Here is a 56,110-nt window from a genome sequence, read left to right on the forward strand (position 1 = left end):
GGCGGGCAAGTGCCAGCCAACTCCCTCTCCCGCTTGCGGGGGAGGGTTGGGGAGGGGGCAGAGCCCTCCCCCGCAGAGATCCGCACCGGCGGGAAGGCACCAGCCCCCACCCTGCCCTCCCCCGCACGCGGGAGAGGGTTCGCACCGCACCCGGCGGCGGGGGCTTGCAAAGCGGCGAGATGGGCCCTCCGGTCGAGCCGGAGGGCGACGATGGGGAGATGGGCGGGGAAGTGCCAGCCAACTCCCTCTCCCGCTTGCGGGGGAGGGTTGGGGAGGGGGCAAGACGCCAGACGCTGAAGCCAAGGCCCCGGAAGGAACGAACCGGGAAATGCTAGCGAGAACCGATTCGGACACCCTGCGTTCCCGCTGCGTGCGGCCGCGGCACGAAGACTGTGCCGGAATGGGACGCGCCTTTGCCCCGCAGGCGCGGGCGTGGCCATCGTGTCCCGGACCAGCGACAGCGCAGCTGGAGCGCCGAGCCGGGACGTAAGCGCAGGACTCCCGCGCAGCAGGCCATATCCCTTTTACCGTGCAGGGGGCAGGAAGCGCCTGCGGCGGCCTCTTGCGCTGGACCCCGGCTCTCCTTCCGCTATCGCTCCAGTCGGCCGGGGCGCGAAGCCCCCTACGGCCCCAGATACACCGCGAGGCGGGCGGCGGCGTTGCGCAGGTGCTCTTCGGCGGCGGCGCGGGCGGCGGCGGGGTCCTTTTTCTCGATGGCGGCGAAAATGGCCTCGTGCTCGCGCTGCACCGCCTGGGGCAACCCGCCGAGCCGTGCCGTGTTGGCGCGGGCGGTGCGGATGAAGTAGCGCACCCGGTGATCGAGGAACTGGGACAGGTCGCGGAAGTAGGGATTGCCCGTCGCCTCCACGATGGCGCGGTGGAAGGCCATGTCCTCGTCCACGCCCGGCTCGCCGCGGTCGATGGCGTCCTGCATGGCGTCGAGCTGGACCCCGATGCGGGCGAGGTCCTCGTCCGAGCGGCGCACGGCGGCATGGGCGGTGGCCGTGGCCTCCACCGCCATGAGCAGTTCCACGATGGCGCGCATCTCCACCTTGTCGCTCAGGTCGGCGATGTCGAGCCGGAAGGTGGAGGCGGCGCCCGGCTCGGCCACGAACGCCCCCGCGCCCTGGCGGGTGGTGACGAGGCCGTCATGCTTCAGCCGCCCCACCGCCTCGCGCACGATGGGCCGGCTGACGCCGTAGGTCTCGGCCATCTGGTGCTCGGTGGGCAGCCGCTCGCCCGGCTGGAGGCGGCCGGAGGCGATCTCCTCCCGGAGCCGGTGCGCCAGCGTCTCGGCGAGGGAGGGCGCCCGGCCGATGATGTCGCGGGGTTGGGCCATCCGTTGCTCCTCATACCATCGGCCTCGGTCTCCGACCGATGCCGAGTGGGCTACGCTCAATCGCCGCGCGGGCTTGACCAACGGCCCATGAGATAAGCTCGTGGGCCGTTGGTCCTCATACCATCGGCCTCGGTCTCCGACCGATGCCGAGTGGGTTACGCTCAATCGCCGCGCGGGCTTGACCAACGGCTCATGAGGCAAGCTCATGGGCCGTTGCTCCTCATACCATCAGCCTCGGTCTCCGACCGATGCCGAGTCGGCTACGCTCAATCGCCGCGCGGGCTTGACCAACGAGCCGCGCGCAGCAAGGCGCGACTCAACTGGCAATATAAAGCCCGCCGTTCACATGCACCGTCTCGCCGGTAACAAAGCTCGACCAGTCGGAGGCGAGGAAGGCCACCACGCGGGCGACCTCCTGCGGCGTGCCGAGCCGCTTCGCCGGCGTGCCGGCGATCAGAGCGGCGCCATTGGCTTCCATCAGGCCGCGCACCATGGGCGTGTCGATGAGGCCGGGAGATACGGAATTCACCCGCACCCGGGGCGCCAGCTCCATGGCCAGCGTCCGGGAGAAGTTGAGCACCGCCCCCTTGGCCGCCGCATAGTCCGCATGCCCCACGCTGCCGCGATGCCCCGCCATGGAGGCGACGTTCACGATGGCCGCGTTCTGCGAGAAATGGGGAATGGCGGCGCGGCAGGTGTAGAACACCCCGTCGAGATTCACCGCAATGCCGGTGCGCCAGTGGGCGTCGGTCATCTCCGCCACCTTGCGGTCGCGATAGAGGCCGGCGGAGGTGACCAGCACGTCCAGCGCGCCGAAGCGCTCCTTCACCAGCGCCAGGGCGCGGTCGGCGTCGGCCGGCTCGGCCGCATCCTGCCGGATGCCGATGGCACGGGCGCCGCTGGGGTCCAGCTCCCGGGCGAAGGCGGCAATGCCGGCCTCATCGAGATCGGTGAGCACGCAATTGGCGCCGAGCGCGAAGAAGGTCTCCGCGATGGCGCGGGAGATGCCGCCATTGGCGCCGGTGAGCAGCAGGGTGCGGTTTCTGAAGTCGAACATGAGGACGCTCCCGAACTTCAGGTCATCAGCCAGCCGCCGGCCACATCGATCACCTGGCCGGTGACGAAGGCGGCGGCATCCGAGGATAGGAAGCGGCAGACCTCCGCCACCTCCTCCGGCTGGCCGAGACGGCGCAGCGGCGTCGAGAGCCGCACCGCCTCGTTGGCGGCGGTGGCGGTGCCGCGCACCATGGGCGTGTCGATGCGGCCAGGCGCGATAGCGTTCACCGTGATGCCGTAAGGCCCCAGCTCTCCCGCCAGATGCTTGGTGAAGCCGATGAGGGCGGCCTTGGAGGCGGCATAATGCACCCCCACGATGTCGCAATAGGTGCGCCCGGCCACCGACGAGATGTTGATGATACGCCCCTGCCCCAGCGCCTTCATGCCCGGCGAAAGGGCGCGCACGCAGTTGAAGGCGCCGGTGAGATTGACGTCGATCACCCGCCGCCATTCCGCCGGATCCATGTCCGGGGCCTCGGCGCGGCGCCCGTCGGCCCCGCCCTTGGGCGAGATGCCGGCATTGTTGACCAGCACGCTCACCGGGCCGAGCGCCGCGGCTGCCGCGCGGGCGGCGGCTTCCACGGCGGCATAGTCCGCCACGTCGGCGGCAAGGCCCACGGCCTTCACCCCGCGCAGGACGGCGGCATGGGCCGCCTCCTCCGCAAGGATGGGATCAAAGTCCACATAGGCGACGGCTGAGCCCGCGTCCGCATGGGCGTCCGCCATGGCACGGCCGATGCCGCGCCCGGCTCCGGTGACGAAGACGACGGGGGAAGACGAGAGGCTCACCGTCCGGTCTCCAGCATGATCTTGCCGAGGTGGGCGCTCGATTCCATCAGCGCATGGGCCTCCCGCGCCTGATCCAGCGGGAAGGTGGCGTGGACGAAGGGCTTGATCGTGCCGGCCTCCAGCAGCGGCCACACGTCCCGCTTCAGCGCGTCGGCAATCGCGGATTTCAGCGCCACGGAGCGGGCGCGCAGGGTGGAGCCGGTGAAGGTCAGGCGCTTCAGCATCACCGGCATGAGGTCGATGGTGACCTCGCTCGGCTGCAGGAAGGCGATCTGCACGAGGCGCCCTTCCACCGCCAGCGCCTGGAGATTGCGCGCCACGTAGGGGCCACCCACCATGTCGAGGATCTCGTCCACGCCGCGCCCGTCGGTCAGCGCCTTCACCTCGGCCACGAAGTCCTTGGCGCGATAGTCGATGGCGGCGTCCGCGCCAAGCTTCAGGCAGAACTCGCACTTCTCCGGCGAGCCGGCGGTGGCGATGACGCGCGCGCCGGCATGGTGCGCCAGCTGGATGGCGGTGGAGCCGATGCCGCTCGACCCGCCATGGATCAGGATGGTCTCACCCGCCTTCAACCGTCCACGGGTGAAGACGTTGTCGTAGACGGTGTAGTAGTTTTCCGGCAGCCCGGCGGCCTCAAGCAGGGACAGCGGCTTGGGAATGGGGAGGCAAAGCGGCGCTTCCGCAACGCAATACTCGGCATAGCCGCCCGAAATCACCAGGGCGCAGACTTCGTCGCCGACCTTCGGGGACTCAACACCCTCACCGAGCGCGATGACACGACCGGCGATTTCGAGCCCCGGAACTTCGGTCGCACCAGGGGGCGGAGGATAATTGCCGGCGCGCTGGAGGCAGTCGGGGCGATTGACGCCCGCGGCCACCACCTCCACCAGCACCTGGCCCGGCCCCGGGCGCGGCACTGGCGCGGTCTCGATGGCGATGACCTCCGGTCCGCCGGCACCGGTGAAGCGCGCCTGGCGCATAAAATCAGGAACTTCAACCATTGGCATTTCTCCCTGAAGCACGCTCCGACCAGCCCGCAGCGCAAGCGGATCGGACGACATGCTCTCTTTTCTCGCGTTCAGAGCCTTCCGCGCGGCGTCTTGCCAGCGCCTCGTCGCGGCGGCCACCTCGATGCGGGGAAAACTACAGAAGTCCTACTTGTCAGGCAACTTGGTTATCTGCATTATCCGCAGCGTCAAACGGGGCGGCACTGCCGACCCCATCGCCAATGGGCGCTCAAAAATCGTGCCCGAATAACGGGTTGCAAGAGCCGGCCTGAGACGCGCCGGACGAGGGAGGAGCCGATGAAGAGTTTCGCGCGGGCGGCGTTGGCCGCTGCACTGCTTGTTGCCGCCTCCCCCTTCGCGGGTCCTGCGGCGGCCCAGGGCACCATCAAGTTCGGCGCCCTCTATCCCTTCTCCGGCGGCCTCGCCTTGCTCGGCGATGAGAGCTTCCGCGGCTTCGAGCTGGCGGTGGAGGAGCGCAACGCGGCCGGCGGCATCGACGGCAAGAAGATCGAGTTCATCAAGGGCGACGCGGTCGATCCCAACCAGGCGGTGGGCGAGGCGCGGCGCCTGACCTCGGTGGACAAGGTCTCGGCCATCTTCGGCACCTATTCCTCGTCCCTGTCGCTGGCGGCGACGCAGGTGACCGAGCTTGCCGGCATCCCCTATTTCGAGCTTGGCGCGGTGTCCGATCCCATCACCGAGCGCGGCTTCAAATACGTCTACCGCACCAATGCCACGGCGCGTGACTTCGCCAACCGCATGGTGGATTCGGTGATCGAGGCCATCGCCCCGGCGCTGGGCGCGAAGCCCGCCGACCTGAAGGTGGGCATCATCCACGAGGACAGCCTCTACGGCCAGACGGTCTCCGGCTATCAGAAGACCCGCGCCAAGGAAATGGGCCTCAACGTGGTGGAAACACTGCCCTATTCGGCCAAGTCCGTGGACCTGACCCCGGTCATCCTGCGCCTCAAGTCCGCGGGCGTGGACGTGGTGCTGCAGACCTCCTACCAGAACGACACCGTGCTGTTCTTCCGCCAGATGAAGGACCAGGGCTACAAGCCCAAGGCGGTGATGGGCGCCGGCGGCGGCTATTCCACCCGTGACACCATGATGGCGGTGGGCGCGGAGAACATGGAAGGCGCCCTCGACGTGGACTTCACCCAGTATAACACGAACCCCAAGGCCGCCCCCGGCCTCACGGAATTCGTGGGCAAGTACAAGGCGAAGTACGGCATCGACCCCCGTTCCGGCCATTCGCTCGCCAACTACATGGGCGCCAAGGTGTTCTTCGATGCCATCGCGGCCGCCAAGAGCACGGACGCCGACAAGGTGCGGGCCGCCGTGATGAAGGTGGACATCCCCGTGGGCGAAACCGCCACCGGCTGGGGTGCCAAGTTCTCCGAGCAGGGCCAGAACACCCGCGCCAAGCCGTTCCTGATGCAGTGGCAGGGCGGCAACCTCGTCACCGTGTTCCCCGAGGCGGCGGCGGTGGCCAAGATGAAGGTCGGCGTCGGCTCCAACTGATCATCGGGAATGCTTTCCTCAGGCGGATCGGGTTCCGCTTCGTCTGAACAGCTTCTCGATTGCCTGCGGCGCCCCTGACCGGCCGCCGCGCAGCCCCCGCGCGATCTGGCCTCGCGCGGGGGCGGCATCCACAAGGTTCATTCCCCAAGCCATCCACCCCAAGACATCCACCCCATGTCCGGCCTCGTGCCGAAAGACCCTGCGGACTACTGGAGCGGAGCGCCATGGACGTTCTCATTCAGCTGGTGCTCAACGGCATCCTGCTTGGCAGCATGTATGCCATCATCAGCGTTGGCCTCACTCTCATCTTCGGCATCGTCCGGGTGGTCAACTTCGCCCATGGCGAGTTCCTGATGGTGGGCATGTATGCCGCCTACCTGCTCGCCGCGAAGTTCGGCCTGCATCCCTATGCGTCCGCCGTGCCGGTGGTGCTGCTGCTGTTCGCCCTCGGCGCGCTGGTGCAGCGGTTCATCATCCAGCCGCTGCTCTCCGCCGACGAGCACATCCAGATCTTCGCCACGGTCGGCCTGTCCACCGCACTGGTGAACCTGGCGCTGCTGCTGTTCGGCGCCGATCTTTACTCGGTGCCCCCCTCCACGGCCCAGGGCTCGGTTCAGGTCGCCGGCTTCACTTTGGTGAAGGGGCAGATCGTGATGTTCGTCTGCGCCCTGGCGCTGGTGGCGGGGCTCCACCTGTTCATGCAGTCCACCGCGCTGGGGCGCGCCATCCGCGCCACGGCGCAGAACCGCAACGCGGCGCTGCTGATGGGCGTGAAGGTGGACAAGATCTACGTCATCGCCTTCGGCATGGGCGCGGCCTGCGTGGGCCTCGCCAGCGCGCTGGTGATGCCGCTTTACCCGGTGACGCCCACCATCGGCACCTATTTCGTGCTCACCGCCTTCGTGGTGGTGGTGCTGGGCGGCATGCGCTCCATGTACGGCGCCTTCTTCGGGGCCATGATCATCGGCCTCGTGGACAGCCTCTCCGGTTACTACATCGCGCCCGACCTGAAAGAAGTCGTCTACTTCGCGCTGTTCCTCCTGATCCTCATCTTCAAGCCGACGGGCCTGTTCGGCCTCGGTCGCGGCACGGAGTGACCCGATGAGCCTTCACGACTCCTCGCTCAAGGACTCCCGGACCGCCCCGGCCGCCCCCGGCGGGCTCTCCGTCCTGTCGCGGCTCACCGATCCGCGGGTCTATTGCGCGCTGATCGCCCTGTCGCTGCTGGTCATCATCCCGGCCTGGTCGGGCTCCACCTTCATGGTGCATGTGTTCGTCACCATCTGCGTGTTCGGCGCGCTCTCGACCGCCTGGAACATCCTCGGCGGGTATGCCGGGCAGCTGTCGCTGGGCCACACGGTGTTCTACGGGCTGGGCGGCTATACGGCGGCGCTGCTCTTGACCCATTTCGGCCTCTCGCCGTGGATCGGCATGATCGCCGGCGCGGCACTGGCGGCCCTCGTGAGCCTCGGCATCGGCTATCCCTGCTTCCGCCTGCGCGGGCCGTTCTTCTCGCTCGCCACCATCGCCTTCCTGGAGGTGGTGCGGCTGTTGTCCATCCACTTCAACGGGGTCACCGGCGGCTCAGCCGGCCTCGTGGTGCCGCTGCAGATCGGCTGGCCGTGGATGATCTTCCGCGACAAGATCAACTATCTCTACATCGCATTCGGTCTTCTGGTGCTCTGCCTGGCGGTGTCCTACGCGATCCGCCATTCCCGCCTCGGCTATTCGCTCACCGCTGTGCGCGAGCGTGACAGCGCGGCCCAGGCGGCGGGCATCAACATCAACGGCGTCAAGCTCTGGGCCATGGCGATCTCGGCGGCGCTCACCGCATTGGTGGGCACGTTCCACGCCATGTACATGACCTTCCTGGAGCCCGCGACGCTGTTCTCCCTCGCCACCGCCATCGAGATCGCCATGTTTGCCCTGATAGGCGGCCTCGGGACGGTGGCGGGGCCCCTGCTCGGCACGGTGCTGGTGGTTCCGCTCGCGGAACTCGCCCGCGGCTGGCTCGGGGCCTCGGCCAATGGCCTGCACGGCTTCGTCTATGGGTCCGTGCTGGTCATCATCACCCTGACCCTGCCGGGCGGGCTTGTCGGCACCTTCGGCCCGTTCGTGGTGCGCCTCATCGACAGGCTGCCCGGCGGCGGGCGGACCCGCGCGGACGTGGTCGCGCCCGCCACCAAGATCATCACCGGCACCCCCGGCGAGGTGGTGCTGAAGGCGCAGAACCTCGTCAAGCGCTTCGGCGGGCTGACCGCCACCGACAACGTCTCCCTCACCCTGAAGCGGGGCGAGATCCTCGGCGTGATCGGCCCCAACGGCGCCGGCAAGACCACCGTCTTCGCCCAGCTCTCGGGCTTCCTCACGCCCAATGCCGGCACCATCGAGATCCTCGGCCCCGACGGCAAGTGGCATCAGCCCAGCGCGCCGGATGCCTTCGCCCGGCTCGGCATCGGCCGTACCTTCCAGATCGTCCAGCCCTTCGGCAAGCTCTCCGTGCTGGAGAACATCATGATCGGCGCCTTCCTGCGGCATCGCTCGGTGGACGATGCCCGCGCCGTCGCCCTGCGGGTGGCCAAGCTCATGGGCCTCGACGACGTGAAGGACGTGGAGGCGGGCACCCTGCCCATCGGCGGCCTGAAGCGGCTGGAGGTGGCGCGGACGCTGGCCACCGAGCCCACTATCCTGCTGCTCGACGAGGTGATGGCCGGCCAGAGCCAGTCCGACACCCTGAAGATGGTGGAGCTGATCCGCGCCATCCGCGACACCGGCGTCACCGTGATCGCCATCGAGCACAACATGCAGGCCATCATGAGCCTGTCCGACCGCATCGTGGTGATCGACAGCGGCAAGGTGATCGCCGAAGGCAAGCCCGACGCCGTGGTGCGCGAGCGACGGGTGATCGAGGCCTATCTCGGAGAGGATTTCGTCGATGCTCAAGGTCTCTGAGATCACCGCCGGCTACGGCCGCACCGTCATCCTGCAGGACATCTCGCTGAGGGTGGGGCGCGGCGAGGTGGTGACCATCATCGGCTCCAACGGCGCCGGCAAGACGACGCTGCTGCGCGCCATATCCGGCCTCGTGAAGCCCACCGCCGGCAGCATCGAGTTCGACGGCCAGCGCATCGACCGCATGCCGCCGGACGAGATCGTGGGCTCAGGCCTCATCATGGTGCCGGAAGCCCGCCAGTTGTTCCCGGTGATGAGCGTGCGCGACAACGTGCTGATGGGCGGTTACCACCCCAAGGTCCGCGCCGGCATGGCCGCGCGCTTCGACGAGGTGCTGGACATCTTTCCCCGCGTGCGCGAGCGCCTCGACCAGATGGCCGGCTCCCTCTCCGGCGGCGAGCAGCAGATGGTGGCCATCGCCCGCGGGCTGATGGCAAAGCCCAAGCTGCTGATGCTGGACGAGCCCTCGCTGGGCCTTGCCCCCATCATCGTGCAGCAGATGTTCGACGTCATCGACCGCATCTGCAAGAGCGGCACCACCGTGCTGCTGGTGGAGCAGAAGGCGTTCCACGCCCTGAAGATCGCCGACCGCGCCTATGTGATCGAGAACGGCCAGATCGCCCTCGAGAACACCGGCATCGGCCTTTTGTCCGACCCGCACATCAAGACCGCCTATCTCGGCATCTGAGCCCCGGATCTGCCCCCATGACCACGCCCCAGCCCACCCCCGAGATCACCGGCTTGACCCGCGTCTACGGCATCCTCGCGGACCCCATCCACCACGTGAAGACGCCGCAGATGCTCAATGCGCTGATGGCGCGCGAGGGTGTGGACGGGGTGATGGTGCCGTTCCACGTCGCCCCGGACGAGCTTGCCACCCTGGTGGCTGGCCTCAGGGCCATGAAGAGCCTCGGCGGCTTCGTGGTCACCGTGCCCCACAAGACCGCCATCGTGGACCTGTGCGACGCCGTCTCCGACAGCGCCCGCCGCATCGGCGCTGTGAACACCGTGCGCCGCGAGGCCGATGGCCGGTTGATCGGCGAGATGTTGGACGGCAAGGGCTTCGTCGGCGGCCTGCTGGCGGCGGGCATCGATCCCAAGGGCAGGAGCGTCTATCTCGCCGGCGCCGGCGGGGCGGCCAACGCCATCGCCTTCGCCTTCGTGGAGGCCGGCGTCTCCCGCCTCACCATCGCCAACCGCACCCGCGCCAAGGCGGAAGACCTCGCCGCCCGCCTCGCCGCGGCCTATCCGGCGGCGCAGGTGGAGATCGGCACGCCCGACCCCTCCGGCCACGACATCGTGGTCAATGGCACCTCCCTCGGCCTGAAGGAGGGCGATGCCCTGCCGCTTGATGCCACGCGCCTTGCCCCGGAGCAGATCGTGGCCGAGGTGATCATGCAGCCGGAGGAAACCGCCCTCCTCACCGCCGCCAAAGCCAAGGGCTGCCGCATCCATTTCGGCAAGCCCATGCTGGCCTGCCAGCTTGACCTCATGGCCGACTTCCTCGGCATGCGCGCGCTTGCGGGAGCACAAGCATGACCGGCGCCGGGACTGGCGCCCTCGCCGGCCGCTGCGCCCTGATCACCGGCGGCGCCTCGGGGCTGGGCCTTGCCATCGCGCAGGCGTTCCGGGCGGAGGGCGCATCGCTGGTGCTGCTGGACCTCGACCCCGCCGCCGAGGCGCGGGCGCAGGAGCTGGGCGAGGCTATCGCGGTCAAGGGCTCGGTGACGCGGAAGGCGGATATCGTCCGCGCCTTCGACGCTGCCGAGGCCCGCTTCGGCCCGGTGGACATCTGCCTCGCCAACGCCGGCATCTCCCAGAACGCACCCACCCTCTCGGTCACCGAGGAGGAATGGGACCGCGTCATCGCCATCAACCTCACCGGCACCTTCCTCACGGCGCAGGAGGCGGGGCGGCGCATGATCGCCCAGGGCGGCGGTTCCCTGCTGCTCATGGCCTCCATGTATGGCGTGGTGGCCGCGCCCGAGCGCATCGGCTATTGCGCCTCCAAGGCCGGCGTCGCCATGATGGCCAAGGCGCTCGCCTGCGAATGGGCGCGGGACAAGGTGCGGGTGAATGCCATCGCCCCCGGCTATGTGCGCACCGCCTTGCTGGACGACCTCGCCGCCCACGGCCGCCTCGACCTCGACCGCCTGAAGGCCCGCACCCCCATGGGCCGGCTGGTGGAGGCGGACGAAGTGGCGCGCATGGCGGTGTTTCTCGCCTCCGACGCCTCAAGCGCCGTCACCGGGCAGGTGATGGGCGTGGACGGCGGCTGGACCGCCTACGGCTATGTGTGACGGCGCGCCGTGTCCCGGCTTTCCACGGCAAGGACACGGCCTTTGCGGGAGAAAGGGGCTTGCGGCGCGCGGCCAACGGATGCATCCGCTTCGCCACCGCGCGGGCGGGGCCATCCGGCTGAAGCCCGCACCCGTTTCATGCCAGATGTCTTGAGGGCTGCCTCATGAGCGCCGATCTTGTTTCCCGCCTTGCCGCCATTCTCGGCCCCTCCGGCCTCCTCGCCGACGAGGCCGACATGGCCTCCTATGCCATCGACTGGCGCCGCCTGTTTCCCGGTCGCCCGCTGTGCGTCGCCCGCCCCGCCTCCACCGCCGAGGTGGCCGAGGTGGTGAAGGCCTGCCGCGCGGCCGGCGCCGCCATCGTGCCCCAGGGCGGCAATACCGGCCTTGCCGGCGGCGCGGTGCCGGACGCCTCGGGCGCCCAGGTGGTGCTCTCCCTCACCCGCATGAACAAGGTGCGCGCGGTGGACCCGGTGGGCCTCACCATCTCGGCCGATGCCGGCTGCATCCTCAAGGTGGCGCAGGACGCCGCCGCCGAGGCCGGGCGCCTCCTGCCCATAAGCCTTGCGGCAGAAGGCTCGGCGACCGTGGGCGGGGTGGTCTCCACCAATGCGGGCGGGGTCAACGTGGTGCGCTACGGCATGGCCCGCGCGCTGGTGCTCGGCCTTGAGGTGGTGCTCGCCGACGGCACCATTGTGGACATGGCCCGCCAGCTCCGCAAGGACAATGCGGGCTACGACCTGAAGCAGCTTTTCATCGGCACCGAAGGCACCCTCGGCATCGTCACCGGCGCCGTGCTGCGCCTGGTGCCCCGGCCCCGGCATACGATCACCGCCCTGCTCTCCGTGCCGAGCCCCCAAGCCGCCCTCGACTTGCTGGCGCTGGCGCAGGATGAGCTGGGCGACACCCTCTCCGCCTTCGAGCTGATGAGCGGCTATTCCTTCGACCTGCTGAAGCGACACCTCAACCTCACCCCGCCCATCGCCTCCGGCGACTGGTTCGTGCTGCTGGAGGCCGGCGCCAGCCTGTCCGGCCTGCGGGAGGCGGCGGAGGCGGCATTGGCGGCGGCGCTGGAGAACGGCACGGCGCTCGACGGCGTCATCGCCGAGACGGTCGCCCAGGCGACCCAGCTCTGGGCCTTGCGCGAGCACATTACCGATGGCGAGGCCCGCGAGGGCAAGAGCATGAAGCACGATGTCTCCGTGCCCATCGTGGATGTTCCCGCCTTCCTGGAGGCCGCCGACATCGCCATCGCCGAGGGTGCGCCGGGCGCAAAGGTCAATGCCTTCGGGCATTTGGGCGATGGCAACATCCACTACAACGTGGTGCTCGCCCCGGGCCAGGACGGCGCCGCCATCAACACCCTGGTCCACGACGTGGTGGCCCGCTTTGCCGGCTCCATTTCCGCCGAGCACGGCATCGGCCAGTACCGGGTGGACGAGCTTCTCCTGCGCCGCGCGCCGGCGGAGATCGCCCTCGCCCGCACCCTGAAGAAAGCCCTCGACCCGGACGATTTCCTGAACCCCGGAAAGGTCCTGCCGGCCGGGGGCTGACCCTCGCCCGCACAAAAAGGCAAGCTGGAACAAGGCCATGGACAGCTTCGACTATATCGTCGTGGGAGGCGGAACCGCAGGCGCGATGCTTGCGGCCCGCCTCTCGGAAGACCCCCGCCGCACCGTCCTCCTCCTGGAGGCGGGGGGCACGGACCGGGGCTTCTGGGTGCCCATTCCGGCCGGCTTCTCCAAGCTTCTGGCGGGCAGCGCCTTCAACTGGCGCTTCCACACCGAGCCGGAGGAGGCCACCTACAACCGGCCCATCGTGGTGCCGCGCGGCAAGGGGCTGGGCGGCTCAACCCTCATCAACGGCATGATCTTCGTGCGCGGCCAGCGCCAGGATTACGACGGCTGGGCGCAGCACGGCGCCACCGGATGGGGGTGGGACGAGGTGCTGCCCTATTTCAAGAAGTTCGAGACCTTCGAGGCCTCCGACGCCGACACCGCCGTGCGCGGAACCGACGGCCCCATCAACATCGTGCGCGTCGGCGAACGCCCTGTATTGTCGGAGGCTTTCATTGATGCGGCGGCGCAGGCCGGCTTCCCGCGCAACCCCGATTACAATGGAAAAGATCAGGACGGGTTCGGCTATTATCAGGTGAACCAGAAAAACGGGCGTCGATGGACCGTGGTGGACGGCTATCTGCGCCCTGCCCTGTCGCGTCCCAACCTCAAGGTGGTGACCCGCGCCCAGGCCCTCTGCCTCACCCTCGACGGCCGGCGGGTGACCGGGGTGACCTACCGGCAGGGTGGGCGGAGTGGGCGCGCGGTGGCCGCGACGGCGCGGGGCGAGGTGCTGCTGGCGGCCGGGGCGGTGCAGTCGCCCCAGCTTCTGGAGCTGTCGGGCATCGGCGATCCGGACACGCTGAGGGCCGCCGGCATCCCGCTGGTGCATGCCCTTTCAGGCGTCGGCAACAATTATCGCGACCATTTCGCCACCCGCATGAACTGGCGGGTGAAGCAGCCGGTGACCCTCAACGAGCAGACCCGCGGCCTCGCCCTCGCGCGCGCAGTTGCGCAGTATTTCCTGACGCGCAAAGGTATTCTCACGCTGGGTACCGGCCTTGCCCATGGTTTCGTGAAGACGCGGCCGGGGCTGGAGGGGCCGGATGTGCAGTATTTCTTCATGCACGCCAGCTATGCCAATGCCGCCGACCGCGCGCTCGACCGCGAGCCGGGCATGACCATCGGCGTCACCCAGTTGCGCCCGCACTCCATCGGCTCCATCCACGCCACCTCGCCGGACCCATTCACGGCCCCGGCCATCCGGCCGAATTTCCTTGCGGCGCAGGAGGATCGCGACTGCCTGGTGGAGGGCATGAAGCTCGCGCGGCGCATCGTCGAGCAGCCGGCCATGGACCCCTACCGGGCGTTCGAGATGAACCCCGGCCCGGATGTGCGCAGCGACGCGGACTTCCTGGAATTCGCCCGCCGCACCGGGCAGACCATCTACCACCCAGTCGGCACCTGCGCCATGGGCACAGGCCCTGCGGCGGTGGTGGACCCGCGCCTCAAGGTCATCGGCCTTGAGGGCCTGCGCGTGGTGGACGCCTCGGTGATGCCCACCATCGTCTCCGCCAACACGGCGGCGGCGGTGATGATGATCGCCGAGAAGGCCGCCGACATGATCCGGGCCGACGCGCGGTAGGCGACACGCCGTACCGCGCTGCCGGCTCCCTCTCCCGCTTGCGGGGGAGGGATGGGGAGGGGGCGCGGCGGCGGGACGGAGCCCCGGCGGCGGGTTGGCGGAGCGGATCTGCCCCCTCCCCGCCCCTCAAGGCACATCCCGCTGGAGGAGATCGCGTGCGCGATGGTATAAGACCCTCTTTCGCCCGTTCTCAGCCCGCCCCTTCTCAGCCATTGCGAACCTTATCCATGATCGCCACGCCGGCCCACGAGATCCCCCTGGACATCCGGCGCAAGGCGGTGGCGGTCCACGAGGCGGGGCACGCGCTGGTGGCCCTCCTCCACAAGCGGAACGTGATCGAGGCGGCCCTTCACCCGCCCCACGGCCTGAGCGGGGAAACGCGGTTCGAGGGCGCGCCCGAGCTGTTGCTGGACCTGAACATCACCGCCGACCGGCACGTCATCGAGGACGCCATCGTCATTCTCCTGGCCGGGCAGATCGCCGAAGCGCACTACTGGAAGAAGCTGGCTTCGCTCTACATCCCGCGCATCGATTCCCACCGCACCGACGACGCCGAGATCCACGCGCTGCGATCCCACTTCGCCCTGGGCCCCGAGCAAAATGCCATGCTCATGGGCTACTGCACGGACAAGGCCAGCCGCCTCGTCCTCAACGCCAACGCCCAGGCCGCCATCGACGAGATCGCGACGACCCTGTTCGACACCCTGTCCATCGGCCGGCCCGCCCTGGACGAGATCCTCGCCCGGCACGACGTGGTGGAAGGCAAGCTGAGGGTTGCGCGCCACCCTTGGGGGAGACGGGTTTAGGGGGGAGACTTCCACCGACATGATCTCAGGGTGGCTGTGAGGCAGCGCTTGAATGCACCAACAGGGGAAGTAAAATCTCGCCCTAAACGGAGATATTTATCAATCCATACAGCAGTCTTGAAAACTTAGGCGGAAAAGGGCTCAAACACGTTCAGGAGCAGTATCTCCAGGTGGCTCGCCACCATATTCTGTCCGATTTTGAGACTGTTGGGGTGGCCACACCCGTTCCGCAGCTTCAGCGCCTTTGCGAGCTCTTCCTTGACGTTCTTCCCGATGACGCCAATCGGGACTAGCCGGTCAAGAAAATCGGCTTCCCCCATGCGGGCCAAGCCGTCTTCGTTCACCGCTGGCTTCCATTTCGCATTGAAGTTTTTGGCCTCCACATTGAAAGCTGCAAGGTGATTTGCAACGACATCGCGGTAAAGAACGTCGACGGCCGCAATCCAAGACATGACGACCGCCGCCCGATACAACTTAGCCTCATGGCACTTAATTGCCTCTTCCACAAAGGCATGTGTAGTCGAGTTCTTCACCTTTGCCAGATGTTGCCGTAGATCAGCGGCGACTTGCATGGCCGCGGGGCTGACGGACGTCACGCCCAGATTGCGGAGATGATTCTTGCCGGTGTCGGTCAACTCCCACCCCAATGGGACGCGGATAGCCAGCCCGCCGCTACGGCCGAGCACATCCGAAATGTTCCATTTCTTGGGAATCCTGAAGCCGGCCTCCTCGGCTCGGCTCCGCACGTCCACGACTTTCACCGGCTGTTCGAAGGTCGCCAAGACCAGCAGAAGTTTGTCTCGAACCTGAAGCTCGCGATGCAGCCAGTCCTTTAGCCCGCCCACATCAAGCAAGTTGCGATTCCAGATCTTGAAAAGCGTCAGCAGTCAGTGAGTACACGCCATCACTGACCTGATTGAATTTGGATCCGACGAGCGTTCCGAGTGTCTTAGTGAGATTGCTCGACATGCTATCTTTATAATGCAGATTCGCTTTCTTCATCGTGTCGAGTAATTCGGCGCGTGTGAACGTCTGTTTCTTCTCAAAGATCTGCAGTGCCGCCGCCGCTGCGATAGCAAGACCTGTAGCTGATTTCCCCTTCAGATTCGTGGCGATGCTGTTGACGTGCAACATCTGCGTGGGTCCATTCGTCCTGGGCTTTGGCTGCTCGGCCGCGTGCGCTTGGGACACTGGCGCGTGTCCATCGCCCCCCTCGGCCAATACCGGAACCTTGAACAGCGTCTCGATGTGTGAGAACAGATCCTTGATGTCGGCGACAGCGAGTTCGGTCTCGCCTTCGTATTCAAATTCGACCGGCCCCGCCTTGATCCGCACTCTCGCCGCCATCTTTCGCCCCTAATGCATCGAATCAACGATGAATGTTAGAGTGGAGAGCCTTCAACTCTACTGTCAAGCCGTATGAGCGATACTAACTGGTATCGTGGCGATCGCCGCAAGCGGACCTTGCCCAGTTCGCCTAAGGCCAACACTCTAACCCATCCCACCCCCCTCCCCGTTGACATTCGCCTCCAACGGAGTCCTTTTATAAGAACAAAAGAGGAACATCATGCATGGGCGCGAGGGCATCGGGCGGCGAGGGGGCGAGGGGGTGGAGGATCCTTTGGCCGCGCTGCGGCGGCGGGTGGATGAGATCCAGCACGCCGGCGCCCCGGCGGCAGGGGCGGCGTGGGGGCGCCTGGCCCTCGGCGCGCCGCTGGATGGGGCGCTGGGCGGGGGGCTGGCGCTGGGCGCGCTGCACGAGGTGTTCGCCATCGACAAGGGCAATGGCGCCGCCGCCCTCGGCTTCGCCCTCGCCCTGGCCGCAGGCACGCGGCGGCCCATCGTGTGGGTGCGGCAGGACCTTGCCGCGCTGGAGGGCGGGGACCTCTACGGCCCCGGCTGCGCCGCCTTCGGGCTCGATCCGGCGCGGCTCATCGTGGTCCATGGGGCGGACGCCACCGACACCCTCGCCGCCGCCGAGGAGGCGTTGCGCCATGCCGCCCTCGGCCTCGTGGTGATGGAGCCCTGGGGCATGCCGTCCCGCCTCGACCTCACCGCCACGCGCCGCCTCGCGCTGAGGGCCGAGCGCTCGGGGGTGCCGGCCCTGCTGCTGCGGACGGCGGCGGAGCCCGAGCCGTCCGCCGCCGTCACCCGCTGGCTGGCCTCGGCCGCCCCCTCCGGCGCGGCGGGGGCGCCGGCCTTCTGTCTCGGGCCGCCCGCCTTCGCTCTGGAGCTGGCCCGCAACCGCGCCGGGCCCACCGGCCGCTGGATCGTGGAATGGAATGCCCATGCCCGACGCTTCACCCCGGCGCCTCGCCGCCCTGCTGCTGCCCCGCCTGCCCACCGACCGGCTGCATCGCAAGGCCCGGCACGCGCGGACGGCACGCCCGCCGTGGTCACCGGCGCCTTCGACCGCCGCGCCGGATGAAGCCCCTCCCGAGGCGCCGCAAGATGCGCCGCTGGCGGTGGTGCACACCCTCGCCAACGCCCGCCGCCTCCACGCGGTGGACGCGGCGGCGGCGCGCCTCGGCCTCCATCCGGGGCTGACATTGGCGGATGCGCAGGCCCGCGTGCCACAGCTTCGGGCGGTGGACGCGGACCTCGCGGCGGATGACGCGCTGCTCGCCGCCATCGCAGGCTGGTGCGAGCGCTGGACCCCCTTCGTGGCCCTTGCGCCGCCGTATGGCATCGTGCTCGACATCACCGGCTGCGCCCACCTTTTTGCCGGCGAGAAGGCCATGCTCGCCGCCATGGTGGCGCGCCTCACCGCCCAGGGCTTCGCGGTCCGGGGCGCGGTGGCCGGCACCGCCCGCGCGGCCCTGGCGCTGGCCCGCTGGCGCCCCGGCCTCGTGGTCGCGCCGGGGGCGGAGGGCGAGGCCGTGGCCGCCCTGCCGGTGGCGGCGCTGGGGCTCGATCCGGAGGCCGAGCGCAGCCTCGCCTATCTGGGCCTTGCCACCATCGGCGCCCTTTCGGGCAAGCCCCGGGCCGCGCTGGCCGCCCGCTTCGGCAGCCAGATCGTCAGCCGGCTGGAGGAGATCACCGGCGCCGCCGACGCCCCCATCTCCCCCCTCAATCCCCTGCCCGTCTACGTGGCGGAGCGGCGCTTCGCCGAGCCCATGGGGGACGAGGACACCGCCCGCGCCGTCCTCGCCGACCTCGCCCGCGACCTTGCCGCCGTGCTGGAGCGGCATGGGGAAGGCGGGCGGCGCTTTGCGGCGGCCTTTTTCCGCAGCGACGGCGCCGTGCGGCGGGTGGAGGCCGGCACCGCCGCCCCCCTGCGCGATGCCGCCCGCCTTGCCGGCCTGTTCCGCGAGCGGCTCGCGGCGCTGGCCGATCCGCTGGATCCCGGCTTCGGCTATGACGTGATCCGCCTGTCGGTCACCGCCTGCGAACCGCTGAAGGCCACCCAGGCCGCCTTCGGCGCGGCCCCGGCGGAGGCGGCCTTGTCCGAACTGGTGGATGTGCTGTCCGCCCGCCTCGGCGCGCGCCGGGTGATGTGCCTTCAGCCCCAGAACAGCCATGTGCCCGAGCGGGCGGCGCAAAGCGGGCCGGCGCAGAAATTCTGGGCCGTGGCCGGCCTTGCCGCCTGGCCCGCGCCGGCAGCGGAGGGCGCGCCTTTGCCCCGCCCGCCGGCCCTGTTCCCCCGCCCCGAGCCGGTGGAGACCCTGGCTGAGGTGCCCGACGGCCCGCCGTTGCGCTTCCGCTGGCGGCGCGTGCTGCACGAGGTGGTGCGCGCCGAGGGGCCGGAGCGCATCGCCGCCGAATGGTGGACCGGGGCGGAGGCGCTCACCCGCGATTATTTCCGCGTGGAGGACAGGCAAGGCCGCCGCTTCTGGCTCTATCGCGCCGGCACCTACGGGCGGGAGACCGCCGAGCCGCGCTGGTTCCTGCACGGGCTGTTCCCATGAAAGCCCTCGCGCCAGTCGTGGCCCCGGCCTATGCGGAGCTGGCCGCCGCCTCCCATTTCTCCTTCCTGCGCGGGGCGAGCGCGCCGGCGCGGCTGGTGGAGGTGGCGGTCCGCCTCGGCCTCAGCGGCCTCGGCATCGCCGACCGCAACACGCTCGCCGGCGTGGTGCGGGCCTATAGCGCGCTGGAAGAGCTGCGCCGCCTCGATGACGATGACAGCGCCGGAGATGAAGACGAGGCGGAAACCCGCGCCGCCAAGAGCCGCCTCGCAACGCGGGCCCGCGCCTTCCGCCTCGCCACGGGCGCGCGCCTCGTCTTCTGCGACGACACGCCGGACATCCTCGCCTATCCGGCGGACCGCGCCGGCTGGGGGCGGCTGTGCCGGCTGCTCACCACCGGCAACCGCCGGGCGAAGAAGGGCGAATGCCACCTCGCCCGCGACGACCTTCTCTCCGATCCCGGCGGCCTGCTGCTGGTGGTCATGCCCGGGCCGGGGGTGGATGGACTGGCGGAGCGCCTTGCCCCCACACTCGCCCGCCTCAAGGAGGCCGCCCCCGGCGCGGTATGGCTTGGCGCCGACATGCCGTTTTCCGGCGACGACCGGCGCCGCCTCGCCGCACTGAAGGGGCTGGCCGGGACCCATGGGGTGCCGCTGCTCGCGATCAACGACGTGCTGTGCGCCACGCCGCGGGAGCGCGACCTGCAGGACACCCTCACCTGCATCCGCGAGGGCACCACCATTTCCGAGGCCGGCCGCCGATTGCAGGCCAATGCCGAGCGGCACCTGAAGCCCGCCGCCGAAATGGCGCGCCTGTTCAAGGACGCGCCCGAGGCCATCGCGGAGAGCGGCCACCTGCTCGCCCGCATGGACTTCAGCGTGGGCGAGCTGAAATACGAATATCCACAGGAGCCGGTGCCCCCCGGCTGGACCCCGCAGGGCTGGCTGGAAGAGCTGACCTGGCGCTGCGCGCGGGTTCGGTATCCCGATGGCATCACGCCCAAGGTGGAACAGCTTTTGGCGGACGAGCTGGCCCTCATCGGCCAGCTTGAATACGCGCCCTATTTCCTCACCATCCACGACATCGTCCGCTTCGCCGAGAGCCGGGGCATCCTGTGCCAGGGGCGCGGGTCGGCGGCCAATTCCGCGGTGTGCTACGTGCTCGGCATCACCGCCGTGGACCCGGCCGACAACGACCTGCTGTTCGCCCGCTTCATCTCCACCGAGCGGCGCGAGCCCCCCGACATCGACGTGGATTTCGAGCACGAGCGGCGCGAGGAGGTGATCCAGCACATCTACGAGAAATACGGCCGCCACCGCGCCGGCATCGTCGCCACCGTCATCCATTATCGCCCGCGCAGCGCCATCCGCGACGTGGGCAAGGCGCTGGGCCTCACCGAGGACATCACCGCCCGCCTCGCCTCCACCCAGTGGGGCAGTTGGGGTCGCGACATCGCCGCCAGCCAGATCCGCGAGGCCGGGCTCGACCCGGAAAATCCGCTCATCCGCCGGGCGGTGGAGCTGGCCGGCCGCCTCATGGGGGCGCCGCGCCACCTGTCCCAGCATGTGGGCGGCTTCGTGCTGGCGCGCGGGCGCCTCGACGAGACCGTGCCCATCGGCAACGCCGCCATGGCGGACCGCACCTTCATCGAATGGGACAAGGACGACATCGACGTGCTCGGCCTGATGAAGGTGGATGTGCTGGCGCTGGGCATGCTCACCTGCATCCGCAAGGCCCTCGACCTCATGCGCGACCACGAGGGCATCGACTTCGGCCTTGCCGACGTGCCGGGCGAGCAGAAGGATGTCTACGCCATGCTCGCGCGCGGGGATTCCATCGGCGTGTTCCAGGTGGAGAGCCGGGCCCAGATCAACATGCTGCCGCGCCTGCGGCCGCAAAAGTTCTACGACCTCGTCATCCAGGTGGCCATCGTGCGGCCCGGCCCGATCCAGGGCGACATGGTCCATCCCTACCTGCGCCGCCGCAACGGGCAGGAGAAGGTGGACTACCCCTCCCCCGCGCCGCAGCACGGGCCGTCGGACGAATTGCGCCAGGTGCTGGAGAAGACCCTGGGCGTGCCTTTGTTCCAGGAGCAGGCCATGAAGCTTGCCATGGTGGCGGCCCGCTTCTCGGATGCGGAGGCCAACCGCCTGCGCCGGGCCATGGCCACCTTCCGCAATCTCGGCACCATCCACGAATTCGAGGCGCTGATGGTGGAGCGCATGGTGGCGCGCGGCTATGAGCGCGATTTCGCCCAGCGCTGCTTCGAGCAGATCAAGGGCTTCGGCAGCTACGGCTTTCCCGAAAGCCATGCCGCCTCCTTCGCCAAGCTGGTCTACATCTCGTCCTTCATCAAGTGCCGGCACCCGGCGGTGTTCGCCTGCGCCCTGCTCAACGCCCAGCCCATGGGCTTCTACGCCCCCGCCCAGATCGTACGCGACGCCCGCGAGCATGCCGTGGAGGTGCGCGCCGTCGATATCAACCACAGCCACCACGACAACACGCTGGAGCGCCGCGCCGACGGGGCGCTGGCCCTGCGCCTCGGCTTCCGGCAGGTGGACGGCTTCCATGAGGAGTGGGGCAAGCGCCTCGTCGCCGCACGGGGGGCAGGTTTTTCCAGCGTCGAAGTGCTGGCCCGCCGCGCCCGCCTGCCCACCCGCGCGGTGAAGCTGCTGGCGGATGCGGACGGGTTCCGCTCCCTCGGGCTCGACCGGCGCGCGGCCCTGTGGCACGCCCGCCGCCTGCCCGACGACGACGCCCTGCCCTTGTTCGCCGCCGCGGACGCCCGCGAGCTGGGGGAAGAGGAAGAGGTCCTCCTGCCGGACATGGCCCGCGCCGAGCACATCGTCGCCGATTACCAGACCGTGCGGCTCTCCCTGAAGGGACACCCCATGGGCGAGCTGCGCGATCATTTCCGGGCCGGGCGCGTCCTCTCCTGCGCCGAGACGGCGGCGCTGAAGGACGGCGCCTTCGCCCGCACCGCCGGGGTGGTGCTGGTGCGCCAGCGGCCGGGCAACGGCAAGGCCATCTTCATCACCCTGGAGGACGAAACCGGCATCACCAACATCGTGCTGTGGGCGCGCACCCTGGAGCGCTTCCGCCGCGCCGTGATGGGATCGCGCCTGCTGCTGGTGGAAGGGCGGGTGCAGAAGAGCCCGGAGGGGGTGGTGCACCTGATGGCCGAGCGCCTCTTCGACCGCACCGCCGACCTTGCCCTGCTCTCCCGCGTGCGCGAGCCGCAGATGGAGCCGTCCCGGGCCGACGCATTCGCCCACCCCCAGCCTCCGCGCCAGCATCCGCGGGACGTGCGGGTGCTGCCGAAATCGCGGGATTTTCATTGAGGGGGCGAGGATTGAGGGGGCGGGATGGACGGGGACAGCTTTGGAACAAGGCCGTGCGGCGCTCCTTCTCCCCTGCGGGAGAGGGGGCGAGGGGCCGCGCATGGGCCTCGGCTTGGAGGCAGCGGCGACGGAACCAGGCACCATCACCGGTATCCCGCCCCGTCGGCGGTCGGAATAAAGTGCCGTTTCGGCGGAAAAGGACGCCCCCGACGGCTGCACTTCACGATTTATCCACAAAAACGCGTGAGGCTGTAGCCTGATGGAATTACAGCTGGGAAGCCGCCACCGTGAAGCCGCTCCTGATCGTTTCTGGTATTCTAGTCGCGAGCGCCGTTGGCGCAGGCGTGGCGATCTCCCCCATGCTCACGTCCGCCTCGGCCGTGAGGGACGATGGACCTGCCACCACGCAGTCCATCTCCCAAAATGCCCCCGGCGGGCAGGGAAAGGGCGCGCCAGGCAAGGGCGCGCCGGGCAACGCCGCGCAGGCTGAGGCCGTGGCGCCGGCGCCCGCACCGGCTCCCCCGCCGGTCGTGACCCCGCGCAAGAACTACACCTACAAGTCGTTCAACGTGGATGGCAATTACATTGCCATGACGTTCGACGACGGCCCCAGCCCGGAGACGACGCCGCAATTGCTTACCATGCTCAAGGAACGCGGCATCAAGGCCACCTTCTTCGTGCTTGGCAACATGGTGGCCAAGCACCCGGAAGTGCTCAAGATGATCGCCGACGAAGGCCACGAGATCGGCAGCCATTCCTGGAGCCATCCGCAGCTGACACGCATCAGCCAGGCGGCGGTGGACAAGGAACTGGGCAATACGTCCGAGGCCATCTTCCAGGTCACCGGCAAGCGGCCCATGTATCTGCGCCCGCCCTACGGCTCCATGAAGCCGGCCCTGCGCACCTATATCGAGGACAAGTTCGGCCTCACCATCGTCAACTGGTCGGTGGACCCGAACGACTGGAAATTCCGCGACAGCCAGAAGGTCCATGACGCCATCATGGCGCAGGCGGCACCGGGGGCCATCGTGCTGTCGCACGACATCTATCCCACCACGGTGGCGGCCATGCCGCGCATCCTCGATGAGCTGATCGCCAAGGGCTACAAGTTCGGCACCCTGTCCGACCTCGTCGCCATGGACAAGTCGCCGAAGGTGCAGCTCGTCGCCGCCCTGCCCAACGGCAAGCCGCAGCAGGCCCAGCAGAAGCCCCAGAAGCCGAAGCCGGCGACGGCTTCCGCCAAGCCGGATGCCAAGCCCGCCAAGCCGGCGGCCAGCGCCGCCCCGCCGCAGCGCGCCGGCGGCGTCTACTGAGGCAGCCTCCCCCTTTTCAGGACCCGAGCCCGTTCCCCCCGGAACGGGCTCTTTTCATTTGTGCGTGTGGCCAGGCACCGGCCAGGTTGAAACGATTTGATCGCTCCCGCCGGTGCTCCTACAAAGGCAAAAAGCAAGTTGCGCCGACGGTCGACGCCGGTGTCGCAGACAGGGAGCAGGCCCATGACCAGCACCGCAGAAACGCCAACGACCACCGGGCGCGCCGGCGTCGTGGGGCTCGGCTCCATGGGATTCGGCATGGCGCAATCCCTGTTGCGGGCGGGGATCGATGTGACCGGTTGCGACGTGGGCCAGGAGGCTGTCGCCCGCTTCGTGGCCCAGGGCGGGCGCGGCGCCGCATCTCCGGCCAAAGTGGCCGAGGGCGCCGACATGGTGGTGAGCGTGGTGGTGAATGCCGCGCAGACCGAGGCCATCCTGTTCGGCCCCGAGGGCGTCGCCCAGAGCCTGCCGGAAAGCGCGGTCTTCATCTCCTGCGCCACCATGGACCCGGACGTGGCCCGCGCCCTTGCCGCGCGGCTCGAAGCCACGGGGCGGCATTATCTCGACGCCCCCATCTCGGGCGGCGCCCAGCGCGCGGCGGAAGGCGCGCTCACCATCCTCGCCTCCGGCAGCCCGGCCGCTTTTGCCAAGGCGCGGCCGGCGCTCGATGCCATGGCGGCGAAGCTTTACACCCTCGGCGATGCGCCGGGGGCGGGCGCAGCCTTCAAGATGATCAACCAGCTGCTCGCCGGCGTGCACATCGCGGCGGCCTGCGAGGCCATGGCGTTCGCCGCGCGGCAGGGGCTCGACCTGAAGAAGGTGTATGAGGTGATCACCGCATCCGCCGGCAACAGCTGGATGTTCGAGAACCGCATGCCCCACGTGCTCTCCGGCGACTACAGCCCCAGGAGCGCGGTGGACATCTTCGTGAAGGACCTCGGCATCGTCCAGGACATGGCCCGCAGTGCCAAGTTCCCGGTGCCGGTCTCCGCCGCCGCGCTGCAGATGTTCATCGCCGCGTCCGCCTCCGGCATGGGACGCGACGACGACGCCTCGGTGGCGCGGCTCTATGCCCAGATCACCGGAACGAAGCTGCCGGGCGCCTGACGGAGAGCGCTCGACCGGCCGGCGCTCCCGGCCCGCTCCCGCTTTCCTCTTGCGCCCGTTACATTTTGTCATCCATCGTCACGCGCCCGGCATGCTGCCGCAATCCGGGACCGTCAGACTCGCACCGTTCCGCTGTCGTCCGGAGCGGCCCCCTTCGGGCAAATCGGATACCGTTCGCGTGACGGACAGGCGATAGACAAGGCCATACGGCCATTCCCGAGGTCCCCATGGGCGCGGGGAATGCGCCCGATCAGGAGAACCATCATGTCCCGTGCCGCTCTTGCCACGATGCTTGCCGTACCGCTGGTGGCGTTCGGTCTCTCCCTGGGCCTCGCCTCGGGCGCCCGGGCACAGACCGCCGAGCAGCTCACCGCCCTGCGCACCGCCTGCGAGGCCGACGTGAAGAAGCTGTGCGCGGGCATCCAGCCGGGTGGCGGACGCCTTGTCCAATGCCTCAAGGAGCACAAGGACGAGGTGACGCCGCCCTGCCAGGCGAGCCTCGGCGCGCTGGCCGCCAGCCTGCGCAAGCAATAGCCGCGTTCGGGCGGTTGCGGGCTCAGGCCACGGCCAGAAGGCTCGCATTGCCGCCCGCCGCCGCCGTGTTCACGCTCAGCGAGACTTCTTCCAGCAGCAGGTGCACCGGATAGGCGCAGGGCGAGGCCGCAACCTCGTCCGGCGTCGCCCCATGGAGCGGCACGATCGGCCCCGGCAGCGCCGCGAGGCGCTGCGCCACGGCCACGAGCCTTGCCCCCTCCCCTTCCGCCAGTGCCGCCGCGAACGGGCCGTCCTCCCCATCCCTGCAGATGCGCGCCGCCGCCGCCGGCGGCAGATCCCCGAGCTGGTGCAAGAGCCCCGCCTCGGCCTCGATCACCGCCCGGTTGCCGGTGGCCAGCGCCGCGCCGATCTGGCGCATCAGCCCCCTCTGCGTTGTCGGGAGCAGCAGCAGCGTGCCGCGCGGGCGCAGCCGCCAGCTGTTGCGCTCGCCCACCGGGCCGGGCAGGTCCAGGATGAGGCCAAGCGGCACGGCTTTCGCCAGCGACCGCACCGCCGCCCCATCGTCCGCAAGCCCGCGCCGCTCCAGCCAGTCGGCGAAGGCCAGAGCCGCGCCGTCCGGCGTGCCCCCGCCCAGCGCGAAGGCCGGCCCCGTCACCAGCCGGCTGAGATAAAGCGGCCCGCCCGCCTTCGGCCCGGTGCCGGACAGGCCGCGCCCGCCGAACGGCTGCCCCCCCACCACCGCGCCGATCATGGTGCGGTTCACATAGAGGTTGCCGGCCTCCACGCTCCCCGTCACCACGGCGATGGTTTCGTCCAGCCGCGTGTGCAGGCCGAAGGTGAGGCCGTAGCCGGTGGCGTTGATGGCATCGACCAGGCGGGCAAGATCCGCCCGCCGCCAGCGCAGCACATGCAGCACCGGGCCGAACACTTCTGCCGTGAGGTCGGCCATGGATGAAATCTCGATCAGCGTCGGCGCCACGAAGGTGCCGTTCGCCGCCTCCGCCGGCAAAGGCAGGCGATGGACGCGAAAGCCCCGCGCCGCCATGGCGGCCACATGGGCCTCGATGCCCGCCTGCGCCTCGGGCGTGATGACCGGTCCCACATCCACGGACAGGCGGTCGGTGCGGCCGATCTCCAGCTCCGCCATGGCGCCCTTCAGCATGGCGAGCATGGGGGCCGCCACCTCCTCCTGCAGGCACAGCACGCGCAGGGCCGAGCAGCGCTGGCCGGCGCTGTCGAAGGCCGAGGCGAGCACGTCCGCTACCACCTGCTCCGGCAAAGCGGAACTGTCCACGATCATGGCGTTCTGGCCGCCGGTCTCGGCGATGAGCGGCACCGGCTTGCCCTGCGCTGAAAGGCGTTGGGCGAGCCCCCAGGCAATCCGGCGCGCCACGTCCGTGGAGCCGGTGAACAGGACGCCCGCCACCTCCGGAGCCTCCACCAGCGCGGCGCCCACCGTCCCGTCGCCGGGCAGCAGTTGGAGCACGTCCTGCGGGATGCCGGCGGCATGCAGCAGGCGCACCGCCTCGGCGGCGATGAGCGGTGTTTCTTCCGCCGGCTTGGCCAGCACGGGATTGCCGGCCGCCAGCGCCGCCGCCACCTGCCCGGTGAAGATGGCGAGGGGGAAGTTCCACGGGCTGATGCAGGCCACCGGCCCCAGCGGGCGATGGTCGCGGGTGAGGCGGGCCGTGGCCTCGTCTGCGTAATAGCGCAGGAAGTCCACCGCCTCGCGCACCTCCGCCACCGCATTGGCGGCGGACTTGCCGGCCTCGCGCATGATGAGGCCGAGAAGATGCGGCATCTGCGCTTCCAGCATGTCGGCGGCCACGCGCAGCACTGCGGCCCGCTCGGACGGCAAGCGTGCCGCCCAGCCGGGCACCGCGCCGGCAGCCACGGCCACCGCCCGCGCCACATCCTCCGCGCCGGCTTCGCGCACCTCGCCGACGCGATCGCCATGGTCGCCCGGATTGAGGATCGCCCGCGCCGGCCCGCCGCCGCCCGCCGGCCCCGCCCGCCATGGGGTCGCGCGGCCCGCGGCGAGGGTCTGGCCGAGGGTCGCCAGCGTTCCGTCGCTCGCAAGGTCGAGACCCCACGCATTGGCCCGCGTTCCATACAGATCGCGCGGGGCGGCGATGGCCGGGCTGGGAGCGCCGGAGTCCGGCATGGCCGCCACGACCTCGGCCGGATCGGCGATCAGCTCGGCCAGCGGCACGCTGTCATCGGCGAGGCGGTGGACGAAGGAGGAATTGGCGCCGTTCTCCAGCAGCCGCCGCACCAGATAGGCGAGCAGCGTCTCGTGGGTGCCCACCGGCGCATAGATGCGGCACGGCCGGCCGAGCGGCCCCACCACCTCCTCGTACAAAGCTTCGCCCATGCCGTGGAGGCACTGGAACTCGTAGTCGCCCGCGCGGAAATCCGGCCCCGCCAGCTCGTAGATGGCGGCCAGAGTCTGGGCATTGTGGGTGGCGAACTGGGGGAAGACCGCATCGCGCGCGGCGAGCAGCTTGCGGGCGCAGGCGATGAAGCACAGGTCGGTGTGCACCTTGCGTGTGAAGACGGGGAAATCCGCCACCCCGTCCACCTGCGCGCGCTTGATCTCCGCATCCCAATAGGCGCCCTTCACCAGCCGCACCATGATGCGCCGGCCGGTGCGGCGGGCGAGATCGATGAGGACATCGAGCACCGCCGGGCAGCGCTTGCCATAGGCCTGCACCACGAAGCCGATGCCGTTCCACCCCGCAAGGCCGGGATGGGCGGCAAGCGCTTCCAGCAGGTCGAGGGAGAGTTCGAGGCGGTCCTGCTCCTCCGCGTCGATGTTGAGGCCGATGTCGTGGCGCCGCGCCTGCAACGCGAGGGAAATGAGGCGCGGCAAAAGCTCCGCCATCACCCGCCCGGCCTTGGCGCGGGCATAGCGCGGATGCAGCGCGGAGAGCTTCACCGAGATGCCCGGCCCGGCATGGATGCCCCGCCCCGCCGAGGCCTCCCCGATGGCTTCGATAGCCGCGCCATAGGCCGCGAAATAGCGCTCCGCGTCTTCCGCCGTCATGGCCGCCTCGCCCAGCATGTCGAAGGAATAGGAGAAGCCCTGCGCCTCCCGCTTGCCCGCGCGGTGGAGCGCCTCGCCGATGGTGCGGCCCATGACGAACTCGGCGCCCATCAGGGCGATGGCCATATCCACCGCACGGCGGATCACCGGTTCGCCGCAGCGCCCCACGAGGCGTGTGAGCGCGCTTGAGAGCCGCCCGTCGTCGGCGGTGGCGGTGAGCCTGCCGGTGAGCATGAGGCCCCAGGTGGCGGCGTTCACGAACAGCGAGCGCCCGCCGCCCAGATGGGCCTGCCAGTCGCCGTGGCCGATCTTGTCGCGGATGAGCGCGTCGCGGGTGGCGGTATCGGGAATGCGCAGCAGCGCCTCGGCAAGGCACATGAGGGCGACGCCCTCCTGGCTGGAGAGGGCGTATTCGCGCACCAGCGCCGCCACCGCCGAGCCGCGCGGCTTCGCCCGCAGCCTTGTGACGAGGTCCCCCGCCCGCGCAGCGATGCGGGCGCGCGTCTGCGGCGGTAGCCGGGCGGCGGGCAGGAGCTCGGCGATCGCCTCGCGTTCAGGCCGGCGGTGGGCGGCGGCCAGCGCATCGCGCAGGGCCGGGCGCGGGCCGGCCGGCGGCGCGAAGGCGGCGAACAGCGGAACGGTTTCAGGAGCGGCGCAGGACGCGGCGGCGGCACGGATCATGATGCGTTTCCTCGTCCCCCGGCCGGCGGATCACCTCCGCACGGGATGGTTTCGACGACTTTTTACATCCTAATCCAGAACCGGAAGACGTTCCGGCTTTTCATATGCCGGTTTGCCTATCATACTGACTTTATAAGACCGCTCATTGAGACCATTTTTATGGATAATGACGTATCTGACAGTCATATTGATGCCTTCGATAGCCGGATCATCGCCGCCCTTGTGGAGGACGGGCGCATGTCCGTTACCGAGCTTGCGGCGCGGGTGGGCCTGTCGCGCAGCCCGTGCCAGGCGCGGCTGAAGCGGCTGATGGACGAGGGCTATATCCGCGGCTTCCGCGCGGTGCTCGATCCGGTGAAGCTCAGGCTTGAGCACATCGCCTTCACCGAGGTGAAGCTCTCCGAGACCACGGAGCGGGCGCTGTCCGCCTTCAACGCGGCGGTGCTCAAGATCAGGGAGGTGGAGGCCTGCCACATGATCGCGGGATCGTTCGACTATCTCCTGAAGGTGCGCACCCGCGACATCCGCCGCTACCGCGAGGTGCTGGGGGAGAAGATCTCCGCTTTGCCCCACGTGGCGAGCACCTCCACCTATGTGGTCATGGAGCCGGTGAAGGACGAGGGAGCGTGATCGCCCGCCGCCCGCCCTTGACCCTTCGTTGCCCTTTACAACCGGCCGCAGCGACCTCACTCTCTCAGCAAAACATAAGGGGCTCAACGTGGCCTCCAGGGAGTTGAGACATGGCCACTGTTCTTGATCCGCCTGCGCAGGCCGGTCCGACCGCGCCCGTGGTGCGCGCCGTCACTTTTGCCGACGTGAAGGAGGCCCTGCTCGCCGGGGTCCAGGATTTCAATCGCGCCCCCGTCATCGGCGCCCTTCTGGGGGCGGTCTATGCCTTCGGCGGCATCTTCCTGCTGTCGTGCGTGTTCGCGCTGGATCTGGGCTATCTCGCCTACCCGCTGCTGGCGGGCTCGGTGCTCATCGGCCCCTTCATCGCCGCCGGTCTCTATGACGTGAGCCGGGAGATCGAGGCCGGGCGCCAGCCGACCCTCCGGGGGGTGATGTCCACCGTCTTCGCCCAGCGCCAGCGAGAACTGGCATGGATGGCGTTCGTCACCATCTTCGCCTTCATCATCTGGATGTATCAGGTGCGCCTGCTGCTGGCCCTGTTCCTCGGCTACTCCTCGTTCGGCACCTTCAACGAATTCCTGCACGTGGTGTTCACCACCGCGGACGGCCTGACCTTCCTGGCGGTGGGGCATGTGGTGGGCGCGGCGCTGGCGCTGGGCCTGTTCTCCATCACCGTGGTGTCGTTTCCGCTGCTGATGGATCGCGATATCGACGTGGTCACGGCCATGATCACCAGCGTACAGGCGGTGCTGGCAAGCCCCGGGCCCATGATCGCATGGGGCCTGATCGTGGTGGCGCTGCTCGCTATCGGCTCGGTGCCGGTCTTCCTCGGGCTCATCGTGGTCCTGCCGGTGCTCGGCCACGCCACCTGGCACATCTACCGCAAGGCGATTGCCCCCGCCGGCTAGAGCGTTTTCCGTTCGCATTGGCTCACGGTAATCGCTCTAGAGTATTGTTTTGACGCATTTTCTTCACGCGAACCGGTATCCACTTCGCTCGAAAACGCTCTAGAGCGATTTCCACCGGCTCATTCGTCCCGACACTTCAGGACCGAGGCTTCTCCGGCGCGCCGGGCGCCTTTGCCTTGCGCTTGGCTGTCGGCACACCCCTTGGCATCACCTTGGCTGCCTCACCCGCGAGGGCCTTCGTCTGCACCTTGGCCGGTGCGGCTTTGCGCGCCGCCGTCCCCTTCTTCACCGCCGGAACCTTCTTCGGCGATGCCACACTCTTCGGCGACGGCGGCTGCTGCGCCGGCAACCCTCCGACCTTTGCGACTGCCGCCGCCTTTTTGGCGACGGTCACCTTGCGGATCGGCCGGCCGTGGGCCTTCGCCGGCGCAGCCGGGGCCACGTCCCGGTCGGCCTCCGCGGCAGGCGGCGCTGCATCGGGTGCCGCGGGGCGTAAGGCACCCTGACGGGAAGCCTTCCCGCCCTTGCCCTTCGCAGCCTTCCTGGCAACGATGGCCGGCTGCGAGGCTTGAGCGGCGGCGGGCATGACGGACCCATCCGCCACAAGCGCGCCCATGGCCGTCCGGGCCTTCGCCTTGGCCACCTTCTCCGACTTGGCCTTCACCCCTTTTGCCGGAGGGAGCTTCTCCGCCTTGATCTTGTCCGGCCTGGACTTCCCAAGCTTGACCTTGCCGGCGGATTGGAGATCCGCCGGCGCGGCTTTTTCCGCATCGACGACGAACGACGCCACCTGTTCCGATTTGGACTTTTCCAGCTTGGACTTCGCCGGCTTGGACTTGATGGCCTTCGACTTGGTGGGCGCCTTGGCGGGCACCTCGGCAGGCGCGCTAGCCTGTCGCTCCTCAACCGGCATTTCACCGCCGGGCACAGCGCTCGCCGGCTTTTCCTTCGGGGCCTTGGCCTTTGTCTTCTGCTCGGCTTCGAGGCGCTCGGCCTCCCACCTGCGGGCCATGATCTGGCCGAAGCTCCGGATCAGTTCGGAGAGGTCCTCTTCCTGAACCGCCGCGGCGGCGCTGTCGATGGAGAACCAGAAACCGTAACGCTGGAAGCGCTCGGGCCATTTCTCCAGCAGCCGCTTTACCTTGAGCGGAAACACCAGCACGTCGCACAGGACCGAGCGCGTGCCGAGCCGCTTCTCGTAGGTGTACATGCCGAGGGGCTCGCGCGAGATGACCCCCACCAGCCCGGCTTCCTCATAGGCTTCACGCGCGGCCGCCTTGGGCGGGGACAGGCCCTTCATGGGCCAGCCCTTGGGGATGACCCAGCGCCGGGTCTCGCGGGAGGTGATGAGGCGGATCTGCACTTCGCCGTCGCGCCGCACACGATACGGCAGCGCCGCATACTGCACCCGCCGGCCCGACGGCCCGCCGGTGGTGACCGGAAGCGCTGGCCATCCCGACGGAGGCGACATGGACGATCCTGCGGCAGACCCGAAGGCAGATCAAGGGAAACGCGGGCAAAACGCGCGGCCAATCCCGTCGCACACGCGCCCGAATCGGTCACCTAACCTGATCTATCACAGCGCCGGACGCGGGCAAGCTCCGCGCCTTTCCCGAGGCGGGCGAGGGCGTCCAAGACGCGTCCCAACCGGAGCCCCCGGGACCCCCGCCGCAGCCGGCGGGCTGACCGATGGCCCTACCTGATGGCCCTACATGGGTTCGATTTCGTAGACCATGACGGTACGGGCCCGCACCTCGATCTCGCCCGCCTCCACCGGCACCGCCATGCGGCCGGCATCGGCCTTCATCATCATGGGCGCCGCCGGCATGGGAAAGCCGCCCTGGGTCTCGGGCTGGATCGAGGTGATGCGGGTGAGCCGGACGCCGGCGGCGGCGGCCAGCGCCTTCGCCTGCTCCATGGCGTCCTTCACCGCGGCGGCGCGCGCCGCGCGGTCAAGCTGCCCCGGCTCGGCAAGGGCGAAAGCGAGGCCCGAGGCCTGGTTCGCACCCGACTGCACCACCTTGTCGAGCAGGGTCCCAAGCTTGGCGAGGTCGCGCACGGTGATCCGCACCGAGTTGCGCACCTCGAAGCCGATCAGCTTGGGCGCCTCGCGGGAATTCTGCGGAGGGAGGGAATATTGGGGCTGAATGGAGAAATTCGACGTGGCGATGTCGCGCGGTTCGACATCGGCGGCCTTGAGCGCGGCGATCACATCGCTCACCGCCTTGGAATTGGCGGCGAGGGCATCGTCGGCGGTCTTGGCCGTGGTCATGGTGCCGGTGGTCAGCACCGCCATATCGGGCGGCGCGGAAACCCGGGCCTCGCCCACCACGGTGAGCGTCGCCGCCGCTGCGGCAGGTCCACCCGCGAGCAGAAGGGCCGCCATCGCCGCGACAACGGCGCCTGCGGCGGCGCGGCGCGGGGCGCGGAGGACGGACGCCGGACCGGACGAAGCAAGACGCATGGGAGTTCCCTCGGGCTGTTTCCAGGCGAGCAGTTGCCTGAACCTTCGGCGGGAGACGACGCCGCGAAGGCGGCGCCAATGGGGCAGGCCTGTCTGCGCCGCGCTGCCGTCCACGCGTTTTTCCGCCTGCCCCGGCACCGCCGCATGCGCTCTCCTGTTGTTCGCCGACGACGGGATTGCTAGACGAGAGGCGCAACCGGCGGCGGCCCCATGTCGCCCCCTGCCGGGGGCCTGTAGCTCAATGGTTAGAGCTGACCGCTCATAACGGTCTGGTTGCAGGTTCGAGTCCTGCCGGGCCCACCAAATTCCCCTCCACCGAGGTTCGCGTCGGTTCGCAAAGGTTCGGGAAGATCAGACGATATCAGGCAGTTGGAGCCATCAAGCCGTCGCCTGAGTTCGCTCGGGTTCGTTGGCATCCGGGAAATTTGATGGTACCAATGATGGCATCAGAAAAGCTCAACGCGGCGATGTACCATCAATGCCTCTCACCGACACCGCCGTGAGGAACGCGAAGGGCAAGGAAAAGCCCTACAAGCTCAGCGACGGCGGCTGGCTGTTCCTGCTGGTGAACCCGGATGGCAAACGATACTGGCGGGCCTCCTACCGCTTTGCCGGCAAGCAAAAGACCTTGGCTCTTGGCCCTTATCCAGCCGTCTCGCTCGCGGATGCCCGGAAACAGCGCGACACGCTCAAGGAGCATCTGGCACAGGGCATAGATCCCAGCGAGGCGAAGAAGGCCGACAAGCGCGCAGCGGCGCTGAACTCCAGCCGTACCTTTGAAGCCATCGGGCGGGAGTGGTTCGCACTCAAGCTCCCCGGCTGGGTTCCGTCCTATTCCGAGCGCCTGATGAGCCGCCTGGAAGCCGATGTGTTCCCCACGCTCGGCTCCCGGCCTATTGCCGATATCGAGCCGCCTGAGGTGCTGGAGGTTATTCGCAAGGTGGAGACCCGTGGCGCCATCGAGTTAGCGAAGCGCGAGATGCAGGTAATCGGCCAGATCTTCCGCTTTGCCATCGCGACAGGCCGGGCCAAACGGGACCCCACGCAGGACCTGCGCGGCGCCTTGAAATCGCCGGGCAGGCAGAAGCACCACCGCGCCCTGCCCCGTGAGGATCTGCCGGACTTCCTCAAGGCCCTGGACGCCTACGACGGCGAGCCCATGACAAAGCTCGCCCTGAAGCTGATGGTCCTCACTTTCGTGCGCACCACCGAGCTGCGCGCCGCGCGCTGGTCCGAATTCGAAGGGCTGGACGGCCCCGAGCCGCTGTGGCGCATCCCGCCCGAACGCATGAAAATGAGGTTCGAGCACCTCGTGCCGCTTTCGCCGCAGGCCGTCGCCGTGCTGCAGGAACTTCGCCCCCTCGCTGGCCGCAGCCCTCAGCTTTTCCCCTCCCCCAGCAAAGAGGGCTTCATGTCGAACAACACCATGCTCTTCGCCATGTACCGCATGGGCTACCACGGCCGCGCGACGGTCCACGGCTTCCGAGGGGTAGCGTCCACCTGGCTCAATGAGGCTGGCTACCATCCGGACTGGATCGAACGGCAGCTCGCGCATGACGAACGCAACGAAGTGCGCGGCGCCTACAACAGCGCGCAATACCTCGTCGGCCGGCGGCAGATGATGTGCGATTGGGCCAACTATCTCGATGGCCTGAGGCGCGGCGGCTCCAATACAGGGGCTTAGAAAGTGGGGCTCAAGCGCCGTCGGAACGGGTGAGCCGGCTCACGCCGCCTGATCCCTGACCACGGTGAGATGCAGGCCCAGGGCGCCTATCACCTTCATGATGGTCGCCATCTCAGGATGGCACTCGGCGCTCAGGGCCCGATATCCGCCCAACTCCCCTTCGGCCGAAACTGACGCAGGATCGGTGTATGTGAATTCCCAAGATGCGCGAGAATCGCCGGGTGCTGCCGGGCGAGGTACCCCGCGAGCCATTTCACGGTGCTGAATGAGTTGGTTTTTCAGACTGACAGGGTTCGAAGAGGCCGGATACCACGAGACGAGGGACCGGCTGGCCGTCGGCGACGGCCGCCTGCACTCCCACGTCAATGGCCGTGCCTTTGGCATCGGCACGCTGGAGCTGGTGTCCCTCGGCGAACTGCGCCAGCGTGTGGAAGCCCTGAGCGAGACGCCACGTCTGCAGGTCGGGTTCGTGCAGGCGGACGCCCGGCGGCTTCATCGCCAACGCGAGAATGCGGGAGCCCTTTTCCAGGTGGCCTCCCAGTTCAACCTCCTGGAAATGGTGGGCTACGACGTCACCCCCGAACACGGCGTCGCCGGCTATGAGCATGACCCGACCCAGGGGCCGGCCTGCGCCATCGCGGCCGGCGCCGCGACGATCTTCCGGAACTATTTCGCCCCTGTCGGCGGCGGCATCGGGCAGACCCGCGACAGGCAGCTCGACGGGCTGGCTGACCTCGGCGCGCGGTTGGCCGAACTGACCGGCCGCCCCGTTGGCGACCTCTGGGAGATGCGGAACGGCTATGCTCTCTGCACGAAGGAGGGCCTTGCCGCCATCGAGGAGGCGGTCGCGGCGCTTGATGATGCCGGTGTGGATCAGCTTCGCGGGCTGCTGCGGATCGGGGTGCATGGCGACGTGGAAGTGACGGACGACCCGGAAGAGCCCGGCCAGATCGTCACGCAGGCGTTCTGCTCAGCCCTGCCGGTCAGCTACCAGCGGAGCGTGCCCACGGCGCTCTGGTCCGCGCTCGCCCGACTGGTGCTGGAGGCCGCCTACGAGGCGACGCTGCTGGCCGCGATGGAGAACCTCGGGCGCGGCGGATCGCCGAAGGTGTACCTGACCCGGCTCGGGGGCGGCGCCTTCGGTAACGACGACCGATGGATCGACGAGGCCATCCTGCGCGCGCTGGAGATGGCGAGGAACTGGCCGCTGGACGTGCGCATCGTCGTGCGGGACGTGGGCGCGGCCGAGAGCCTGCGGTCCGGGCTGCGGGAGCGGGGACTCGCTTCATAGCGGCGCCGGCGTCACTCGGCCGGAATCGCGCGCACCTCTTCGAGCACGCCCAAGGGATCGAAGCCGATGGCATCGGCCAGGGCCAGGAACTCGATCACGTCGATGCGCCGCTCGTTGCGCTCGATGTCGGCGATGTAGGATTGGGGCCGGCCGAGCTTCTCTGCTACCGCCGCCTGGGACAGGGCGGCCGCCTTGCGGGCCTCGGTCACCAATTGGCGCAGTCGGGCATAGCGGGGCTGGCGGAGGTCACGCGGCACATCGGGCTTCCGATTGAGACAGCGGACGACCAACTAATCGGCTTTTCAGATAATCTAGATTTCAGATAAAATGCCGCATTGCGCGCCTAGCGCCTCGTCTCCAAGTTGCAGTGCCGCAGCGTAAAAAGCATGCGGGAAGGAGCGCCGAATTCGTCCCATGGGCACCAACGGCAGTCATGCGACATCGGAGGACGGGCGCTTCAGCAAGGTCATCGCGGCCATGAAGCTGGCGCGGGATCTCGCCGGAACCTCCACCGGCTGGACCCTCGACGACATCCAGCGCGAATACGAGGTGTCCCGCCGCACGGCTGAGCGCATGCGCGACCTGGTGGAGGAGGCCTTCGGTGAGCTGGAGCGCATCCGGGATGGGCGGCAAATGCGGTTCCGGCTGCCCATGTCCAAGGGCACGAATTTCATCACCGCGCCCACGGCGGAGGAACTGGCGGAACTGACCAACCTTGCCGAGGCGATGAAGGCGCGGGACCCGGCCCGGGCCGATCTGCTCCACAGCCTGCGGCGGAAGATCGAGGCGGCCCTGCGCCGCTCCGACCAGCTCCGCCTCGGCCCCGACATCGAGGCGCATCTGAGCACGGAGGTGTGGGCGCATGTGCCCGGCCCTGCGAAACTCTGCCGCCCAGAGGTGCTGAAGACCATCCGCCACGCCATTCTGGCCGAGCGGGCACTGGAGATCTGCTATCGCAAGGTCGGGGAGGAGACAGCGCGCGCCCATCGCCTCATCCCCTACGGGCTCATCCTCGGGATGCGTCATTATCTCGTGGCGGGCTTTCCCGAGCGCCCGGAACCGCACCTCCTGCGCCTCGACCGCATCGACGAAGGCATGGAGCTGGACGAGCCCGGCCACAGGCCAAAGGGGTTCGACCTTCGAGCTCATGCGTGGCGCTCCTTCGGCTTCTACCAGGAGGAGCCGGAGCGCATCGAGCTGGTGTTCGACCCGGCAGCAGCCGCCGATGCGCGCAGCACGGCATTCCATCCCACCCAGGAGCTCCAGGAACTGGAGGGTGGGCGTGTGCTGGTGACGTTCGAGGCCGGCGGCCTCGTGGAGCTGGCGCGCTTCCTCGACCCCTGGCGGGGCAAGGTGGAGGCGGTGCGGCCGGAGCGACTGCGCACGTTGCTGTTACAAACTGAGCGAGCAATGTGAATAGGGGGTGTGCCCTTTGTCTTTTGCTCAGGCGAGCGCCACGACCAACCTGCCCCCTGAGCCGGGGGTGGCTTTGTCCGCACAGGAGGATTTCGCGATGGCCACAGATTGGCAGGCAAAGTCCCGCCCCACCTCGCCCGAGGCCCCCGAAAGCGGGGAGGCTCCTGCCGAAGCCGCCGTCCCCTGCGTCGGCATCTTCTGGTTCGTGATGAGGGCAGGTCGTCTCGAGCTTCTGACCTGCATGACGCCTTGGCCGCAGGCGGAGGACTATGGCGACTTCAAAACCGAGGCGATGGCCCACTACGATTTCTGGCCGAAGCTGCGGAAGAAGCTGCAGATCATCGGCGAGTATGAGGACTGGCCGCGCGGGCGCGTCGTCTACAACATGCGGGACGATCTCTTCACCGCCTACATCGACCGCCAGTTCGCGGCGGACGCCTTCCGAGCGGCGATCCTCGACGCGTTCCATCTTCCGCCCGAGCAGACACGCTTTGCCTTCGACGCCCACTACAGCGGAGCGAAGTTCAAGGTGAAGGCGCGTCCCTGACGCCCCGCCCGCCCCGGCACATCTCACTGTTCCGGCCGGTTTGACGCTCCCTAACACTTTGGAAAGAGAGCACCCTTCCCAGCCGGTTCTCCTGATAGGCGGGCTCGCGCGAGGACAACGAGGTGTAGCTCAGGGGAGGGGTGCGCTCTCCCGGAAACGCAGGGAAATGGAAGCGATGTCCGGCAACACGAAGCTCTCCTGGCCCGTTCGCACCATCGACTTCGAGGCGAGTTCACTGGAAGAGGGTAGCTACCCCATCGAGGTGGGTGTCGCCGTCTGGCCTCGGGAAGACGACCCCATCACGGTCTGGTCCACCCTGATCCGCCCCACCGACGACTGGCGCCGCTTCGGCCATTGGAGCCTGGCTTCGCGCAAGGTGCACGGCATCGCCATGAGCGAACTGGCCGGCGGCGCAGCACCGGCAGAGGTCGCGAAGGCACTGAACGAGACGCTGGGGGATGGCTTCGTCTGGTGCGATGGCGGCGCCTACGACGCCCATTGGCTGCGCACCCTGTTCGGTGCCGCCGGCATCAGGCCGAGCTTCGTCCTCGGCAATTGGGCAGGCTTGCTGCGATCCTTGCCGGAGCGGTGCCGCGAAGGTGTGTTAGCGGCGATGGAGGAAGCTCCGCCCCGGCACCGGGCCGGGGCAGATGCGGAGCAACTCTTGCGGGCGCTGGCGGCGGGTGTCGCCGTGCAGCGCTGATCTGAACGCCTAAAGCCTGATGTCGGCAGGGTTGCCGCGCGCGAGGATCTGGATGTCCTTGAACTGCTCCGCGTTGTCGGCCAGCAGCTTCTTCCATGCCCCGTCGCGCTGGTCGGCATCGAAGCCATAGACGATGAGGCGCACATCGGGAGGCGATGAGAGCGTGAGCGGGGCGCCTTCCGCCACTTTGCGCACCGCCGGAGAGACCACGCGGGTACCGCCGCTCATGTCGGCGAAGGCGACGAGATGCCGAGCGATGGTCTGATAGGTCTCAATGACCTCCGGCGTGTGCTGCATGAGGCGAGCCCTGTAGTTTTCGATCTGCTTGACCACGTTTTTCTCCCCCGACGTGCGCAGCTCCGGATTGCCGAGGACCTTGGCTTCCCAGAACACCAGCTTCACGCCGCTTTCGGTCTCGTTGAAGGTGGCGATATCGATGCGGGGCACGCTGCGGCTGCCAGCCTCCGCGGGGAAGGCGACCTCCACGTCCACCACATGGGGGTTGGCGCTGACGATCGCCTGCACTCCCTCCTTCTCCTCGCCCGCGAACAGGCCCGCCGCCTTCTTCAGCTTGCCCAGCGTCTCGCCCGGCACATAGGTGCGGGTCAGCGCGTCGAATCCATCCAGGGCGAAAGTGCCGGTCTCGGCGTCGAGCGTCACCTGGCCGGAAAGATCCGGGTTGAGCAGATACTTCGGGTGCGTGGTGGCGACGATGCGGTCGTGCTTCATCTCCACCTTGAAGATGGACTGGCCCCGCCAATAGACGTTGAGATAGTCATCCCGCACGCCGACGACGAGGCTCTTGTCGTGGAGCACATCCCGCCACCAACTCTCCTTCGCCGCCAATTCCGCAAGTGCTTCGATCATGCCGTCCTTGCGGATGCCGCGCCTGAACTCAGCCATTCACACCTCCCACCACTCGCCATCGCGCCGCACGACGACGTTCTCGAACAAAGACGGGAACCGATCGGCCTCGAAGGTGTGGATCGGCACCAGGGCGCGCGGCGCGATGGCGCCGGCGAGCCGCTTCAGATCGGGGATGGAGGCATGGCCCGAGGTGTGGATGATCTCGAAACCAATGCCATGCGCCTTCAGAGTCGCGAGGAGCGCTGCCGTCTTCTCATCCTTGAGGTAGCCTGCCCATTGGGACCAGACAGCGTGCGCGCCGCCGAGGCATCCGGCCTTCACGAGATCGTCGAGCAGACTGGCCCGGAACAGCACAACGTAGCGCTCCGGATGGGCGGCGAGATCCTCCGGGAACAGCCGACCCGCCTTGTGGCGCTCGATCAGGTCGAAGCGCTCGGCTTTCTTCACCTTCACCCGCTGGTGCCACGGCGTAAACAGCGCCACCTGCGGCCAGGACGTCTGCGGAATGGAGCTGTTGGCTGTCGCATGGAGCATCTCCGCCGCATAGAGGTCCACCACCAGCGTGCGCCCATTGCGCTTCGCCGCACGGAAGATGGTCACCACCCGATCGATGTTCTGGGCCGACGCCGCCACCAGCACCATGCCGGGCGTGCGGCGGATAACCTCCGTCAGCTCGGCCTCGATCTCGGCTTCGCTGGGAAAGCGGGCGTCTTCATCGAGCCGGCCGAGGCTGGAGCCCTCCATGAGCATCACGTCGATGCCCTTCGGCGGGCGGGCGATGAGCCGCTCGAACAGAGCGCCCTTGCGACCGTGGCTGCGGATATCGCCGGAATAAAACAGCCGCCGCCCGCCCGCATCCACGGTGAGGGCATAGGCATCGAAAGCGGAATGATCCACCAGGTGGGGCGTGACCGTGAACGGGCCGATAGAAAGCGAGCGGCCGTCTTCCAGATGCGCGTCCGCCTTCAGCACCGGCAAATCGCGGATGAAGAAGGACGCAGCGGCGAGAATACGCTCGGTGCCGGCCCCCATGAACACCGGCAGCGCCCCATGGGCATGGCCGAGCAGCCCCCAATGGTCACGGTGGCCGTGGGAGAGCACCACCCCGAGCAGCGACGGATCGGGGCTCCCGAGGCCGGGAACGTCCGGCAGCATGACCGGTGCGTCGGGCGCTGCATCAAGGGGCAGGCCGCAATCGAGCAGAAGGCGCTGACCCTCGGCCTCCAGCTCCACCACCGTGCCGCCGATTTCCCGTGTCCCGCGATGGATGCGCACGCGCATTTTAACGGGTCCTCAGCGGCAGAAGTGTCGAGGGACGAAAGGCCGATGCAGCCCCCTGTCGCGCCGCACGTCGCCGATGCTCCGCCGCTGCCATATTCGCCCCCGTGCTGCGATGCTGCGTAGACGGCAGTGGCTACCACGCACCTACGTCAATCTTGGGCGCAGCAGGAGATGTTCAGCGCTTGGGGCATGCAAAAAGTGCGATCCTGCCGCTGATCGGAGCCTTCGGAGCGAAAATGTGCATCTCCAGTTCCAGCGTGGTCCCGGACGTGCGGACGAAAGTGAGGAGCGCCTCGCTGCCGTAGAATGTCTGGGTGGTCTTGGTGCGGCAGGCGAGCTTGTTGAACACGAAGCTGTCGAAGCTCACGATCCCATGGTGTTCCGGATCGGTGCAGCCGCCCGGATTGTCGGCCCATCGCCCATAGGTCACATCCTGCTGCGCCATTACGGGGCCTGAGATTATGAATACTATAATACCATAGACGATTGCCTTCCAAAGAACACCGCGCACGCATCTCTCCCGTTCACGCCAAATGCGCCGGTAGGGCGCAGTGATGCACAGGGTAGCGGCCACCTCCGTCAAATCCGGGCGCCCAAATTTTTTCCGTCTCCTCAGAGTCAGCCGTGACGCCGCTTCTATATGGCCAGTGCCAACCTGAAGGGAGTTCGCGATGGCACAGTCAGACGGGCAAGGCGCCCTTTCAATCCAGCAATTCTGCAAGTGGGCCGGCATCGGCCGCACCCTGACCTACAAGGAGATCGAGTGCGGCAAGCTGCGCACCAAGAAGGTGGGCCGCCGCACCCTCATCACCATGGACGCGGCCCGCGACTGGCTCGCCGCGCTACCCGGCGGCATCGGGTGAGGCTTTTCACACATTTCGACACTCAGCGCCCACGGCGCCCATCGAAAGCTGCCAGAATGAATTCGAAATACATGCCTCGGCTCTACCACAAAGAATGTGCTGGAGCCGAAGAATTCATTGCCATGATGTCTTGGTTTAACCTTCAATGCACAGGGGACGAGGACCTGCATGAGTTCAAGGTGAAGAATTTCACCTACCATCTGGGCACTGGACGCATCACGCGCGATGGCTGCCCCCCGGAAGCGGAGCGCGGCATTGATGCCCTGCTGGCCCTCCTGGGGCACAGTCGCGACGAGCTTCCGCCTTTTGAAATATTCGAACCGGAGCGCTGGCCGGGTGGAACCTTTGGACCTCCCCCTTAGGCAAACAGCCAGAGCAAGGACCCTTACGTTTCTGGGCTCCTTCCCATTCACAACGGGAGGGGGCCTTTTCTGTTACACGGACGGCCCAAGGGAGAAGACAATCCGGCACCGAACGGCAGCCTTCTCGACGCATCAGTTCTTGGCAATGTCCGGCGGAGGAAGCCAGAGCGAACGCGGCGCAGGTCATCGGTGTTCACACCCGACGTCACGCACGATATTCGCGATACCCCCCTGAGATGACCCTGTCATCCATCCACGTACTGTCCTCTCCCTCTACCTGACCCTCTCTGCCCCTGATCACCAATGCCCTGGTGCGCCCAGCCGCCACCAAGGCAGAGCAGAACGAGAGCAGCATGAGCCGCAGCATGTTTCCCGCCCACGCCCCGCTGCCCGATGACCCGCCCAATATGGTCCGAGCCATTGAGCGCCTGAACGCACTCGGCATCGGCTTCGAGCGCAAGACGCTGTATCAGCTCAAGATCGGCGAGTGGAATTTCTATCCCGGACGAGGGACCATTGTTCATGACGGCGGCTTGCCTGCGCAGGACCGAGGCCTCCTGGCACTGCTGGAACGGTTGCGCCTACCAGTCCAAAATCGCGCAAAGCCCCGCCATCACCCATAACCTTTTGGTTTTTCTCAAATTCTACCGCCGAACCTCCGCAATCGGCTTAAAACGCCTCCATTATTTCGCCGATTTATCGCAAAATGGAGGTGCCAAAAACAGATGTATGGCCAGCAGCCCTTGAGGCGACAAGACATCCGATCGCTGTGAGCGAAAGCAGCCAGTCGGGACGGCATCACAACGGCCGCCCAACTAAAAAGAAGGGGGTAAGCGTCCGTGCAAGAGGAACCCCCTGCACGGACGCTTACCCCCTTATATTTTATCAAATTCTCTCAGATTAAGGTAAGAGCTTGGAGCGCCCTGGCCGTCTCGATGGCCAATGGGCTACGGTACATGTAGTCACTGTACCGCCTCTCAAAAGGTACTTCGTCGATGCCGTACGGTCTCTCGTACCCTGCCTTGCGTCTGGCTGCGGGTTGAAGACCTCGGGCAATATGGACGCGGCTCATCGCAACACGCCCAGTATCACGCTGTTTCACGCCCAAATAGTAATTGGCAGTCTTCCGCGGCAGATGGGGGTTCATCTTTAGCTCCCACCGCCGAAGCCGCGGATCGAGCCCCTTCATCAGGTACTTGAAGATGGCCCATTGCGACCTGATGTGATTATCTCGGCGCATGTGGACGTGCATCTGCCGCGAAATGGTTTGCGGATCCACACAGAGCCTAGCGGCATTTTTGGCGCGCCATTCCTTGAATTCCGCCCTGATGCGATCAGGTATGTGGACAGCAATATGAGTGTGATACCCTTCCTTCGCGCCATTTTCGAAAACCGCATAATAGTGCGGAGGACATCCATGATATTCTAGAAACTTGCGAAGTCGGTCTATAAGACCCTCGTATGCTGCGCAAATGTCATCCTCGGTATAGAGCCCTGCATACTTCCACACGACCGTGATCATGACGTTCAAGGTCGACCCGAAATAGTTCGCGAACAGGATCGCGTCATAGACATTGGCGCATTGGCCTCGGGTAATGTATCGGGTTATGACTAACTTCCTCAGGCTCTTCTCAAAGATTTCCGGGGTGGCGCCGAGCACAATATCCCGCATCCGCCGTTCATTAGGATCGGCGAACGGCAGCCACATTTCTTCGAGGGTACGCCCTCCCCAGGGCATCCAAGGGTCAAAATCGGGGACGTCGGACATCTATTGTTCCAGGTAGCTGTGGAGCCAAATGCCTGGGAGATGCCCAATTTTTGGATATATAATGTTTTGATCGAATTTCAAGTTGGCTAAGGCCTGCGTTATATTGTTGCTGATGCGCGGGAATCTTCGTCACCAATCAGCAAGTCAGGTGACGAAATGACCGATAATACAGATGGTTACGTAAATTCACTTCTTCCCATTGTTCCTCGTGATATCCTCAAGCGCTATCATGTGAATGAATTTGGCGATACACGCTTTGCGAGCTACGCGCGCCTACTTCAATCTATCTGGCGGGAAAGCAGGGGATTGGCGCCTGGCTGGCACCGGGGGCGGGACGGACGCCAGCGCATCCTGGGGAGCCGGCTCGATCTGGCAGATGCCCGCCGGGGCCGCAATCTCCTGACGCCCGACATCGCCCGGTTGACGCGTCGAGCGACGGCCTATCGCGAGATCGGCGCCTTCATTGAAGAGCTGCGGCTATGGGAAAACCTCTTGTCGAGCCAGCCGCTCACCTTCAACTTGTTCGCCCGCTGCCAGAGCGCCCCGGACCGCGGCCTCGGGCTCTTTGCTCGCCTCTTCCCCGGCTTCTTCGGCCAAGTGGGGGAACTTGCCTTCGAGCACTCGCCCGGACGGGGCGATCCCACCTATCTCGGCGATTACACCGCCTTCGATCTCTATGTGAGCGGCCTCGCCCCGGACGGCAGCCCGGCCTTCATCGCGATCGAGATGAAGTATTCGGAAGCCATGCGCCAGCCGGGGCGAAGCAGCAAGGCGCGCTACCGGGAACTGACCCGCGCCTATGCCCTCCACCTCGATCCCGAAGCGCCGGGCCTCTTGTTCGATCCGCTGGCCCAACTCTCCGCCGAGCACCTTCTCGCCGCCCTCATCCGGGAACGGCTGGGGCCGGGCGCCCATGCCCTCTTCCTCGTCATCGCCCCCGCCGGCAATCGCGACGCCTGGAATGCCGTGGACCGCTATCGGAGCATGCTGACCGAGCAAGGTGACGGCGTGCCCTTCATCGCCCTGACCTTGGAGGCCGTGATCTCAGCCATCGGCGAGACCGGGGATCCCGACCTCGCAGCCCGCCTGCACGAGCGTTACACCGACTTCACGCCGGTTCATCGCCTGATCGACGACTGGGAGCCCTTCACCGAGGACTGATCGAGATGGAGCAGGTCCGCTCCGTTGCCTCGCTGCACGGAGCGGATCGGCCTTGACTGCGCCCTGTCGTTCATACATTTGTTCATACAGAAAGGAGATGCTGTCATGGTTGCGCTCAAGCTGGGAAAGATCGGCAATTCGGTGGGCGCGGTGCTGCCCAAGGAGGTGCTGGCGCGTCTCAAGGTAGAGCAGGGCGACACCCTGTATCTGACCGAGACTCCGGACGGCTATCACCTGACCCCCTACGAACCCGAGTTCGAGGCGCAGATGGAAGAAGCCCGCAAGATCATGAAGAAGCGCCGCAATGTGCTTCGTGAACTGGCGAAATGAGCGGGCCGGACGTGCGGCAGGAGCCGCGCTGGGTGACCAAGGCCGTCGTGCTCGCCGTTCATGACGCACAGCTCGCGGAGCATGGGGGCGGCAGGGGCGTGCGGGACGAGGGGCTCCTGGAGACGGCTCTCGATCGCCCGAAGAACCGCTACCATTACATGCAGCAGGATGACGCCGCCGGAGCGCGGGTGTCCGCCTCCGACGCGGCTGCCCTGGCCGCCGCCTATGCCTATGGCATCGCCAAGAACCATCCCTTCGTGGACGGCAACAAGCGCACGTCCTTCGTTGTGTGCGAGCTGTTCCTGGCCCTCAACGGCTTCGAACTCGCGATGGACGACGCCACGGCGGTGACAACTTGGCTGGCCCTGGCGGCGAGTGGGTTGAGTGAGGACGAACTCGCGGACAGGATAGCTGGAATGATCAGGGAAGCATGAGTTTGGAGGCTCGCGGTAACTTCACCTCCATACCCTGAGGAGGTGGCGTGTATTTCAGTCCCATCACCGTTTCTATATGACGCGAGCCGAGGCACTCCCGCTTGGCAGAGCCTCATTCCGACCTGGATTCATCTGCCTCAAAACCAACAACTGACTGCTCTCTGCTCTTCTCACTCAGCGGATTTTCCGTTGAGATCTTCTCTCGACCTTCTCTGTAAATTCGCTCAGGCCGGGATGAGGCGTTCTTCTCAGATGAGAGGTCGCCGTATGCTCCAGTACTCTTCCGCCGCCGATCAGCACCAGTTTCTCCTCCAGCATCGCCGCCTGATCCACGCGCCGTCGGAGGCCATTATCCGGGCGTGGTGCAATCCGGACATCTTCAGCAAGTTCCACGCGTCAGCGCCCCACTTGGGCGTCACGTTCAGCATCGACCCCGCGGCTACGCACCGCGCCAGCATCACCCTTGGCAATCCCTTCGACGACATCCAGGAGCGTCTGCCCCTCTGTATCAGTTATGACGTGGCGGGCTCGGCCCGCGAGCATCATTTTGCCGGTCCTGTCAACGACCCCCATGCGCTGCAGCTCTGTCTCACCCTGTCGCCGACATTTCGTCTCGCGGCGGGCTTCAACATAGCCTCACCCGCCCCGAGGACTTCTTGCACGTTGTCGCTCGGCACCCCAGACGGCGATGCTTATGAAGGTTGGACCTGGTCGCTCCTATACGACGTGCTGCCGTTGCTGGCTGACGCGCTTTAGCACATTGCGGCGCTTCCTTGTTTGAACCTGTGATCGTCTGGCATCGCGCTCCGATCCAAGAGCGGGCGTTTCGGGGTAACCTAGCTCACCCCTCGGGATGAATGTCGACTGAGGTCAAGGGAGCAAGGCCGAGATGTCTGTCATCCCGCGTCTGGCGACACTCCCCCTGACGGAGTGGTAATTAGTACCTCCCCGACGCCTTCGCTCTTGTCGGTGACCCGCCTGACTTCGTAGGGGCATTGCGCGCCATTTCCGGACTTTGGAGCGGCGCCAGAAACCTGCCGTTCGACTGCTTGCGCAGAATCGGGACATCGGATCGAAGCTTACGGGCGAGAGCGAGTCGTACAGTGATTTGACTCATCGATCCACTGCAGCCAGAAGCTGTCCGCGGCGGGCTGACACGTGCTAGCACAAAGGGCATCGGAAGGAGCCGGCTCGAGCCCATTGAAGCTCTATCCTTCGCTGCATCGGGGGTGCTGCCCCCTATAGAGGACTCATGCGCAAGCCTAACCTTAAGCCCGGTGACATCTGCGCTTGTGGCAGCCGGCGCACTTATGGTGAATGCCACCAGCCGATCTACGAAGCCGCCGAGGGCAAGGCGGTCCCGGTGGCACAAGAGATTTATGCTCGTGAGTGGGGTGTGAATTCCGATCACTACGGCGCTGAGGGTCTTTACACCACCTTAGCGTCCGAACTGGTCGCCACCGGCGGGATCTCGCGGGTGCTCGACATTGGCTGCGGCCTCGGCCAGGGGCTAGAGGCGCTATCGGAGGCTATCGGTGGTCCTGATCGGCTGATCGCTGGCGTCGATGAGAACCCCTATTGTCTGGCCGCGGCTGCCGCGCGTCTTGGCCTTCCGGCCGAGGCCGTCGCCAGCCCGCGGGTAACATCGCAACTGGGCTTGAGGCTCTACGACGCTGTGCCCGACGCAACGCCAATCGCCGTCCAAGGCGACCGAGTCCTAGTGCAGGCCGACGTGCTCGTCTCCGACGGCCCATTCGAGAAGTGGCTTCGGGCAAACGGCCAGTTTGACGCCGTCACACTGTGGTTCACCGGTGGCCACAAGGCCCGGTCGCTGACTAAGGTCGCTGAGCGCATCAAGGCCGAGAGCGACGAGGACTTCCGCTGGGCGATCGAAGATCAAGTAATGGACATTGCGATCCGCCACCTGCGCCCGGGCGGGCTGATCCAGATCGTGACGCGAGCCGCCGGCAACGTGGAGGCCCTGCGCCTTGAATTAGAGGCGCATCGTCGGGGTGCCATCGCGGACTTTCCGGTCGAGTTGGTCGCAGTGAAGGCCCACCCCTATGCCGAGCCGACAGCTTCGGGCGCCATTGTCATGGTAGGTGCTGGCGGCGTCCCTGTGATGAGCCAATTGGCGGCATTCTCCACTTTGTTGCGCGCCCGCGAGGTTTCGACTGAGCTTGCGGTGGCAGGGCTCTTCAAGCGGGTCAACCGGACCCCGTTCAACATCGCTCCGGAGCGGGGTCCGGAGCTGTCCGAGGCGGTGTTCGGATCCGGCGACTGGACCCTCAACCCGCGCGCCTCCAAGGCGGACTTCTGGGCCGTGCCCGACGACAAGGCGGTCTATCTCACATGGGCGGGGCTGGGGAGCTTGTGGTGCGTTGCCTTCGTGGCCTACTCGATCATCAACGCCGCTTCGGCGGCCTCACGCGCACCGGGGCTCAAGAATGCCTCGGCCATCAGCATCGGCCAACTCTGGCACGACGTCAACCTACAGGGTTATGTTGACTACGCCAAGCTGTTGATCAAGAACGACCGGCCTTGGCCGCCGGGTCTTGAGTTGCCCGACGCCGATGCGCCATTGTCGTCTCCACAGGGCCGCCTGAACAACCTGATCTATGGCGCCTTGAGCTGGATCCTGCTGCACGAGATCGGCCACGCTCACCTTGAGCATATTCCCTATCTCTCGCCGCCGGACATGGTCCGCCAAGAGGTGCAGGCGGACGACTTCGCGACTGACTGGGTGCTTAAAGAGGCCGGCGTAGGCCTGGCGCGAGAGTTCCGGGTCCTCATGGTGATTACCGCCCTAGCCTGGCTCTTCCTATTCGAGCAGGCAGGTGGCCAGGATACCCAGCATCCGCCGGCGATCAGACGCTTCGCCGCCGCGGCCCGCTCTTTTAAGCTCGGTGAGCGAAGCGCAGCATATGAAAATGGGTATTATTTTCTGAAGGCTATTTTCGACCCGGGAGGCCCGGTGCCGCCCAAGCGACCGATGCCACGGGAGGCTTTCGAGGCTATGGCTGAGCGCCTGGAAGAGCTGTTCCCGGTACGCGGTGAATGACTGTATCGCAAGACATCGGTCGGTATCCCGAGCGGCCGACGCGGCCGTCGGATGCAACTCTTGGCGAAAACGATCGCCGTGTAGCAAGAACCGCATGGCCGTTTCTGCGTTGTCCTACTGAGGGCCGGCCCCACCGGCGCGCCCGCGCCAATAACAGACGCTCACCTTCGCACCCCATACCAGCCGTTTAGGCCTGTCGCCGGCGGCGACTGGTCCAGCCAACCTATGCCCACATCTCTGTCGGGGATGCGTCATTGCCGACCCGGATCGACTGGTTCAACCATCGCCCGCTGCTGGAGCCCACCGGCAACATCCCGCCGGCCGAAGCCGAGGAACGCTACTACGCTATGCTCGACGAGCAGAAAAGGGTGGCTTGACTCACACGAAAAAACCTCCGGCAAACCCGGGGCGGTTCACAGAGTATTAATTCCCGTAGATCATGCGGCCGCGATCTTTTTAACGCCGCTTCCGGCGGGAAGATTGGCGAGATCGCATTTGCGCTCGCCCGAAGACCACCACCCGCCAACCAGCCAGGCCTCTGCCCCGGCATGTGTTGCTGCCTTTGGCTGCCTGCTTTTCGTATTTGCCGCGCACGCGCTGGCCGTTCACCGTCGCGTGCGCGCCTGCGATGCTTCCGCTCGGCGATCAAGGCCGAGCGGTGCAGCTGGGATCAGGTGGCGGCGGCGGCGGCCGCCGGCCGGGCCGCCTCGGAAGGGGCCGGAAGCTCGAACTCGGCGATGATCGCCCGCTCCGCCGCCTGCGGATCGCGATTGGCGAGGGCCGCCCTGGTCGGGTCGAACTCCCCGCACAGCTTTGCCGTGACGATGGTGGCGACACAATTGCCCACCACGTTGCAGGTGGCCACCGCCATGGACATGAAGCGATAGACGCCGAACAGGAGCGCCAGCCCTTCCACCGGGATGAAGCCGGATGCGGTGACGGTGGCCGCGAACACCACGAAAGTGCCGCCGGACACCGTCGCCGCGCCCTTGGAGGTGAGCAGCATGATGGCCATGAGCGTGCCGAGCTGCGTCCAGGTGATGTCGATGCCATAGGCGTGGCTCAGGAACACGACGCCCATGCCCATGTAGATGGACGTGCCATCGAGATTGAAGGCATAGCCGGTGGGCATCACCAGGCCCACCGCCTGCCGCGAGGCACCATAGCCGGGCAGCTTCTCCAGGAGCTTGGGCAGGACGCTCTCCGAGGAGGCGGTGCCCAGCACCACGATGATCTCGTCCTTGATGTAGCGCAGAAGGCCGAGAAGGCTGATGCGGAAGATCAGGCAGACGGTGCCGAGCACGATGGCGATGAAGCCGATGATGGCGAGATAGAAGCTCACGACCAGCCAGGCGAGGGCGATGAGCACATCCGTGCCGTTCGCACCCACGGCATAGGCCACCGCCCCGAAAGTGCCGATGGGAGCAAGCTTCATGATGAGGTGGATGAATTCGAAGAAGGCGTTGGAGATGGTGGCGAGCCCGCCCTCGACGGGCGCGCGCTTCACCGGCTTCAGGGAAAGCAGGGCCGCGCCGAAGATGATGGCGATGACCAGCACCTGCAGCAGTTCGCCCTTAGCGAAGGCGCCGACGAAATTGTCGGGAAAGACATTGAGCAGGAACTGGTCGAACGTGGTGTGGGATTCGCTCGCCCGGTGAGCGGCGGCGGCGGCGCCCTTGGTGGCGCTGGCCGAGGCCGCCACATGGCCCATTCCCCGCCCGACGTTGAAGAGATAGGCCGCGGCTAGGCCAAACACGATGGCGATGGTGGAGATGATCTCGAAATAGATGGTGGCGGTCAGCCCCACCTTGCCGACGCGCTTGAAATCGCCCGCAGCCGCAATGCCGGCCACCACGGTGAGGAAGACGAGCGGGGCGACGGCGGTTTTGATGAGGCGCAGGAAGATGTCGCCCAGGATCTTCATGGAGGCGCCGAATTCGGGCCAGATCAGCCCGACGACGATGCCCAGAACCATGGAGACGCCTACCTGGAAGCCGAGCCCCTTCCAGAGCGGCTTGCGGGAGGGGCTGCCTTTAGGCGGGACAGCGGATGATGAATGAGACATGGCGGTCATGGAGCATATCCTCCCTTGGGCGACCTGCCGGGCTCCGGTCCGACAGATCGTCGTTGTGGTTTTCTTGGAGATGCGTCAGGCGCGGCCAGCCACGACACGGTCGGTCATCTCGGCGGAGAGGCCGAGATAGTTGACCGGGTCGCAGGCATGTTCGACCGCCTCGGGACCACCGAGGGCGTCGACCACGTCCGGATTGGCTTTCAGCACGTCGGCCAGCTTCTTCGCGCCTTCGATGGCGACACGGCAGGCTTCGTAGACAACGTCATGGGCATGCTGGCGGCCCAGCTTCGGGGCGGCGGCCATCATCACGGCCTCCGCCACGATCAGGCCGCCGGTCAGATCGAGATTGGCGCGCATGCGCGCCTCGTGGACCACCAGCCCGTCCAGCATGTAGCGCGCGTTCGCCAGGGCGGACGCGGTCAGGATGAAGCTCTCGGGGATTGCGATCCATTCGAGGTGCCACGGGCCGGTGGCCCGCTCGAAGTCGTGGATCATGCCGTCGAGGGCCGTGGCCACCTGCTGGCGCACCGATTTCGCGGCAGCGAGGATCAGCTCGCAGGAGATGGGATTGCGCTTCTGCGGCATGGTGGAGGAGGCGCCGCGGCCATGGACGAAGGGTTCGGAGACCTCGCCGAACTCGGTCGCCATCATCAGCATCACATCGGTGGCGATCTTGGCGAGCGACCCGGTGACGAGGCCGAGATAGCAGATCACCTCGGCGATGCCATCGCGCGCCACATGCCAGGTGATGGGCGGCTGGGCGAGGCCCAGCTCCGCGCAATAGGCCGCCTGCACATCGAGCCCGCCCTCACCGATGGAGGCGAGGGTTCCGGCCGCGCCGGAGAACTCGCCGAACAGCACGCGCTCGCGGATACCGGCAAGGCGCGCGGCGTGGCGGTCGATGGAGGAAAGCCAGACCGCCACCTTGTAGCCGAACGTGACCGGCAAGGCCTGCTGGAGATGGGTGCGGCCCGCCATGGGCGTATCGCGGTGGCGCTGGGCCAGCTTGGCGAGGATGTCCTGCAAGGCCGTGATGTCGGCCTCCACTAGATCGAGCGCGGCGCGGATCTGGAGCACGTTGGCCGTGTCCATGATGTCCTGCGTGGTGGCGCCCCAGTGCACGAAGCCTCCGGCATCACCGGCCGCCTCCGAGAGCTGGTGGACCAGCGGCAGGATAGGATAGCCGACGATCTCGGTCTCGTGGCGCAGGCGTTCAAAGTCGATCTCGATGCTGCGCGAGACGGCATCGATCTTCTCTCCCGCCGTGGCGGGGATCAGCCCCAGCTTTGCCTCGGCACGGGCCAGCGCCGCTTCCGCTTCGAGATAACGGCCCACGAGGGCCTCGTCGGTGAAGACCGCGCGCATAGCGGCAGTCCCGAACATGTCGCGGAACAGGAGTGAATCGAAAACGGTGCTGGACATGCGACCTCTCAGGTCATGGGGACTTGATTTGATTTTGTACGAACAAAACATATTGTCCGTACAAATATCAAGCGTTTTGTTCGGACAATCGCGCGTGCTATCCAATTTTAAGTTGCCGAGGAGAGCCGAGCGTTGAGCAAGAGATATGCGGAGGTCGCGCGCCAGCTGGTGGGGGAGATCGGCCAGGGCGTGCATCCTGTGGGCTCCACCCTGCCGAGCGAGCCGGCGCTGGCCCTGGCCCTGGGGGTCAGCCGCTCCACCGTGCGCGCCGCCCTCGACGAACTTCAGAAGCTCGGAATGGTCTCCCGCCGCCCCAGTCTCGGCACGCGGGTGGAAGCGGCGGAGCCTCAGCGGGCAGGCCAGGGCTTCTCGCAGACCCTCGGCTCGGTGGAGGCCATCTCCCAATACGCCGCGGATACAAGGCGCGAAGGTCTCACCCTCGCCGACATGGTGGCCGATCGGGAAAAGGCCAAGCGCCTCGGCCTCCCGCCGGGTTCTCGCTGGCTGCGCATTTCCTACTGTCGTGTCGACCGGAAGGATCCCGAGGCCCCGCCCATCTGCTGGACCGACGTCTATGTGGATGCGCAATATGCCGACCACGTGCGCGCCCGCATGGCAACGCATGTGGGTGCGGTCTCCGAGCTGGTGGAGGAAGCGGCCGGCCGCCGCATCGCCGAGGTGGAGCAGACGCTGCGCGCCTCAGGCGTACCCGAGCGGATGGCCGAGGCGCTCCAGGCACCGGTGAACGGCCATGCACTGGAAATCACGCGCTCTTATTTCCTTGGTGCCGGCGAACTGGCGCTTCTTTCCGTCAGCATCCACCCCGGCGACCGCTTCGCCTATGTCTCCCGGCTGGTCCGGGCGGAATGAGCGCGCCGAGGTGGGAGCGCTCTGGAGACCGGGGCGGATGCCCGACAAGACCTGTGCGCTTGGCCTCCGAGCTGGTGCGCCGCCACGGCATCTATTCGTGCACTGGTCTGTGATTGAGCCGCTGCTGCCGACGAAGGTCCGCGGGGTGCCACGCGCCGACGACCGCAAGGTTCTGAATGGCATTTTCTGGCGGCTTCGCACGGGGGCGCCCTGGGCCGACATTCCGGCGCGCTACGGTCCGCACACGACCTGCGTCAACCGCTTCAACCGGTGGCGCAGGGCTGGTCACTGGGCGTGCATTTTGCACGCTATATCATCCACTTACGACGGGGACGTACAGATGATCGACTCGTCCTCTATCCGGGTTCACCAGCACGCCGCAAACGGTCAAAAAAGACGAGCGATCCCGTTGCATGGGTCGCTCGCGCGGCGGCCTGACCACCAAAATCCACGCACTTGTCGATGCTGAAGGCCGTCCGGTCCGCCTCAAACTGACCGAGGACCAGGCTCATGACGGACGCTCGGCCGCCGACATGCTGGAAACGGTTCGGGCCGGGCACATCCTGCTCGCCGACCGCGCCTACGACGGTGACGTCCTGCGTGCGGAAATGGCCGAGCGGGGCGCATGGGCCAATATCCGTGCCATGCCAAACCGCGTCAAAGTCTTCCCGTTCAGCCCATGGGTCTGCCGCCAGCGCAACGCCGTCGAACGGTTCTTCAACAAACTCAAACGCTTCAGAGCCGTTGCCACCCGATACGACAAGTGCGACGACAACTTCCTCGCATCCGTCCAGCTGGCTTCGATCCGCATCTGGTTGCGAAGTTATGAGTCGGTCACCTAGGCCGCCGGAGGAGCCCGATCTTTGTGGATGCGACTGAAACGCGCCGCGGATGTCGAGCCACATATTGAGACGCGTGAACGACCAAGCTCAGGAGTTCAGGCCGACAAGCGGACTTTCCGAAGGTCCGCTGAGGGTCAGACTTTCCCGTTGCCAGCCATACCCGTCCGTCAGCGGCCAAAAGGGGAAGGTGAAGTGGTGTGACATCGCGTTTCACGGCTGCTCGCTAATCAGATGTCGCTACTGGCCTACGGTCGGGGAAGGGTAGGCAGTGAGCCGCCATAGCCCATGGCCACCAACAGGGTGGCGATGACGCGCTCGAAGAAGGCCGGCGGGTTCCGGAGGATGCGGGCGAGCAAATCTTGTCGCAGCGCCGCTTGCAAGGCGGCGCTGCCTCCGCCTGCTCTTCCGACGTCACTGTGGCGGGTGCTGGAGGCGGCGCAACCTTGGCACCGGCCTCATTCTCCCCGGTGCCGTCGTGGGCGTTGCGATAGAACTCCCGGAAGGTCGGGTAGGTCTCCAGCAAGGGGATGTCGATGCGGGGTGGATTGCGGGCAAGCAACTCGCGGCCGGAGGGGAGCAGCGCCTCCCGCTCCGCCCCTGCTTCTTGCCCTCCGCCTTCGCCCGCGCCAGCCCGGCGTTCACGAGCTCCCGGATCATGGCCCGCTCGTATTCGGTGAACAGGCCCATCATCTGGAACATGGCCCGGCCGGACGGCGTCGAGGTGTCGAGGGCCTGCTGGTGCAGGTAGAGGTCGGCGCCACGGGCGTGAACGTCGGTAAGGAAGGCCACGAGGTCCGCCATGGAACGGCCCAGGCGGTCCACCGACCATGCGGCCACCATATCTACCTCACGGCGGGTGGCTCCCGCCGCAGGACAAGGCCGCGCTCTCTGCAATGATCCTCAACCGGGTGTGGGAGGCGGCCTAACGGTCGCATCCCACACCTTCCCGCCTGATCCCGGCAAATCCCGAAAGGTGCCATCCAGGTGCCAACGTCGCAATTTGCTGGTAATTTTGCTGGTATCTGCAAAGAGCTGTTAGACTTATATATTTGATATTTAACACGTATTTTTACTTATTGTCCGTCCTGCCGGGCCACCATTTTCAGGGATGCCGAGGCAGGAACCGCCAACGGAACATATCCCTGCCATCGTCCGGAAAAATGCTGCAGCCCGCGGTCGTCGGCGGCAGTTCCGCCGGCCTCAGATGCTGGCGCGGTCCAGCCGGCTCAGGGCCGCCGCATCGAGGACGAGGCCGGGCGCAGCCATGATGTCGGCGAGCTGGGCGAGGCTGGAGGCGCTGACGATGGGGGCCGTGACGCCCGGCTGGGCCATGAGCCAGGCGAGGGCCACCTGCGTGGGTGTCGCGCCGAGGCGCGCGGCGATCTTGTCCATCTCGGCGAGCAGGTCGAGGCCGCGCGGATCGAGATAATGGGCGACGGTGCCGGCCCGCGCCTTGCCCTCCAGGTCTTCCGGCCGCCGATATTTGCCAGTGAGGAAGCCGGCCGCGAGGGCATAATAGGGGAGGACGCCGATGTTTTCGGCCAGGCAAAGATCCTGCAGCGCCCCTTCGAACAGGCTCCGGTTGACCAGATTGTAGTGCGGCTGCAGCACGCTGAAGCGGGGATAGCCGGTGGCGTCGCTCGCGGCGAGGGCTTCGGCGAGCCGGGGAGCGGTATAGTTGGAGGCGCCCGCCGCGCGCACCTTGCCGGCCTCCATGAGGCGGGCGAAAGCCTCCAGCGTCTCCTCCAGCGGCACGGTCTTGTCGTCGATGTGCGCCTGGTAGAGGTCGATATGGTCGGTGCCGAGGTTGCGGAGCGACGCTTCCGCTGAGGCGACGATGTGGGCCCTGGAGAGGCCCTTGCCCGCGGTCCGCATATCCATGCCGACCTTGGTGGCGATATGGATGGCATCGCGTCGCCCGCCGCGCTTCAGCCAGGCGCCGATGACGCGCTCGGATTCCCCGCCCCTGTGTCCGGGCAGCCAGATGGAATAGACATCGGCGGTGTCGATCAGCGAGAAGCCGCGCGCCACGAAGGCGTCGATGAGCGAGAAGGAGGTGGCCTCGTCCGCGGTCCAGCCGAAGACGTTCCCGCCGAGCGCGAGGGGGGCGATGCTGATGCCGGAGGTGCCGAGCGCGCGCTTGTCCACGCAGATGTCCTCGAAAATCGGGAGCGCCGGTCGAGCCTCCGCTGTCGGGCGACACCATAGCTGGCAGCGGCGGCCGATGGAATGAACCCTCAGGCGGCGGAGCCCACCCCGGTGCTCGCCGC

General features: G+C 67.1%; 52 protein-coding genes and 1 tRNA gene. 35 read left to right on the top strand and 18 right to left on the bottom strand.

Features of this window, described 5'->3' with window-relative positions; genetic code table 11:
- Nucleotides 1-622 precede the first annotated feature (622 nt).
- From V5F48_RS03865 to V5F48_RS03880, 4 genes are all read right to left on the bottom strand, one after another.
- Nucleotides 623-1,339 carry a FadR/GntR family transcriptional regulator gene (locus tag V5F48_RS03865; RefSeq protein WP_394040263.1) on the bottom strand — a complete coding sequence of 239 codons (717 nt, stop codon included), beginning with the start codon at nt 1,337-1,339 and terminating at the stop codon, nt 623-625.
- 316 nt (nt 1,340-1,655) lie between these two features.
- On the bottom strand, nt 1,656-2,396 hold the full coding sequence (locus V5F48_RS03870) for an SDR family NAD(P)-dependent oxidoreductase (protein WP_394040265.1): 741 nt from the start codon (nt 2,394-2,396) through the stop codon (nt 1,656-1,658).
- Nucleotides 2,397-2,413: 17 nt separating this feature from the next.
- Nucleotides 2,414-3,184, bottom strand: coding sequence for an SDR family oxidoreductase (locus V5F48_RS03875; RefSeq protein ID WP_394040267.1), 771 nt, complete (start codon nt 3,182-3,184; stop codon nt 2,414-2,416).
- Complete coding sequence (locus tag V5F48_RS03880) at nt 3,181-4,191, bottom strand: NAD(P)H-quinone oxidoreductase (protein WP_394040269.1); 1,011 nt, start codon at nt 4,189-4,191, stop codon at nt 3,181-3,183. The genes V5F48_RS03875 and V5F48_RS03880 overlap by 4 nt, the downstream gene beginning before the upstream one ends.
- Before the next feature lie 52 nt (nt 4,192-4,243).
- On the opposite strand from V5F48_RS03880, the gene V5F48_RS03885 reads away from it, so the two are divergent.
- The 10 genes from V5F48_RS03885 (at nt 4,244) to V5F48_RS03930 (ending at nt 14,974) form a co-directional block, all read left to right on the top strand.
- Nucleotides 4,244-4,441: a hypothetical protein gene (locus tag V5F48_RS03885; protein ID WP_394040271.1), complete on the top strand. Its 198-nt coding sequence runs from the start codon at nt 4,244-4,246 to the stop codon at nt 4,439-4,441.
- A gap of 47 nt (nt 4,442-4,488) precedes the next feature.
- Nucleotides 4,489-5,715 carry an ABC transporter substrate-binding protein gene (locus tag V5F48_RS03890; protein ID WP_394040273.1) on the top strand — a complete coding sequence of 409 codons (1,227 nt, stop codon included), beginning with the start codon at nt 4,489-4,491 and terminating at the stop codon, nt 5,713-5,715.
- Between the two features lie 224 nt (nt 5,716-5,939).
- Nucleotides 5,940-6,812, top strand: a complete 873-nt coding sequence (locus tag V5F48_RS03895; RefSeq protein WP_394040275.1) for a branched-chain amino acid ABC transporter permease — start codon at nt 5,940-5,942, stop codon at nt 6,810-6,812.
- A gap of 4 nt (nt 6,813-6,816) precedes the next feature.
- Nucleotides 6,817-8,667 (top strand): branched-chain amino acid ABC transporter ATP-binding protein/permease, encoded by a 1,851-nt coding sequence (locus V5F48_RS03900; protein WP_394040277.1) that lies wholly within the window; start codon nt 6,817-6,819, stop codon nt 8,665-8,667.
- Complete coding sequence (locus V5F48_RS03905; RefSeq protein ID WP_394040279.1) at nt 8,651-9,355, top strand: ABC transporter ATP-binding protein; 705 nt, start codon at nt 8,651-8,653, stop codon at nt 9,353-9,355. The genes V5F48_RS03900 and V5F48_RS03905 overlap by 17 nt, the downstream gene beginning before the upstream one ends.
- 17 nt (nt 9,356-9,372) lie before the next feature.
- Nucleotides 9,373-10,206, top strand: a complete 834-nt coding sequence (locus tag V5F48_RS03910; protein WP_394040281.1) for a shikimate dehydrogenase family protein — start codon at nt 9,373-9,375, stop codon at nt 10,204-10,206.
- The gene (locus V5F48_RS03915; RefSeq protein WP_394040283.1) at nt 10,203-10,967 is read left to right on the top strand and encodes an SDR family NAD(P)-dependent oxidoreductase; all 765 of its coding nucleotides are present in this window, start codon (nt 10,203-10,205) and stop codon (nt 10,965-10,967) included. Before V5F48_RS03910 ends, V5F48_RS03915 begins: the two co-directional genes overlap by 4 nt.
- A 164-nt stretch (nt 10,968-11,131) precedes the next feature.
- Nucleotides 11,132-12,520 carry an FAD-binding oxidoreductase gene (locus V5F48_RS03920; RefSeq protein ID WP_394040285.1) on the top strand — a complete coding sequence of 463 codons (1,389 nt, stop codon included), beginning with the start codon at nt 11,132-11,134 and terminating at the stop codon, nt 12,518-12,520.
- A gap of 37 nt (nt 12,521-12,557) precedes the next feature.
- Nucleotides 12,558-14,168, top strand: a complete 1,611-nt coding sequence (locus V5F48_RS03925) for a GMC family oxidoreductase (protein WP_394040287.1) — start codon at nt 12,558-12,560, stop codon at nt 14,166-14,168.
- 227 nt (nt 14,169-14,395) lie between these two features.
- On the top strand, nt 14,396-14,974 hold the full coding sequence (locus tag V5F48_RS03930; RefSeq protein ID WP_394040289.1) for a hypothetical protein: 579 nt from the start codon (nt 14,396-14,398) through the stop codon (nt 14,972-14,974).
- A 125-nt stretch (nt 14,975-15,099) separates the two neighbouring features.
- On the opposite strand, the gene V5F48_RS03935 is transcribed toward V5F48_RS03930, so the two are convergent.
- Together V5F48_RS03935 and V5F48_RS03940 are read right to left on the bottom strand one after the other, a co-directional pair.
- On the bottom strand, nt 15,100-15,819 hold the full coding sequence (locus V5F48_RS03935; protein ID WP_394040711.1) for a hypothetical protein: 720 nt from the start codon (nt 15,817-15,819) through the stop codon (nt 15,100-15,102).
- Nucleotide 15,820: 1 nt separating this feature from the next.
- Nucleotides 15,821-16,321: a hypothetical protein gene (locus V5F48_RS03940; protein WP_394040291.1), complete on the bottom strand. Its 501-nt coding sequence runs from the start codon at nt 16,319-16,321 to the stop codon at nt 15,821-15,823.
- Nucleotides 16,322-16,541: 220 nt separating this feature from the next.
- On the opposite strand from V5F48_RS03940, the gene V5F48_RS03945 reads away from it, so the two are divergent.
- The 6 genes from V5F48_RS03945 (at nt 16,542) to V5F48_RS03970 (ending at nt 25,174) form a co-directional block, all read left to right on the top strand.
- Nucleotides 16,542-17,402 carry an ImuA family protein gene (locus V5F48_RS03945; protein ID WP_394040293.1) on the top strand — a complete coding sequence of 287 codons (861 nt, stop codon included), beginning with the start codon at nt 16,542-16,544 and terminating at the stop codon, nt 17,400-17,402.
- 76 nt (nt 17,403-17,478) lie between these two features.
- The gene (locus tag V5F48_RS03950) at nt 17,479-18,882 is read left to right on the top strand and encodes a DinB/UmuC family translesion DNA polymerase (RefSeq protein ID WP_394040713.1); all 1,404 of its coding nucleotides are present in this window, start codon (nt 17,479-17,481) and stop codon (nt 18,880-18,882) included.
- Nucleotides 18,879-22,220, top strand: coding sequence for an error-prone DNA polymerase (locus V5F48_RS03955; protein WP_394040295.1), 3,342 nt, complete (start codon nt 18,879-18,881; stop codon nt 22,218-22,220). Before V5F48_RS03950 ends, V5F48_RS03955 begins: the two co-directional genes overlap by 4 nt.
- Nucleotides 22,221-22,579: 359 nt before the next feature.
- Nucleotides 22,580-23,533: a polysaccharide deacetylase family protein gene (locus V5F48_RS03960; RefSeq protein ID WP_394040297.1), complete on the top strand. Its 954-nt coding sequence runs from the start codon at nt 22,580-22,582 to the stop codon at nt 23,531-23,533.
- Between the two features lie 183 nt (nt 23,534-23,716).
- The gene (gene ltnD / locus V5F48_RS03965; protein ID WP_394040299.1) at nt 23,717-24,640 is read left to right on the top strand and encodes an L-threonate dehydrogenase; all 924 of its coding nucleotides are present in this window, start codon (nt 23,717-23,719) and stop codon (nt 24,638-24,640) included.
- 264 nt (nt 24,641-24,904) lie between these two features.
- The gene (locus tag V5F48_RS03970; protein WP_394040301.1) at nt 24,905-25,174 is read left to right on the top strand and encodes a cysteine rich repeat-containing protein; all 270 of its coding nucleotides are present in this window, start codon (nt 24,905-24,907) and stop codon (nt 25,172-25,174) included.
- 22 nt (nt 25,175-25,196) lie between these two features.
- Here V5F48_RS03970 and putA read toward each other — a convergent pair whose 3' ends face one another.
- Nucleotides 25,197-28,862 carry a bifunctional proline dehydrogenase/L-glutamate gamma-semialdehyde dehydrogenase PutA gene (gene putA, locus V5F48_RS03975; RefSeq protein WP_394040303.1) on the bottom strand — a complete coding sequence of 1,222 codons (3,666 nt, stop codon included), beginning with the start codon at nt 28,860-28,862 and terminating at the stop codon, nt 25,197-25,199.
- A 159-nt stretch (nt 28,863-29,021) separates the two neighbouring features.
- Here putA and V5F48_RS03980 point away from each other — a divergent pair, with 159 nt between their 5' ends.
- Both V5F48_RS03980 and V5F48_RS03985 read left to right on the top strand, forming a co-directional pair.
- A complete protein-coding gene (locus tag V5F48_RS03980) occupies nt 29,022-29,492 on the top strand; it encodes an Lrp/AsnC family transcriptional regulator (protein WP_394040305.1) in 471 nt (156 codons plus the stop codon).
- Between the two features lie 110 nt (nt 29,493-29,602).
- The gene (locus V5F48_RS03985; RefSeq protein ID WP_394040307.1) at nt 29,603-30,400 is read left to right on the top strand and encodes a DUF2189 domain-containing protein; all 798 of its coding nucleotides are present in this window, start codon (nt 29,603-29,605) and stop codon (nt 30,398-30,400) included.
- 136 nt (nt 30,401-30,536) lie between these two features.
- Here V5F48_RS03985 and V5F48_RS03990 read toward each other — a convergent pair whose 3' ends face one another.
- Complete coding sequence (locus tag V5F48_RS03990; protein WP_394040309.1) at nt 30,537-31,871, bottom strand: NUDIX hydrolase; 1,335 nt, start codon at nt 31,869-31,871, stop codon at nt 30,537-30,539.
- A gap of 237 nt (nt 31,872-32,108) precedes the next feature.
- Nucleotides 32,109-32,864 carry an SIMPL domain-containing protein gene (locus tag V5F48_RS03995; protein WP_394040311.1) on the bottom strand — a complete coding sequence of 252 codons (756 nt, stop codon included), beginning with the start codon at nt 32,862-32,864 and terminating at the stop codon, nt 32,109-32,111.
- Nucleotides 32,865-33,091: 227 nt separating this feature from the next.
- On the opposite strand from V5F48_RS03995, the gene V5F48_RS04000 reads away from it, so the two are divergent.
- From V5F48_RS04000 to V5F48_RS04010, 3 genes are all read left to right on the top strand, one after another.
- Nucleotides 33,092-33,167, top strand: a tRNA-Ile gene (locus V5F48_RS04000).
- A gap of 175 nt (nt 33,168-33,342) precedes the next feature.
- Nucleotides 33,343-34,548 (top strand): tyrosine-type recombinase/integrase, encoded by a 1,206-nt coding sequence (locus V5F48_RS04005; RefSeq protein ID WP_394040313.1) that lies wholly within the window; start codon nt 33,343-33,345, stop codon nt 34,546-34,548.
- A gap of 265 nt (nt 34,549-34,813) precedes the next feature.
- On the top strand, nt 34,814-35,839 hold the full coding sequence (locus V5F48_RS04010) for a hypothetical protein (protein ID WP_394040315.1): 1,026 nt from the start codon (nt 34,814-34,816) through the stop codon (nt 35,837-35,839).
- 11 nt (nt 35,840-35,850) lie between these two features.
- Here the strand turns inward: V5F48_RS04010 and V5F48_RS04015 are convergent, their stop codons facing one another.
- The gene (locus V5F48_RS04015) at nt 35,851-36,096 is read right to left on the bottom strand and encodes a helix-turn-helix domain-containing protein (protein WP_394040317.1); all 246 of its coding nucleotides are present in this window, start codon (nt 36,094-36,096) and stop codon (nt 35,851-35,853) included.
- A 157-nt stretch (nt 36,097-36,253) separates the two neighbouring features.
- On the opposite strand from V5F48_RS04015, the gene V5F48_RS04020 reads away from it, so the two are divergent.
- From V5F48_RS04020 to V5F48_RS04030, 3 genes are all read left to right on the top strand, one after another.
- Nucleotides 36,254-37,255: a helix-turn-helix transcriptional regulator gene (locus V5F48_RS04020; protein WP_394040319.1), complete on the top strand. Its 1,002-nt coding sequence runs from the start codon at nt 36,254-36,256 to the stop codon at nt 37,253-37,255.
- Between the two features lie 97 nt (nt 37,256-37,352).
- Nucleotides 37,353-37,802, top strand: a complete 450-nt coding sequence (locus tag V5F48_RS04025) for a hypothetical protein (protein ID WP_394040321.1) — start codon at nt 37,353-37,355, stop codon at nt 37,800-37,802.
- A 166-nt stretch (nt 37,803-37,968) separates the two neighbouring features.
- The gene (locus V5F48_RS04030) at nt 37,969-38,505 is read left to right on the top strand and encodes a 3'-5' exonuclease (protein WP_394040323.1); all 537 of its coding nucleotides are present in this window, start codon (nt 37,969-37,971) and stop codon (nt 38,503-38,505) included.
- 9 nt (nt 38,506-38,514) lie between these two features.
- On the opposite strand, the gene V5F48_RS04035 is transcribed toward V5F48_RS04030, so the two are convergent.
- The 3 genes from V5F48_RS04035 to V5F48_RS04045 all read right to left on the bottom strand — a co-directional run bounded on the left by V5F48_RS04035 (nt 38,515) and on the right by V5F48_RS04045 (nt 41,098).
- Nucleotides 38,515-39,408: a hypothetical protein gene (locus V5F48_RS04035; protein WP_394040325.1), complete on the bottom strand. Its 894-nt coding sequence runs from the start codon at nt 39,406-39,408 to the stop codon at nt 38,515-38,517.
- Nucleotides 39,409-40,653 carry an MBL fold metallo-hydrolase gene (locus tag V5F48_RS04040; RefSeq protein WP_394040327.1) on the bottom strand — a complete coding sequence of 415 codons (1,245 nt, stop codon included), beginning with the start codon at nt 40,651-40,653 and terminating at the stop codon, nt 39,409-39,411.
- 175 nt (nt 40,654-40,828) lie between these two features.
- Nucleotides 40,829-41,098: a hypothetical protein gene (locus V5F48_RS04045; RefSeq protein WP_394040329.1), complete on the bottom strand. Its 270-nt coding sequence runs from the start codon at nt 41,096-41,098 to the stop codon at nt 40,829-40,831.
- 226 nt (nt 41,099-41,324) lie between these two features.
- Here V5F48_RS04045 and V5F48_RS04050 point away from each other — a divergent pair, with 226 nt between their 5' ends.
- From V5F48_RS04050 to V5F48_RS04060, 3 genes are all read left to right on the top strand, one after another.
- Nucleotides 41,325-41,516, top strand: coding sequence for a MerR family transcriptional regulator (locus V5F48_RS04050; protein WP_394040093.1), 192 nt, complete (start codon nt 41,325-41,327; stop codon nt 41,514-41,516).
- A 56-nt stretch (nt 41,517-41,572) separates the two neighbouring features.
- Nucleotides 41,573-41,878 (top strand): hypothetical protein, encoded by a 306-nt coding sequence (locus V5F48_RS04055; RefSeq protein ID WP_394040330.1) that lies wholly within the window; start codon nt 41,573-41,575, stop codon nt 41,876-41,878.
- Nucleotides 41,879-42,231: 353 nt separating this feature from the next.
- Nucleotides 42,232-42,501, top strand: coding sequence for a hypothetical protein (locus V5F48_RS04060; protein ID WP_394040332.1), 270 nt, complete (start codon nt 42,232-42,234; stop codon nt 42,499-42,501).
- 272 nt (nt 42,502-42,773) lie between these two features.
- Here the strand turns inward: V5F48_RS04060 and V5F48_RS04065 are convergent, their stop codons facing one another.
- Nucleotides 42,774-43,646 carry a hypothetical protein gene (locus tag V5F48_RS04065; RefSeq protein ID WP_394040334.1) on the bottom strand — a complete coding sequence of 291 codons (873 nt, stop codon included), beginning with the start codon at nt 43,644-43,646 and terminating at the stop codon, nt 42,774-42,776.
- Nucleotides 43,647-43,802: 156 nt separating this feature from the next.
- Here V5F48_RS04065 and V5F48_RS04070 point away from each other — a divergent pair, with 156 nt between their 5' ends.
- The 6 genes from V5F48_RS04070 (at nt 43,803) to V5F48_RS04095 (ending at nt 49,009) form a co-directional block, all read left to right on the top strand.
- Nucleotides 43,803-44,807 carry a PGN_0703 family putative restriction endonuclease gene (locus tag V5F48_RS04070; RefSeq protein WP_394040336.1) on the top strand — a complete coding sequence of 335 codons (1,005 nt, stop codon included), beginning with the start codon at nt 43,803-43,805 and terminating at the stop codon, nt 44,805-44,807.
- 105 nt (nt 44,808-44,912) lie between these two features.
- The gene (locus V5F48_RS04075; RefSeq protein WP_281809955.1) at nt 44,913-45,137 is read left to right on the top strand and encodes an AbrB/MazE/SpoVT family DNA-binding domain-containing protein; all 225 of its coding nucleotides are present in this window, start codon (nt 44,913-44,915) and stop codon (nt 45,135-45,137) included.
- Nucleotides 45,134-45,571, top strand: a complete 438-nt coding sequence (locus tag V5F48_RS04080; protein ID WP_394040338.1) for a type II toxin-antitoxin system death-on-curing family toxin — start codon at nt 45,134-45,136, stop codon at nt 45,569-45,571. The genes V5F48_RS04075 and V5F48_RS04080 overlap by 4 nt, the downstream gene beginning before the upstream one ends.
- 267 nt (nt 45,572-45,838) lie before the next feature.
- The gene (locus V5F48_RS04085; protein WP_394040340.1) at nt 45,839-46,327 is read left to right on the top strand and encodes a hypothetical protein; all 489 of its coding nucleotides are present in this window, start codon (nt 45,839-45,841) and stop codon (nt 46,325-46,327) included.
- A gap of 496 nt (nt 46,328-46,823) precedes the next feature.
- A complete protein-coding gene (locus V5F48_RS04090) occupies nt 46,824-48,632 on the top strand; it encodes a phage exclusion protein Lit family protein (RefSeq protein WP_394040342.1) in 1,809 nt (602 codons plus the stop codon).
- Nucleotides 48,633-48,886: 254 nt separating this feature from the next.
- Nucleotides 48,887-49,009, top strand: a complete 123-nt coding sequence (locus V5F48_RS04095; RefSeq protein WP_394040732.1) for a hypothetical protein — start codon at nt 48,887-48,889, stop codon at nt 49,007-49,009.
- Between the two features lie 293 nt (nt 49,010-49,302).
- On the opposite strand, the gene V5F48_RS04100 is transcribed toward V5F48_RS04095, so the two are convergent.
- Together V5F48_RS04100 and pcaB are read right to left on the bottom strand one after the other, a co-directional pair.
- Complete coding sequence (locus V5F48_RS04100) at nt 49,303-50,706, bottom strand: cation:dicarboxylate symporter family transporter (RefSeq protein ID WP_394040344.1); 1,404 nt, start codon at nt 50,704-50,706, stop codon at nt 49,303-49,305.
- Nucleotides 50,707-50,781: 75 nt separating this feature from the next.
- Nucleotides 50,782-52,128, bottom strand: coding sequence for a 3-carboxy-cis,cis-muconate cycloisomerase (gene pcaB / locus V5F48_RS04105; RefSeq protein WP_394040346.1), 1,347 nt, complete (start codon nt 52,126-52,128; stop codon nt 50,782-50,784).
- Between the two features lie 132 nt (nt 52,129-52,260).
- Between pcaB and V5F48_RS04110 the strand changes: the two genes are divergently transcribed.
- Together V5F48_RS04110 and V5F48_RS04115 are read left to right on the top strand one after the other, a co-directional pair.
- Complete coding sequence (locus tag V5F48_RS04110) at nt 52,261-52,998, top strand: GntR family transcriptional regulator (RefSeq protein ID WP_394040348.1); 738 nt, start codon at nt 52,261-52,263, stop codon at nt 52,996-52,998.
- A gap of 97 nt (nt 52,999-53,095) precedes the next feature.
- A protein-coding gene (locus V5F48_RS04115) for an IS5 family transposase (protein ID WP_394040715.1) occupies nt 53,096-53,840 on the top strand; the annotation gives its coding sequence in 2 pieces (ribosomal slippage) (nt 53,096-53,380 and nt 53,382-53,840; 744 coding nt in all).
- A 411-nt stretch (nt 53,841-54,251) separates the two neighbouring features.
- Here the strand turns inward: V5F48_RS04115 and V5F48_RS04120 are convergent.
- Together V5F48_RS04120 and V5F48_RS04125 are read right to left on the bottom strand one after the other, a co-directional pair.
- Nucleotides 54,252-54,734, bottom strand: a complete 483-nt coding sequence (locus V5F48_RS04120) for a recombinase family protein (RefSeq protein WP_394040350.1) — start codon at nt 54,732-54,734, stop codon at nt 54,252-54,254.
- Nucleotides 54,735-55,040: 306 nt separating this feature from the next.
- Nucleotides 55,041-55,988 (bottom strand): aldo/keto reductase, encoded by a 948-nt coding sequence (locus V5F48_RS04125; protein WP_394040352.1) that lies wholly within the window; start codon nt 55,986-55,988, stop codon nt 55,041-55,043.
- Between the last annotated feature and the right edge of the window lie 122 nt (nt 55,989-56,110).

The organism is Xanthobacter autotrophicus ATCC 700552 (assembly GCF_043194565.1).
Classification (GTDB): Bacteria; Pseudomonadota; Alphaproteobacteria; order Rhizobiales; family Xanthobacteraceae; genus Xanthobacter; species Xanthobacter autotrophicus_F.

Bases quoted from the DNA above. Each gene is read 5' to 3' on its own strand.
- V5F48_RS04040 (WP_394040327.1), bottom strand. From the start codon at position 40,653: ATGCGCGTGCGCATCCATCGCGGGACACGGGAAATCGGCGGCACGGTG.
- V5F48_RS03905 (WP_394040279.1), top strand. From the start codon at position 8,651: ATGCTCAAGGTCTCTGAGATCACCGCCGGCTACGGCCGCACCGTCATC.
- V5F48_RS04055 (WP_394040330.1), top strand. From the start codon at position 41,573: ATGAATTCGAAATACATGCCTCGGCTCTACCACAAAGAATGTGCTGGA.
- V5F48_RS04020 (WP_394040319.1), top strand. From the start codon at position 36,254: ATGGGCACCAACGGCAGTCATGCGACATCGGAGGACGGGCGCTTCAGC.
- V5F48_RS03990 (WP_394040309.1), bottom strand. From the start codon at position 31,871: ATGTCGCCTCCGTCGGGATGGCCAGCGCTTCCGGTCACCACCGGCGGG.
- V5F48_RS04060 (WP_394040332.1), top strand. From the start codon at position 42,232: ATGAGCCGCAGCATGTTTCCCGCCCACGCCCCGCTGCCCGATGACCCG.
- V5F48_RS03960 (WP_394040297.1), top strand. From the start codon at position 22,580: ATGCTCACGTCCGCCTCGGCCGTGAGGGACGATGGACCTGCCACCACG.
- V5F48_RS04025 (WP_394040321.1), top strand. From the start codon at position 37,353: ATGGCCACAGATTGGCAGGCAAAGTCCCGCCCCACCTCGCCCGAGGCC.
- putA (WP_394040303.1), bottom strand. From the start codon at position 28,862: ATGATCCGTGCCGCCGCCGCGTCCTGCGCCGCTCCTGAAACCGTTCCG.
- V5F48_RS04090 (WP_394040342.1), top strand. From the start codon at position 46,824: ATGCGCAAGCCTAACCTTAAGCCCGGTGACATCTGCGCTTGTGGCAGC.
- V5F48_RS03900 (WP_394040277.1), top strand. From the start codon at position 6,817: ATGAGCCTTCACGACTCCTCGCTCAAGGACTCCCGGACCGCCCCGGCC.
- V5F48_RS03865 (WP_394040263.1), bottom strand. From the start codon at position 1,339: ATGGCCCAACCCCGCGACATCATCGGCCGGGCGCCCTCCCTCGCCGAG.
- V5F48_RS04075 (WP_281809955.1), top strand. From the start codon at position 44,913: ATGGTTGCGCTCAAGCTGGGAAAGATCGGCAATTCGGTGGGCGCGGTG.
- V5F48_RS04065 (WP_394040334.1), bottom strand. From the start codon at position 43,646: ATGTCCGACGTCCCCGATTTTGACCCTTGGATGCCCTGGGGAGGGCGT.
- V5F48_RS03985 (WP_394040307.1), top strand. From the start codon at position 29,603: ATGGCCACTGTTCTTGATCCGCCTGCGCAGGCCGGTCCGACCGCGCCC.
- V5F48_RS03955 (WP_394040295.1), top strand. From the start codon at position 18,879: ATGAAAGCCCTCGCGCCAGTCGTGGCCCCGGCCTATGCGGAGCTGGCC.
- V5F48_RS04085 (WP_394040340.1), top strand. From the start codon at position 45,839: ATGCTCCAGTACTCTTCCGCCGCCGATCAGCACCAGTTTCTCCTCCAG.
- V5F48_RS03925 (WP_394040287.1), top strand. From the start codon at position 12,558: ATGGACAGCTTCGACTATATCGTCGTGGGAGGCGGAACCGCAGGCGCG.
- V5F48_RS04045 (WP_394040329.1), bottom strand. From the start codon at position 41,098: ATGGCGCAGCAGGATGTGACCTATGGGCGATGGGCCGACAATCCGGGC.
- V5F48_RS03870 (WP_394040265.1), bottom strand. From the start codon at position 2,396: ATGTTCGACTTCAGAAACCGCACCCTGCTGCTCACCGGCGCCAATGGC.
- V5F48_RS04100 (WP_394040344.1), bottom strand. From the start codon at position 50,706: ATGACCGCCATGTCTCATTCATCATCCGCTGTCCCGCCTAAAGGCAGC.
- V5F48_RS03980 (WP_394040305.1), top strand. From the start codon at position 29,022: ATGGATAATGACGTATCTGACAGTCATATTGATGCCTTCGATAGCCGG.
- V5F48_RS03970 (WP_394040301.1), top strand. From the start codon at position 24,905: ATGTCCCGTGCCGCTCTTGCCACGATGCTTGCCGTACCGCTGGTGGCG.
- pcaB (WP_394040346.1), bottom strand. From the start codon at position 52,128: ATGTCCAGCACCGTTTTCGATTCACTCCTGTTCCGCGACATGTTCGGG.
- ltnD (WP_394040299.1), top strand. From the start codon at position 23,717: ATGACCAGCACCGCAGAAACGCCAACGACCACCGGGCGCGCCGGCGTC.
- V5F48_RS03995 (WP_394040311.1), bottom strand. From the start codon at position 32,864: ATGCGTCTTGCTTCGTCCGGTCCGGCGTCCGTCCTCCGCGCCCCGCGC.
- V5F48_RS03920 (WP_394040285.1), top strand. From the start codon at position 11,132: ATGAGCGCCGATCTTGTTTCCCGCCTTGCCGCCATTCTCGGCCCCTCC.
- V5F48_RS03910 (WP_394040281.1), top strand. From the start codon at position 9,373: ATGACCACGCCCCAGCCCACCCCCGAGATCACCGGCTTGACCCGCGTC.
- V5F48_RS03945 (WP_394040293.1), top strand. From the start codon at position 16,542: ATGCATGGGCGCGAGGGCATCGGGCGGCGAGGGGGCGAGGGGGTGGAG.
- V5F48_RS03930 (WP_394040289.1), top strand. From the start codon at position 14,396: ATGATCGCCACGCCGGCCCACGAGATCCCCCTGGACATCCGGCGCAAG.
- V5F48_RS04070 (WP_394040336.1), top strand. From the start codon at position 43,803: ATGACCGATAATACAGATGGTTACGTAAATTCACTTCTTCCCATTGTT.
- V5F48_RS04050 (WP_394040093.1), top strand. From the start codon at position 41,325: ATGGCACAGTCAGACGGGCAAGGCGCCCTTTCAATCCAGCAATTCTGC.
- V5F48_RS04035 (WP_394040325.1), bottom strand. From the start codon at position 39,408: ATGGCTGAGTTCAGGCGCGGCATCCGCAAGGACGGCATGATCGAAGCA.
- V5F48_RS03885 (WP_394040271.1), top strand. From the start codon at position 4,244: ATGCTCTCTTTTCTCGCGTTCAGAGCCTTCCGCGCGGCGTCTTGCCAG.
- V5F48_RS03940 (WP_394040291.1), bottom strand. From the start codon at position 16,321: ATGGCGGCGAGAGTGCGGATCAAGGCGGGGCCGGTCGAATTTGAATAC.
- V5F48_RS03890 (WP_394040273.1), top strand. From the start codon at position 4,489: ATGAAGAGTTTCGCGCGGGCGGCGTTGGCCGCTGCACTGCTTGTTGCC.
- V5F48_RS04010 (WP_394040315.1), top strand. From the start codon at position 34,814: ATGAGTTGGTTTTTCAGACTGACAGGGTTCGAAGAGGCCGGATACCAC.
- V5F48_RS04080 (WP_394040338.1), top strand. From the start codon at position 45,134: ATGAGCGGGCCGGACGTGCGGCAGGAGCCGCGCTGGGTGACCAAGGCC.
- V5F48_RS03895 (WP_394040275.1), top strand. From the start codon at position 5,940: ATGGACGTTCTCATTCAGCTGGTGCTCAACGGCATCCTGCTTGGCAGC.
- V5F48_RS04030 (WP_394040323.1), top strand. From the start codon at position 37,969: ATGGAAGCGATGTCCGGCAACACGAAGCTCTCCTGGCCCGTTCGCACC.
- V5F48_RS04005 (WP_394040313.1), top strand. From the start codon at position 33,343: ATGCCTCTCACCGACACCGCCGTGAGGAACGCGAAGGGCAAGGAAAAG.
- V5F48_RS03915 (WP_394040283.1), top strand. From the start codon at position 10,203: ATGACCGGCGCCGGGACTGGCGCCCTCGCCGGCCGCTGCGCCCTGATC.
- V5F48_RS03880 (WP_394040269.1), bottom strand. From the start codon at position 4,191: ATGCCAATGGTTGAAGTTCCTGATTTTATGCGCCAGGCGCGCTTCACC.